This is a genomic window from Rhizobium sp. AN5, assembly GCF_900215255.1.
GTDB classification, from domain to species: domain Bacteria; phylum Pseudomonadota; class Alphaproteobacteria; order Rhizobiales; family Rhizobiaceae; genus Agrobacterium; species Agrobacterium tumefaciens.
In genome coordinates this window covers 339,998-397,668 of sequence record NZ_OCMJ01000002.1, presented here as the reverse complement: position 1 = coordinate 397,668, position 57,671 = coordinate 339,998, and the positions used below count along the sequence as shown (strand labels likewise).

Below are 57,671 nucleotides of genomic sequence, written 5' to 3'. Positions count from 1 at the left end.
CTGAAGTCCACCTTCTGTTTCAGCATATCAAGTCCGTCCGTTGCGGCAACTCACGGGCTCGGATGATAAATTCGCTGGGATTTTGTTTGTTTGCCTCCTTCCCCTCCCCTCCCCTTCCCGAGCAGATGTCGGCGCGGGGTGTGGTTCGTCGTGATTGTGGTGGCCGTTTCTGAGAATATGCGGTCCCGACCGTTTCGCATGAGATCTACCCGCCCGCCCCTCCCCCTTCCCCCTTCCCCTCCTCCGAGGTGTAACTTGACCGTTCAAGTTGATGTGCGACTACAAACCTTGTCAGCTGACAAGGTCGCGGGTAGCGGACGTCTTTAAACCGATGCCCTTGGACGCGCAGCAATTGATCGTCTGGTATCTGGACTTGCTCAAGCGAGAAGAACTGATCCGGGGTCAGATCGGCGCCCCAAAAACCTTGTTAGCTGACAAGGTTTTCCTGATCGGTGCTGAAACGTCAACCAACGCAAAAAACTATCGCCGATGTTCACGCATTCGCTGCTTGTACCGTCGCTAAAACAAGTGTCGCTATAATTGGGTTTTTGCGACAGGCTCTCTTGGAAGGCCGACGGACAGCAAAGATCCCTTTCTAAGACATAGCGAATTTGTACGGGGACAATCTAACGAGGCCACGCTTGCACCGTCATGATAGATAAAGCTGTTCACCCCGGTGACTTTTCTAAGGTCATTCTATGCGCTTGATTGTTTTTGCTGTCGGCTCTTTTGCCGGGGGGGGGTAAATGCGCAGCCGTGGCAAAACATCGATCCTGCATCTGCCGGCTGGTCGATTGATAAGCTGAAGGCAGCGCAGGATTACGCAACCAGCCTGAAACCCACCGCCGTCATGGTGGTGCAGGACGGCAAGGTGATTGCCAGTTGGGGCGACGTGTCCCGCAAGGTGAATGTCGCCTCTATCTGCAAAAGCCTTCTCAGCGCAATTTATGGCATTGCGGTCGGAGAGCGCCGCATCGATCTCGGCAGTACCCTTGCTGATTTCGGTATTGACGATAAGTGCCCGGCGCTTACGGCGACCGAGCGGCGGGCGACAATCCGCGATTTGCTCATGGCGCGATCTGGCGTCTACCAGGTCGCGGCTTACGAGACTGCTGATATCCGCCATAAACGACCAGAGCGGGGTAGTCATGCGCCTGGCACGTTCTGGTTCTACAACAACTGGGATTTCAGCGCTATCGGCACGATCTACCGGCAGCAGACCGGCGAAGATATTTTCCAGAGCTTCTCGAAGCGCATCGCCTTGCCGGTCGGCATGGAGGATTTCTCAGTGCGCTACTGCAGCTATTCGCTCGAAAGCTCGTCTATTCATCCGGCCTACATTTCACCATGAGCGCCCGCGATCTCGCCGTTTCGGTCAGCTTTTCCTGAATGGAGGCAAGTGGGATGGTCAGCAGGTAATTCCTGCCGCTTGGGTGCGGGAATCCACTACCGCGCTGTCGCAGCCGTCTGAACACAATAGCGGCTACGGCTACATGTGGTGGACATTGCGCACTGACCAGTGGTGGCCGGGCAGTGTGTTCAACGCTGGCTATGGCGGTCAGGTCGTCGCGTATGTGCCGGAGAAGCGCCTGGTTGTGGTGCAGACCGTGGACCCGCACCAGAACCGGCGCGGCATAGATATGCGGGATTTCTTCCAGCTCATGCGGAAGATCGCCGCCGCAGCACCATAAGGACCGGAACCGTAATGCAGACAGCACGAACCAGCCTTCGGGTCATTTTCATTTTAATCCTCATTACCTTATTGGTTAGCAGGGCACAGGCGCAGCCATGGTAAAGAATCGATCCTGCATCAGCGGGATGGTCTGCCGTGAAGCTGAAGTCGGCGCAGGATTATGCCGCCGGCCTGAAGCCTACGGCGGTCATGGTGGTGCAGGACGGCAAGGTGATCGCCAGTTGGGGCGATATCTCCCGCAAGGTGAATGTCGCCTCTATTCGAAAAAGCTTGCTCAGCGCCTTGTATGGCATCGCCGTTTCGGAAGGCCGGATCGATCTCAGCAGCACGCTTGCCGATCACGATATTGATGACAAACCTCTGGCGCTGATGGCTGCCGAGAAGGAAGCGACAGTCCGCGACCTGCTCATGGCGCGCTCGGGTGCCTATCATCCGGCCGCCTATGAAACCGGCGACATGCAGCGAAACAGGCCGGCGTGGGGAAGTCATGCGCCCGGCACGTTTTGGTTTTACAATAATTGGAATTTCTCAGCGCGGGACGGCAAGTAAGTGTCCGAACGGCATTCCAGCCATCCCGCCTATCCCTTTCACCTCAGCACCAGAGACGCGGCCCGCTTCGGCCAGCTCTATCTTGATGGAGGACGCTGGAGCGGCCGGCAGGTCATTCCTGCGACTTGGGTGAAGACGTCCACCACGGCCTATTCCTCTACCGATCGTGGTAGCATGGGATACGGTTATCTTTGGTGGATCTTGAACCCGAATGTATTTAGACCCGGCGCGGCGTTGGCGTCTGGTTATGGCGGTCTGGCGATTGCCATCGTGCCGGCAAAGCGTCTGGTTGTCGTGCAAATCGTCGATCCGGCTCAGAACGCGAAAGGCGTCAGAACGAGCCATTTCGTCAAGCTGCTGCAGCAGCTCGCCACTGTTGCGCCGTGATGCTTCGTGATGCGGGGGCGGGGGATACCAGCGTAATTGACTTCCCCTTTGAAACTTCGCCCTGAACTCGAATACAGACAACTCGCCTCCGACATTGTCCGGAGCCAAGCCAAGAAATCTCTTCCGCCGAAATCGGGCAAGGAGAGAAACCGTGCAATCGGCAGGTTGATGCACCGGGCCTTAAATGACGGATAAGGCCGAACCGATGCGCCTCATCCAGCAGGTTGCGAACGGATGATGGCTGCCATTTGCGTCCACCGCGCGCCGGTCGCTCTCCCATCTGATCAAGCTGGCTGGCAATGTCGCGCAGCGAAAGGCCGGGGTCGGCAATGGCAATAGCTGCGACGAGCTTCAAGAGGTGATCTTCTGGTGCACGGCGCGGAGAGCGGACCAGTAGCTCGGGATCTGCCAGCTTTTCGCGAACCATTCGATGCACGGCTCGAGGTAGTCTTTCCACAGTCCAGTCATGGCTTCTGCGATTGAGGACACGCACGACATTGTCCCAACTATGTTTTGGGCGAAGTTGCCGAACGGTCGGGAGCCAGTTTTGCGCAGAGGAGATCAGCTCGTCGAGATAGATTTTTTCTCGCGCCTTCGACACCGCCTTGATCGCCTCCGGTCGTCTCCCGAAGGCCTGGATTGCCGGGCAGCTTGCCGCGAGCTTTTGCCGCCTTGATGCCGGCCTTGGTTCGCTCGGCGATCAGCGTTCGTTCGAGCTGCGCGACGGCGCCAAGAACCTGAAGAGAAAACATGCCCTGTGGCGTGGACGTATCGATCGAATCGCGGATCGAACGAAAATGGACACCACGCTCTTCGAGATCTTCGATCACTTGCAGAAGGTGGCTGACAGACCGGGCAAGGCGATCCAACCGGACGACAACCAGCACGTCGCCGGCGGTGAGGTGCCCGAGAAGTCTTGTGAGAACCGGCCGAGCGCGTGATGCACCCGAGCCTTGCTCCTGAAATATCCGCTCGCAGCCGGCAGCACGCAGCTCGTCCATTTGAGCGCCATGGACCTGATCGTCGGTAGAGACACGTGCATAGCCTATAAGGCGTTTAGGCGCCGACGATGGATTGGCAACTTGCCGTTTTGCCATGGTTCTCTCGTGCGTTTTTCAGGTGCTTTGTACAAATAAGGAATGCGTGAGAAAATGAGTAGTTGCAAGCGTGTTTTATGACCTGAATGCAGCCCTGTCAGACGCAAAACGCGGCGTCGAACGACATCCGGGCCACGACCTGCTTGAAATGCGCTCTGATGGCCGTCTACGGCGGAAATTGCTTAAAGTGTGGTGTTCGGGGAGGGGATGTGTTGGCCTCCACGCGGAACGAACATGCATGATTACCCAACCACGGGGCGCCAAATCAGAAATACTAGATAGCCATCAAGATGGCATCCGCCATCTTGATGGCTAGTTCAATTTAAGTTACTGTGGATCCAGAGAAAGGAGCACTCAATGGTAACACCGCAACTATCTGTCCGCAGTTCCAAAGCGCGCGACCTTGCCCATAAGCTCGCCCGCCGAGAAAATCGCACGATTGCCGATATCGTCGAGCGCGCGCTCGAAACCTATGAGGCTCGTGAGGCAGGACGTGAACCCGCTGCGAAATTCTATAGTCGTCTTTCATCGCAGTCGGGTACTGATATCGATTTCGACAGTATCATCGATGAAAACAGACGCGCTCACAAAGGCGTCGAGCTTTGATTTTTCTCGACACGAATGTGATGTCGGAGACTTTGAAGAAAGCTCCCGATTCTGCGGTCATAGCGTGGCTGGTTCGTCACGACGCCGAATTGGCATTGCCGACGGTTGCAGTTGCTGAGATCGCTTTTGGTATTCAAAAGATCAGGCCGGATCAGCGCGCCGATCGCCTGGAAGAGGGACTTGTGAGCTGGCGTCGCCGGTTCTCCGACAAGATGTTTGCCTTCACGGAAGAAGCAGCATTGGCCTATGGCGATATCATGGGAGACGCTGCGCGGCAGGGGAGGGAGATGTCGGCTCCGGACGGCATGATCGCGGCGATAGCGCGGATCAATGGTGGCCGGTTGGCGACCCGAAACCTCAAAGATTTCGAGACAACAGGGCTCGAATTGATCTCGCCCTGGCAATTCTGACAGTGAGACCCGATCCTACAACAATCGGGCCGCTCGCCCGCTTCTGCGTGTAGCACTGTTATAATAGCTGGATGCTTGCTGGACCGATCGGTGGCGTGATTGCTCCATCGCCTCGGGGAGGGGAATGCCTCGGTTGGCCGCTTCGGTCAGATAGCCCGACCGCAGACCATGCGCCGAAAACTGGCCTGCCTCCAACCCTGCTATTTCGGCGCGCTGCTTGATGATTGCATTGACCGACTGTGGATCTAGCGCCCGTTTGGAAACCGTTCCCCATTTTCCGATCCCGCGAAACATGCTGCCCTTGTCGATCCTGGCGGCCGCCAGCCAGGCATTCAACGCCTCGACAGGCCGGCCTGTGAGATAGACGACGTTGTCCTGCTCGCCGGCCGTCGTTTTGGTGCGGCCAAGATGAATGGCTAAAGAGGGGAGGGGAGGGCCGTCCGGCACCTCGATCGGCGGCTCGACTACCAACTGTTCAATCCGCAGTCCGGCGATCTCGCTGCGCCGCCGGCCGCCGGAGGCAAAGGCCACCATCAGGATTGCCTTGTCGCGTAGATCGCGCAGGCTGTCTGACTCGCAAGTCGCAAGCAGCTTTGCCAGAACGTCGCCTGTGACCGCTTTTGCGCTCTTGCGCGCCCGGGTTCGCGGAACGGCGCGCACGGCCAGACGAATGGCTGATTTAAGGGCAGGGGAGGCGAAGGCGCCATGGAGGCCGCGCCACCTGGTCAGCGTCGACCAGTTGGCCAGCCGCCGGCGCACCGTCGATGGTGCGTGTGGGCCGACGGATCTCAGAAAACCCTGGCGCCGGAGGTTTTCATCGACCGCAGCCGGCATGCCGTGGTCGGGATCTGTTGCGCGCTTTTCCGGATCCCAGAGGTGATGGGCGACAAATTTCAACAGTAGTGCTTCCGGTGCGGGCCAGGGAAGAGAACTGCCGGTGGTCGCCAGCCCCCAGGCTTCGAGGTAAGCGAGGTCGGATGTGAGTGCGCGCAGCGTATTGTCGCCCATGCCCTGATTAACGAGATGGCGCAGCGTCTCGACGTCCTGATCGGTCAACAGCTCGGCGAGCTCGTCGCGGCGTTCGAGCGGCAGGACGGACGCAATGGTATCGAGCTCTTCGGCGCGCCGCTCGACGGACGTCTGTGATGTCTTCGCTTTGGCCATGAGAGGCTCCAGAATCGCGTGTTTCGGCGGCCGCCGGGACCGTGATTTGCCCCGATTTTCCTGGATTTGCGCCGCGAAATCAACTACCATCGATAAGAGGTACTTATCGATGGTTAGAAGCCCAACCCAAAACCATACCATGTGACGGACGTCAAATATCCACTGGAGTCCGTTTAACAAATCATTTACCATGATTTCAATGGTTTACAATCTCACCAAATTGCCTATTTCAGCGTTGCTGCGGCCGATTTCGGGCGCGGCCTCCGCATTGTCTCGTCTTGACGAGCGCATTGCCCGTTCGCTGGTCGGCGAGGGGTTTGTCGAACGCTCGCACTTCACCGACTCGTGCGCCTCTCTGTGGATCGACGGCGAGCTCGTCCATCTCGAAGACCTCGTCCTCCACGACGCCACAAAAGACATCCGCACCCCAACCCACGAGCTCACCATCGCCCGCGACGTGCTGCGCACCCGACGGAGACTTGCCTCCCATCCGCCCGGCTGGGCGCTATCAACCGAAGGTCTCCGCAGCCTCCGGCAGGCATGGCCAGGGCAGGCATTGCCTGCAGCATCTTTGGGGGATGATATATCCGTCGCGGCTGACGACGACGCGCTACCCGACATTGCGATCGGAGCAGGAGAGGGCAACGAGGATGAGGCTGCGAGCACACTTGCGGAAGAATTCGCCGCCATTGACGCGTTGCTCGCCCGCTCTGACGCTACGATCAAGGATGCCACGAGACCTGCACGCGCCATCGGCAACCGGGCGACGGCTAGCCGTCCGGCCGAAAAAAATCCGATGATCTATGATCTCGACTGGGACGAAGATGCGCGGCTAGAGGACTGGCACGGTGTCGTGCGGCAGGCCGAAAATTTGCCGCCGGTGCTGCAGGCGATCATCGCCCTCGATGCCTGGAATGAATTGGAGGTGCTGCAGCACGCGCCCTGGCTTGGCCGGCTGTTGTCCGCCTCAATCCTGCGTCAGGATGGCATCACCTCGGGCGCGCATCTTGCCGCCATCAATCTTGGCCTTAAAACCATCCCCGTGGATCGCCGTCGGCATCGCGATCGGGAAACGCGGCTGCTGGCGATTGCCCATGGATTGTTGGCGGCTGCAGAGCTTGGCTTGAAAGAACATGACCGACTGGCGCTGGCGCGAACGATGATGGAGCGAAAACTGGTCGGGAAGCGGACGTCGTCAAAAATGCCGGAGCTGATTGAGCTGGTCATGGCGAAGCCGTTGGTGTCGGCCGGGATGATTGCCAAAGAGCTTGGCGTCACGCCGCGGGCGGCGCTGCGGATCGTTGAGGAGTTGGGCTTGCGGGAGATGACGGGGAGGGGGAGGTTTCGGGCATGGGGGACGTTATAACTTGGCTTAATTGTCTTCGCTTCTACCCCCCCCGCGCTTGATCAAATTTTCCAAGCAAGTTGCGCAGGTTTTTGTGTAGGTTTCGATCTGCCTCATTTGACGTGCATTCCCAGCTTTCTGCCATCACCTGCAGGCTTTTCTCAACATCCCATGGCATCAATGCGGTTGAGCCGTTCGTAGCGAAGGGGCCGTCTGTTTCGGTTAGAATTCGTTCGCGAGGCATTGCGGCAGCTAACTCGCGGCCCTTGCGGCCACGAAGCATAGCAGGTCCGACACTGAACCAGCAGCCAAGATCGATGGCACGACTCAATTCTTTCATTGTGCCGCTGAACCAGTGTAGTATCGGCAGGCTCTTATTGACGCTTGCTTCTAGAACGTCCAGCGCCGCGGTTGCAGCACCGCGAGAGTGGATCGACAGTATCCGGCCACCGTGACCTTCAGCATGCTGAATGATGTCGGTGAATACCTCCTTTTGCAACGGCAGACTGGCAAGATGGTCAGGAGAGCCATCCAGTCCGACTTCACCGACATACTTGGTATGAGCCATTAACCTGCGCACCTCATCAACCTCCCGATGACGAGTGGCTACGAGTTCCGGATGGAGGCCGACCGCAACACGAATGCGCTTCCGTCCCTCGGTTAGACGGATATTACCGAGAAAAGCCTTCGGAGTCGTCGTGACGGCAAGGACGAACACACCCCGTTTGTCGGCCTCAGCGATCACCCGACCAGGACTAGGATAGAGGTCGAGGTGGCAATGCATGTCGATCATAGTAACCCGGTCACTTCAAGGAACTCGCCAATCTCAAGCAAACCATCCTCGGCCGTCTTTCGGTGATCATCAGCGCGGGCTCCGAACGATGCCGCTCCTATAGCGGGTCCAATCCATCGGCGCGCGCCGTACCGTTTCACATAGTCGAGGGCGGTCAGCGTCTGTACGACGTCGTCATACTCGGCGAACGCCTTACCATGGAATTCACTATTGATGCGACCGTGAACCCGCAGCGAGTTGTCGGGATGCATGTATTTTGTTTCGTCCGCATCGATCCGGCCCTTCCATTTCAAGAATGATGACCGACGAACCAGGCAAGGTAAGCATCGGCCACAATGGGTGTAGCTGCGACCGGCGCGTCCGCAACTCATGGAAGCAGCTGCCAGTTCCTCAAGTTTTCCCTGGTCCAAACACTCGGACATCATAGTGCCCTTGGTTTTCAACTGGTATCGGTTTTGGAGCTTGACGTTGAGGCTCAGGTCATCGAGCAGTTCCTGCAGCATAAGTATGAACCGGGGATGCGTCGTTCGGGTACTTAAGCTGCCGCGACGCATCATGGTCAGAGGGACGTTCAGGCTGATGAAGCCATTCTCGGGCGTATGTAGGTCTACGATCTCGCCATCTTTGTAGCGGTCTAGGACAGTCGCGGCTAAGATCCCGAAAGCAATGAAAATGATCGAGCGAGGGCGCTGTGAAATCTCTGCAGCCATTCCTGGTGTACGGGGGTCAGCGTTCAGCGAAAGGCAGCGGCCTTTAACTCCGAGTGCCACCGGAAAGGCTTCTTGGCGGCTTTTGACGTCTCCGCGCACGCGGTTGGATACGTATACTGGCAAGTCACCATCTGTCGCCTCCATATCGATGGCACCAATAAGGCTGTCCAGACCGCCGGAGAGCAATGCGACGCAGGTCTCCGGTCTTGCAACTTGGGGCTTCTTCGGAGGGGCAGGATGGAAGCCGCCTTCAACAAATGTCAGGTTCCAGAAGTCACCCGTGAGGAACGAGAGCATCTCGGCAATCTTTTGTGATAGACCCTGCCAGGTGTGTGGATCACTCACACCGACAGTGAGATCAATCTCCCGGGTCCAGCCGTCTGCGCTGACCATAGCCCGGTTCACAAGCCTGTCCGCACCGACTACGCCGAGAGCCAGGGCAGTGAAGTCCCACGCCTTTGTCACGGGGGATCTACCTGACCACTTGAAGAGTTCATTCGCGACTGAGAGCCCTGCATAGCCAGACGTCTTGCTGAGTGGCCCCAAGTCGCCTTCGAATATACTGATGCGATGATCGATGCCGATGGGCGATGGTTGATCTGGTCGAAGCGCTGCGATTTTCATTCGAGGTAACTTTCGAAAATATCCATCACCTGAGCATTGATATCCCTGGCGATCCGATCTGAATTTCTACGGCTTATGTTCGTGCCAGCGCCTTTCATCCGGTCGTATTGGACACGATAGGCCTCGCGGACGAAATCACTGATTTCTTTGAGGCGATCATTTGCGAGGACACCGTTACCATGTGCGGCTTTCGTTACAGATGCGCCGATGTCTGCGAGGAGAATGTTGAACACCGATATGGAGAGGGTACGTACGTAGCATTCCTCGACTAGTTCTGGTGGTAAGTCCGTTACATCCGCATCCGCATTTTCGCTGAGAACCGAACTGACTGCCTCGGCGACGGCCTCTCGTGTACCAGCATCATCGAGCGATATGTCGCCAGGGTTGACGGCCTCAGCTATTCGCTCAGCGACCTCACTATGAGACAGGCCCGCCAAGGACTGCAAATCGATGACAGGGGCGTCACTGCCGTCAACGTTCGTGACGGTATTTCCGGACAAGACATTATAGACACCGGATGCAGCAGAAGCCGATTTGCCCATTCGTCGGGCGGCTGTAGCCGAACCACCGTAGCCACTCCGGACGTAGTTGCCCAGCGCTTTGCGGAGGCGACCCTGATCGCCACTCTTCGTAAAGTCTCCAATCGCACGTTTGGCGGCCGTAAACCGACGTGGCGGTGCTAGCGGCTGGTCAGGCTTCTTATCCGGTGCGGGTGAGGGTGATGGGGAAGGTTGCGGTGGCCCACCGCCATCTGGCCCCGTAAGTGGCCGGGAGGAGGGCGGCGGCGGTTTTGGACTGTCATCGCCTACCCAATTAGGCACCAGCGGCACATTCTTTCCTGGGCCACTACTGGTTTTTGAGGTCCCCATTAGCGTTTCCCCTTGTTAAGGGCAGATGTCACAGCTTTGCCTACAGGGACCGGTAGGTCAGAGCGTTGGCCGAAATCAATCAGAACCCTCTTGCCCCATTCGCTCGTCTCAAGTCTGGGTATGAGACCTGGCTTCAGCGAGGTTGATGCCACGCTCTCGAAGAATACCACCAGGCGTGAGGCCTGAGTTTTGTCAGCATCCGCCATAGCCGCGAGACCGTAAAGTATGAACGGTGTTCCCCATTCAGCTTCAGCGCTGGCCTTGTCGAGGAGGTGGGTCATGATCTGAGCACGCTCATCGGGAGCGATTGCCGGAAACCGCTCCTTGATTGCTGTCGTCGCCGTGATTTTAAGGCTCGCCAGTTCAGAAAGCAGTGAAGCGGCATTTTTGGAAAGCTTGTTTTCCGCTGCAATGATGGGAGCACTTTCGCGTCCGACGTGAAGTGCTCCGCGTAGGTCCACACCGCCAATGTCCGGAGGCAATTTCAGCCAATCCGTTATCAGCTTCAAATCATCGAACCAGCCAGCAGGCCAGCCTTTTTCATCGATAGCCTTTCCGGCACGAACATCGGCTTCGAGATCGCGAAGTAAGGTGGACGTTCCACCAGGGGCGGTGCTGATTAGTTCTGACAAGGAGTTGAAGGACGTTTGCGAGGCAAAGCGTTCAAATAGAAGGAGCTTTGCGAACATCGCATCGTTGACACTTATCCCTTGGACCTTGGCAAGGCTGCGTCTGATCGAGAGGGTGTTCATGAAGCGTTTTATCAAGCGCGGGTTGCCATTCACCTTGGGCGAAATGATCATCTGACGGGCAAGGCGGTCGGCAAGCTCCAACTCTGCTTTCAATGTACCAGGGCAATCAGGAACGAGGTTCTGAACGAAGTCCGCATCGATTGCCTCACCCTTCCAACTCTCTGCGAGACGTTTGTTAACAGCGATGCGGACCTTTTCCTTTTCAACCTCCGGGACAGAGCTGCTCTCGACGAACAGCATCATTAGGTATGCCTTCACCTCGTTGGTGCCGAGCGGCGGCACCCTCAACGGGACTTGAATGAGCTTGTCGAAGTAGCTGGTGACGATGTCGTCATCCACCCTCGTGCCCGGGAAATGAACCCTTACGGCCTCCTTGATCATTTTGTCGTCGGCAGCGATGATGAACGCTGTGCGCTCCATAAACAGAAATAGGCGCATTGCTTCAAGAGTGCCAATCACAGTCGGCGGCAAGCACCGGTCAAGGTCGTCGACGAACACGACGAGCGTCACTTTCAGGTCGGCTAGTAGTCCCTCGAAATCCTTGCGGATCGCGTGAATCATCTGGGGAGGTGTTTGCTTAATAGCCTCTGGCTTGAGAAGCCCTTTTACATCGTCAGCTCGTGCTTTGACTTCCTCAGAAGCAGCGTCGTATCCTTCCTGTGTAATGCCATCGGCGTTGAAGCGGTCAATAATTCCCTTAGCGCCGCGAGCGAGAGCACCAACGGGAAGGCCCGAGTACGCTGTCGCCGCCAACTCACCGAGCAACCGCATCGAGCGGAACACGTCGATCCTTTTCAGGAGTTTTCCTGCTTTCTCAATAATGGTCTCGCTCGCCTCCTCTGAGGTCATCAGAGCACTGGTGATCTCTTCCATGAGAGCAGCCTTCGCGTCGTCATGACCCTGGTAAAGCCAGGCGTTGAAGTTTACGAAGATGAGCGAGTTTTTGCCTTCGCCGTCACCTTCCGCCTTCAGTCGGGTCTTAAGGTCAGCCTCAATCAGCTTCACCATGGAGGACTTTCCGACACCCCAACCACCGGAGATCCCGATGCTCAGTGCATTGCCATTGGCGTCGACAATCATTTGCGAGACCAGCCTCGCCATTACATTGAAATTCAGGAAATCTCGGCCAGTTTCGACGTCGGACCACATAGCACACTCCTCAACTTACACGAGGAAGTTCGCCTCCATCTTCAACCGGCGCAAGCCAGCGCGTCAAAACCTTTTCGAAATATAGTCGTATTCCACAGAAAAGATTTAAATGCAGAGATGAGAAATTACTTTGGTTGCTAGTAATGAGGTCAGCTAGAAAATGATCATTTGGAAGGTGGATGGACACTCTTATGACGTCGGGACGTCACTAAGCTCAGTCGACGAGAATCCCATGGCGACCCATCAATTGTTTTTGCCGAAGTGGCGCATCGTAATCAGGGGCCTTTATGTCAACACTTGAGTGCCTCGATATCGAAAATTGGCGCGTAGCCACAAAGGATGAAGTAGTCGCCTACGTCTCTGCGAAACCAGGTGATCGCCCGGAGTCATCCATGCTTGTAATCCGCACCCGACTGCGTCCTGTGGATGTCTATACCTACCTAGTCGCGCGGTTCGGACGACCGAACGGCTTCCAAAATTTTCTCCGTAAAAACGACAGCGACAACTGGATACACTGGGACTTTAATCTGAAGGCTGGAGCCATCGACGTCTATTTTGCGGGCGCATCAAGAGAAATTCATATTTTCATCGCTGAGAAGATGAGCGACGCCGATTGGGCCTCATTTCTTGGAACAGTCAAACGTGATTTCGCCCGCGTCGCCAAAGCCAAATCTAGCGTCCTGAAGGGGCTCGAAAAATACTACGTGTTCCAAAACAAGTTCGTGGCGCTCAGTGGCGTCTGTGCAGATTTACATGCGACCATCGTTGACACTGCCCCACGGGAAAGCTTGCCAACACGAAGTAGCGCGTACGCTGACGACCCTGCTGCCTTCAAGGAAACGATGAAGCGCATCGGCGAACGTGCAGACCAAATCTTTGCAAGTTGCCTTCAACTGCGGCTTCTGACGCCTATTATGGCCGAGGCATTCGTAAACATGATCATCTTGATGTTCTGCAAGGACGAGACGAGGGATGACCCTGCTGCCTACCAAGGCCTGCTCCGCGCCAAAGTTCCAGAGCGGCTCAACGCGCTCTCGGAAAAATGTCATGGCTTTCTCTCACCTGTCGACACGAAAACTCGGGCCTACAAGGTGTTCATGCGCGTGATCCAAAAACGCAACTTCGCCCTGCACGGCAACGTTGATCCTGTCCGCGAGCAGATCGAGACTGTGTATTTTGACGGAAGACGGCCGCTATTTGACGAGCCGGGACACAACGTCGCGAAATTTTTCGACCATTTGGAAGCCCTAAATGAGCCCGACGAGGTTGTTGCAGAATATGAGGGAGTACATGAATTTCTTGTCGAGATCAGGGATTGCATGGACGAACGAACACGTCGTTTCTTCGATCAAGTGATCAGCGACGCATATCCCGGATGGTGGGTTCAGAAGCGACGCGTCACGCGCATTTTGCCAGAGAATGTGATCGCCGGGTTCATGCAGGGAATGAGATACGACGATGAACTCGAACTCTCTTCTGGCCGGGTAACGGAAGCAGGCTAGGTCGGGTTGGCACTTTGTCGAACGCTTGGCAAGGATCGCTGAAAGCTTTGCCCGATCTCGGGGCAACATAGGGCCGAAAACACTTGTCAACTACCGCCCACGGCTGCAATCAGCGATTGACAATCTGTTGTGCGAGAAGCGGGAAGAGCAATACGTTTTACAGTCATACCCTATGCCGATCGTGCCCGACGATACCAGAGTGTTACCGGCAAGAATGAAGCTTTCCTCATCCGCGACAATTGGGACGACTACCGGTTCAAGACCACATTCTCACTAATCTACTGTAAGCGCGATTTTCTACGCACATTGACGTAAGCTTTTAACCTGCGAAAGCGGTTAGCGCGGAACCACACTCGGCAGAGAGTGTAAGATTATCCGCAGCAACGGGCAGCGCAAATCAATCGAAGCGATCCTCGTTGGTTGAGCAAGCCTAGAGCTGCCAAAATCGGTCGAAATTGCTGATGACTTTCGCAGGAAAACGGAAGGGTTGGTCGGCTGGTGCCTCCGGTAACCAAACTTTCGCGGCAGCACTCGACACGCAACTCTAAATAAGCGATTGCTTTTGCAATTCTTGCGGATTTTCACATGCAGCGTCCCTATTTACAGAGAACAATCGTCGAGCTTCGGACCCTGTTCGAACAATTCAAAAACGACAAAGCTGAGCTTAAGCTGCTGGCTTTTGAGCTTTCAAAACGAAGTGTTCAGAAAGCAAGGGTCCTCGGTCAAGAGGTAGAAGACGTTCTTCGGTCCTTGTCAGACTTAACCCCAATTGAAAAAGAGTCGCCTCGACCAGTAGTCCGCGTCGGACCGGTGTCAAGACCCGCCATACCAAGCCAGGTAGAAGGTGGCCAAATCCAGGATGAGTCTCCTATTGAGCTCAAAAGCCCACATCCAGTTACTCCTTCCGGACGAAAAGACGATCCGGCCTCCATATTGTCTGCTTGGACTGCGCTGGAGGCATTGTCACCGCAAAGCTATAAACGACCGGAGGATCTGGCGTCTGGGGAGCGAAGCAGAGTTGTGCCTTTAGCCGGCGCAGATCTTCCATGGAAGCGAGGTCTGAAAGCTAAACCAAAACATCGACTCTTCTTTCAGATAGTCCTCGGTTGCATTGCGCTGGATCGGGCGACAGATCTCCTCGTTGAGGCCTTTGGAGAGGATGAAGAGCGTTCAAGGCCGGATGGGCGCAAGGCAGTCATCGCCGCCATTCTCGTCGACAAGGATGGCTACTTGCTAGACGAAAATGCCGTTGCTATTTCAAGCTTCGCTTGGGCTCTGCGACCGGCGCTCGAACGCAATCTTGGCCATCTCGGAAATTGGCCAAAGGTTCAGGCCGTTGTTCTTGAGAAGCTTGACAAGATCGTCCGTCGCAAGGACGGGGATGGCAACCCGGTCCCGATAGACGCAGCCTCCATCGACTCGGCTTATACTTGGCTGGTGCGGCAGTTTGCTATTCCCGATGAGCTGCTGGAGGCACCCACCTTCACGCTCAAGGTGTTTCACCATTTCAAGGCCAGGACGCCACCTGAACCATCGCTCCTCAACTCTTTCTTCCTCGACGATATCGGATTGGCGTCGCAGCTTATTGCTTCCGGCCAACAGGGTGACGGACTCAGCAGATATCTCGGGATTTTAAAGGTTAGCAATCCGATTGACGTAATGGTGCCGCCTTCAGCGGTGGAGCCGCACATTGCACCCTTAAAAACACCCCAGGCCCGTTGGCCCTCCAGTGGTCATCATCCGCTCGTCCTATTGCAGCAGGCAGCAGTCAATGTTGCGAGAGACGAGTTGGTCGACAAGACCGGTATAATTGGCGTCAACGGTCCACCTGGAACCGGAAAAACCACCCTTCTGCGTGATATTGTTGTTGGATGTGTCCTGGATCGTGCATCCGCTATGGTACGATTTGAAAAGCCGGTAGATGCGTTTTCAACCACGGGACAGAAGATGGGCGTCGGTGGCAACGCCTTTTTCCACTTCTATCGCCTGGCTCAAAGCCTACGCGGTCATGAGATTGTGATTGCATCCAGTAACAACAAGGCAGTCCAGAATATTAGCGAGGAGCTGCCGCTTCTCAAAAACAACGGTCGGGCGGATGAGATTTCCTACCTGCGCTCCATCAGCGACATTGTTGCGAATCCGAGACGCTTTGGCGTGGACGACGACGAGGACATTGATCGTTTGCAAAAAAGGACGTGGGGCCTGATTGCTGCCGTGCTGGGCAATGGGGGCAATCGATCGACTTTTCAGCAGACCTTTTGGTGGCATGAAGACGGCGGATACCGGATTTACCTGAAAGCAGCCAAGGGTGACGATGTCCTGCGAGAAATCAAGGACGAAAATGGCAAACTCATACGTCGGGAAATCCCTTCTGTCGTGACGAACGAGTCTCCGCCGGTCAACGAGGCCGCTGCATTGTCGAACTGGAAGAAGGCTAGAAACCGGTTTCTGACACTCCGTAAGCAGATCAATTCAGAGATCGCAGCACTAGAGGCTGTTCGAAAATCCTATGTCGAATTGCCAGGCTTGAAAAAGGCCGTCGCTGCTGCGCAGATCAGACTCGGACCGATGGTTCTGGCCGTTGAGCAGGTGAGCGCACGGGAAAGCGAGGCGTTAGCTGGGCTGTCTGCAGCACAATCTGTGTTTGAGCGGGCACGAAATGAAGTTCTTGCTCACGATCTCCGACGCCCCGGCTTCGTTGCTCGACTGTTTGGGATGTCGTCGTGGCGCACATGGCAGGCGCGCAAAGCCGCCATCAATAGTGAAAGCGACAAAGCGCGGTCGAGGCAGACAGACGCAACCGCATTGCACGACGCCGCGAAGACGGAGTTGATACGGCTTAAATCGGAAATCGAAAGAGCTGAGGCAGATCTACAAGCTCTTCGTTCGGATGCTGCCACGCATCAGGGAACGATTGAGACAGCCAGAGCGACGCTGGGCGCACGATTGATCGATGATCGGTTTTTTGCCCAAAATCATGAGGCGATTAATCTAACGGCGCCTTGGTTGCCGGATAGCCTTAATCGTAAGCGAGAGGATTTGTTTGCCGCAGCGCTCAACGTACAGAAAGCTTTTGTCGATGCCTCGGCGCAAAAAGTGCTTCACAACCTCAATATCTTGATGAGTGCCTTTACCGCCGGCGCTCTGCTGAATCCGAGCCACAAGGCCTTACTCGGCGACCTCTGGTCTACGCTCTTTATGGTAGTGCCGGCCGTGTCGACGACGTTTGCGTCCGTCAACACCATGTTTGGTGACCTCGGTTCGGAGACAATTGGCTGGCTCCTGGTCGACGAAGCCGGTCAGGCTGCACCGCAGGCCGCGGTCGGCGCAATCATGAGGGCCAAGCGTTCGATTGTTGTTGGTGATCCACTCCAGATTCCGCCGGTGGTCTCTCTTCCCGAGAAACTCAATCTCGAGATCTGCAAATTCTTCGCCATTGATAAGGATCGTTGGTCCGCTCCTACGGCATCAGTTCAGACCTTGGCGGATCGTGGCTCGCCATTTCAGTCCACATTCAATGGGGAGTTTGAGCCGCGACGAGTCGGGTTTCCATTGCTTGTCCATCGCCGGTGTCAGGACCCGATGTTTAGCGTATCCAACGCGATCGCCTATGACGGGCAGATGGTCCACGCAGTGTCGGATCCAAACCCCGGTGAGGTGGGGCAGGATTTTGGGCCATCCTGCTGGTTCGACATCGATGCCGACGCAGATACAAAGTGGTCACCGGGAGAGGGAGACGTTGTAGTTCGAATGATGCGGAGGATCGCGATGCTCGGCATCGTGTCTCCAGACGTATTTATAATCTCGCCTTTCAAGATTGTTGAGACAGAAATGCGTCGTCGGCTCGAACGAGAGAGCGATATCTTCAAGGCGGTCGGGGAGGATGCTGCCACCTGGGTGCGGGATAGGGTCGGAACGATCCATACGTTCCAGGGCCGAGAAGCCAAGACCGTTATCTTGGTGCTTGGTGCCCCCAAGCCCACTCAGCATAGAGCGCGTGTTTGGGCCGGAAATCCGCCCAATATCCTCAATGTTGCAATTTCGCGGGCAAAACAGAACCTCTACGTGGTGGGGTCGCAGAATGCATGGGCTGGGGCAGGGCAAAGTTTTCAGACGCTCATCCGATCGATGCCGGTACGCAAAATATGATGTCGTTCGCTGGTGCGATGTGCTGCCAGCGTGAGAGTGAATTATAGAAAGGGGGAAGCTGAGATGGCTCGACGGGGTGGGTTAGAGAAATTTGTGATGGCGATGGCGCGGGAGGCCGCGCGGCAGCAGCGCATAAGTGTGGCCAATCGCAAGCGCCAAATACGGGAAGCGGAGCGACAGGTTCGCGAGGCTGAGCGCGATGAGCGGGTAAGATTGCGGGACGAAACTCGGTATCAAAAGCAGCAGATAGTTTCTCAGCGGGAGACACAGAAGGCCGAAGCGGTCCGCAGGTTAGAAGACCGGCAACAGGAAGCGGACAGGAAGAACGACGCGATTGCCGATCGGCTGAAGGAGCTGGAAGACATTCTGATAGACACGTTGGCCGTCGACGATACATTGGATTTTGATAGCCTGCGGGTAAGCCAGAACGCACCGACTCTAAAACTGGGTGCTGCGCTGGAAACCGAGGTGCAATCGCCGCAGCTTGAGCACTACCTTGCCGATGTACGGAAGCCGTCCAAAATTGCGTCGCTTATGCCTGGCACGAAGGGCCGCCACAAACGAGCCGTCGAAGAGGCGGAAAATCGTTATGCTGCCGACTTGGATGCTTGGCAGAAAGCCGAGACAAAACGGACAGACACGGTGCGCTCACTCAGGAGCAAGCATGATGACGAGCTGAATGCTTTCAAATTGAAGGTTTCTCAACGGGATGCCGAAGTTGACTCGTTCAGGGATCTTTATTTCTCTGCAGATCCCGATGCTGTTATCGCCTATAATACGATGGTTCTGGAGCGGTCAGCTTATCCCGAAGATTTTCCGAGAGCCTTCTCCATCGGATATTCTGCGACCTCGAAACAATTGGTCATTGAATTTGAACTGCCGACTGTAGATGTCGTGCCGCAATCGTCTGAGTTCCGATTCATAAAGGCTCGCGATATTATCGAAGCAAAGCCGCGAAAAGCCACCGAGACCAAAGCACTTTATCAGGATCTGGTTGCAAGCATCGCGTTGCGAACGTTGCATGAGGTGTTCGAGGCTGATCAAGCGCAGGCGATCGACACATGCTGTTTCAATGGTTTCATTCATACGGTCGACCTAGCGACGGGCCGTGATGTTCAACCTCACCTGATTTCCGTCAGGACAACGAAACCTTTATTCTCCGAGATCAATCTGGCGCGGGTCGATAAGGCAACTTGCCTCAGAAATCTGGGCGCGGCCGTATCGCGACATGCCGCCGAGGCGCAGGCTGTTAAACCTATCGTCGAGTTCAACATGATGGATGCGAGGTTTATCGACCAGACGGATCTTGTTTCCGGGTTGGGTTCTGCGCCGAACCTGATGGACCTAACCCCGGGCGAATTTGAGATACTCGTCGCAAATCTGTTTGGTCAAATGGGGCTGGAATCCAAGTTAACACGTTCGTCAAGGGACGGTGGTGTGGATTGTATCGCCTATGACAAACGGCCAATTCTGGGCGGAAAGGTCGTTATTCAGGCCAAGCGCTACCGCCATACCGTCGGCGTTTCTGCGGTGAGAGACCTCTACGGCACTATGATGAACGAAGGGGCCAACAAAGGCATTCTTGTCACTACCAGCGGGTACGGGCCTGATGCTTTCAATTTTGCATCGGACAAGCCGATCGAACTAATTGACGGCGGTGGGCTGCTCTATCTGCTTCAGGAGATAGGGACCGAGGCAAGGATCATCTTTCCACCCTCTTCGTAAAAGCTTCCGAGGAATACAGCGCGGGTGCCGATCATCTGATCAGGTCTGTGCTAGACGGACTACCTAATCGCTGAGCAGGCAGTGAAGCATTGATTTGAAGGTGCCGTAGCTACACGATCACTTATCAGAGCCGCGATGTCTTCGAGCTGCTTGCACTCAGCACGGGGCGGAGCAACCAACAGAATTTGTTGAGCATGGAGGACTATGAAACATCACTACATTCCGCAGTTTTACCTCAAGCCGTGGCAAGGCGCCGATGGAAAGCTTGAAGTTTTTCACCGGCGAATTGATGGCCTCATCGTTAACAAGCGCATGCATCGTAAGGCCACAGGATATGCGGTAGATTTATATAAGCTTCCGGGCGTCTCTTTTGCCGACGAGCATAAAATGGAAAGCGCTTTCATGGCGCCTATTGATGATGAAGCGGTCCAGGCTCGTGATCTGCTCTTGGGGGACATTACGCCAGCAGGCGGGAGAACCCGCAACGCTTGGGCGCGGTTTGTCCTGTCTTTGATGCTGCGCAATCCGGAAGAAGTCGCCGCGTTCAAAAAGAGCTACACCGACCTCATTATGACGCCACAGCGGGAATTTCAGTCGAAATACGCCGCAATCAAACAGGAGCAAGACCCCGCTCTCTTTGAAGATTGGATGGTGCAGTATGACGCGACGCACGTCGAACGGTCAGCGATGTTCGCTATCACGACCTTCATTGAACACCCACCCGTGCTGCATCTCCTCCAACGGATGCATTGGATGATTATTGATACCAGCTCCGTGAAACGACGGCTGATGACTTCGGACCGTCCAGTGATGCTGACACAAGGAATGTTGCAGTATGCAGGGCATTATGCACTTCCGATAAGTCCAACACGGCTATTCCTCGCGGCGACGACTGTTGATTTTGCTCAGCAATTTGCGGCTCTGCGACCGGGTAAAATTGTTCGAGAAATCAATAAGCTGGTCGTAGGGCAGGCGCGCAAATTCGTTTATGCTGTCGATGGCGCTCATCTGGCTGACGTCCGGCGCGAAATGGGAAAACAGCCTCCACCTACCATACTGGGCCCTATGCTTAAGGCCGCCGAAAACAGGGGGTGATCGACGGAAAAATCAAACCTGAAAAGACCTTTGATATCAATTTTCTAACAAAAAAGCTGGGTGTCGAGAGTTCATATTGGTTCAAGGCGGGGCAGGGCAAGATCGTTTCGAAGGTTTTCCGCAAAACCACGCAACACGATGACTGCGAAGGTCTCTTCATCGCGGCGAGTGATACGGGCCGCGATATGCCGATCAGTGTCGTCGCCGATTGCCCGACTAGCACCGGAACGTTCCCCGATTAAAGTGGGAGCTAACAGCTGGAAAACTTCGGGCAAAAACCCGTGTCTCAGGAGATTATTATCGTGCCGGAAAAATGAAACCCTACAGCATGAACCACATGGACTGGCAATTCCATTCCTGTTTCACGAACCTTCAGGCGCAATCGTCGCAGAACGGCGTCGAGGCTGCGCGTCTCCGGTGATATATCCTGATAACCCATCGCCTGGGCAATATCCGCTCTGGAAACAATGTGCCCTTCTCCTGTGGCAAGACACAAAATCAGCTTCGCCTCACGGCCGGACAACCTGATCGCGGCCCCCTGTGGGGAGACAAGGCGCTGTGCAGCGCGGTCGAAAAACCAGTTTGCGGCTGGTTGCGGTGTCTCTCCGGAAGCTGATCCGGTTTGCCTTATCCTGCTTGCCAGATTTCTGATCGCGAAGACCAGTTCGTCTCCATCAACCGGCTTCGTCAAATATAGATTCGCGCCTTCGGCATAGCCCCGAAGCTTGTCATCCCGTAGCGTTCGGGCCGTCAGGATGATGATACCCAGATTGCTCTTTTCCACTATGGACCGTGTTATGTCGAACCCGCTGGAGTCCGGCAGGTTGACATCGATGATCGCGATGTCAAAGACATCCGTGGTAAATGCCTGCTCAAATTCTGCACCGTTCGCCACTGCCGTTACAGCGAATGCGTTGAGGCGAAGAAAATCCGTCACCCCTTGCCGTAGATCGAAGTCGTCTTCAACGAGGATGACACGAACGGTTTGATGCTGCTCCGACTGTTTTACATTTGGATATGCCATAGATTCCTGAAGCACTGTCTCGACGTTTTAGTTCTGTGTCGGATAGTCCGGAGCGACCTTGGAAGGCACCTTATCTGTTCCTGCCTCGACCGCAACTGTATGAAATTGGTGGTGATTCAATCGGCTGGTTCATTCGAGAGAGGGCAAAACGATGGTTGCCTCTGTGCCGCCTTCTGCCCGCCCGCAGAGCATGAAGCGCCCTCCATGGGCATCTGTGGTGCGTTTTACCAACGACAATCCTGCTCCTGTTCCCTCGATGTGAGCTACATTGCTGCCACGCACGGTATTCCTGGTGAGATCTTCAACCTGATCATTCCCGATACCGATACCATGATCCGTGACCCGCAGATGAACCTCGCCCGCTTCGCAAAAAACATCCAGCCAAACCTGGGTGGAACCAAGCGGGGCCGAAAATTTGATCGCATTTTCAAGCAGATTGATAATGGCGAGCCTTAACATTTCCCGATCTGCGCTAATTCGCGCTATTTTCGCTTCTGTGGTCAGCACGACATTCAACGTGATTCCATGGAAAAGGTCGCGGGTGCCGGGAGTTGCTATCTCGACCAGCTCGGACACATTTGTTTCCAGAAAATATGGCTGGTATACCAGTCCCTGGATCTTGCTTCGCGTCAGGTTGGTTTCCAGCACCTCGACCAGTCGCGTAATGCCGACACGCGCACGATCCAGTCTTTCCCGGTTGGGTTCATCGTTTTTCGGCAACGTCAGACGGATGCTTTCAAGATTGGTGCGGATAACGCCGAGAGGCGTCCGGTACTGATGGGAGATGACTTCCATGAAACGAACTTGCTGTTCCTGTGTCTGTAGCTCCGCCTGAAGCGCATTTTCAGCCACACGCCTTGCCTCTTCAAGTTCGAGTGTTCGTCTCCGCACAAGGTCGTGGGCGTGCCATTCGGCATTATTGGCCGCCTGGAGAGCACGCCGATCCGCCTCTCTTGCCGCAGCCTCCGCTTTGCGAAGCCGCACGGCCAAAGAACCGGTGAGCAGGGTAAAATGGATGATGCTTGTCGCGGCATAAGAGCCGGCGACCCAACTCGGCAAAGGAAAAATGCCGTAACGCTGGCCGTTGGTCATCACCAACCCGGCCCACAGCAAGCTGAACGCCGCGAAATTCAGGCCATGCTGCGCATCGCGGGAACGGGCGAAATCCACAAAGGCAACGACCATGGCCAGTGTGGTGAGCATCAGAATTACTGGCCCCGCCACGATTATGAAATAGCGGTTCACGCCCGAAAAAACACACAAGACACCGATAATACCAGTCAATGCTGCAAACCGGCAGTAAAGATCAAGCCGGCGGTAGCGTTGCCGAAGCTCCAGAATGCCCGCAATAGATAAAGCGCCCGCTGTCAGGCCGAACCATGATGAAGTGCTGGTCAGATAGTCGTTGCCCAGCCCGCCCTCTGTGAAAATCATCAGCCTGGCCAGACCAAGGCTGCCAAAATAGGTAGAGCTGACAGCCAGAATGTCCATGGCAAGAATGAAGTAGAAATTCTTTCTGTCGAAATAAAAAAAGAAAAACTGGATGATGAACAATATGCTCATGCCTCCAAACCACATTCCTCGCACAATATTCTGGACGATCGATCTGTATTCGTAATTGTCGGGGGAGAACACATCCACCGATACATTGAGGCTGGCGTCTTGATTGCGGGCGCGCAGATAGATGACAACCGTCTGGCCAGGAAGCAGATCGACAGGAAGAATGTTGGCAGAGGTGTTGAGATTGAAAGGTGAGCGCGGCGAATGATCGCCCATCGTATAGCGATCGAAATCCGTCGCGTTCATCACATCCTTCTGCACGCCAATATAAACGTCCAGCTCGTCCGTGAAATTGGGCATCAGCGAGAGAAGAAGCTTCCCGGGATATTTGGCTTGCGGGGGGAGGGCGAGTGCGAACTTCATCCAGACCGATGTGCGAACGAACCCCAGATTGACATCCTGCCCTGGAATTGGCGAAAAAAGCGATTGCTGCCGGAGCATATCATTCAGTGTTGTGGTTTCATCCGCAACAAAGGCGACGTCGATGAAGCCGCTCAGGGACAGGGAGCCGGATAATCCGGCCGGAACCTCCCGAACCCGCATTCCGGACCCGCTATCATCGGCACGAATAGCTGCGGCGCTCAAAATCAATGCCACCGATATCGTCATAAACAGCTTTAGTATCGACATGAGCTACAGCTGGACCTCTTCAATGCCCTTCCAGCGCACTCTGAAGCAGAGTTGCGCAGATATCAGGTTGCCCCTCGCTTCCGGACATGACGTTGTCAAGTCTGATCTGTCAAAGGATAAGCCAAACGGGTTCGGTAACGGAGACGGCGGAATACGAACCGACCGCATGGGTATAAGGTGGCGTCGACCCGCTGCCTTATGTCGTTTTCCGCGCCCATTCGTAAATCTGTGACGCCTGTTGCCGTGCGGGCACGCTTTACGTTCCAAACCGTTCCAAACCGTTCCAGTTGCGTCCTGTTCGACGCGATACAACCCGCCTATGCTTCTGTACGATTCACATGTGCATACCGCAATACAACGCTTATCCGATGGAAATTTGTGTCAAATGATTGGTTTCAAGGCCAGAGTCTTGCCGCTTGAAAACGTATTTTCTCCGGGACGTTGGCAAACATGGCTCAGACGTTCACTTCTTTTTGCAGCGCTGTCGATGCTGGCTATTGCAACTGGCGCATCTCCGGCAATGGCACTGTCTGCCGCCTGTACCACACTGAACAGTAAAAGCGGCACAAGCTTCTATACCCAGACATTTGCGGCATCGGCTTTCGAAGCCGGGGAAACGGTCACTGTTTCGTTTACCGATAACGGAGGCGACCCGAAGACTGTCCCGGAAATTCAGTCTGGCCAGATCAGACTGAACAGTAGCGATAGCGCGACCGTATTCTATCGATATTCAACCTATACGGGTGCGGCGGGGTCTTACTCCGGCAGCCACAACTCGATCGATACCGATGGCCTTAGCATCACAATCAACACCAAGTCCTATCTGGACTCAGTCATGATCGTTTGTGCAGGACCGGCCGCCGCGCTGAACCCGCCGGTCGCCAATGCGGCATCCGCGACCGTCGTCGCTGACACATCCGATAACCCGGTAACGCTGAATATCACCGGCGGCACGCCGACAACGGTCGGCATTGGCACGCAGGCCAGCCATGGCACGGCAACGGCATCGGGCACATCCATCACCTATACGCCCACCGCAGGCTATACAGGTTCCGACAGCTTCACCTACACCGCAGAGAATGCCGATGGCGTCTCGGCCGCCGCAACCGTATCCGTCACCGTCAACCCCGCCGTACCGACCCTGACCGGCGTCTCGCCTGCGTCCGGCAGTACAGCGGGCGGCACCGTGCTGACGATTACCGGCACCAATCTCACCGGTGCGACAGGCGTGACCATCGGCGGAACGGCGGCAACAGGCGTCAACGTCATATCCGCCACATCGATCACGGCAACCACACCCGCCCGTGCCGCGGGCGCAGTCAATGTCGCCGTCACCACACCGGGTGGTTCCGATGTGCTGGTCAACAGCTTCACATACGTCGCGCTGAACCCGCCGGTCGCCAATGCGGCATCCGCGACCGTCGTCGCTGACACATCCGATAACCCGGTAACGCTGAATATCACCGGCGGCACGCCGACAACGGTCGGCATTGGCACGCAGGCCAGCCACGGCACGGCAACAGCATCGGGCACATCCATCACCTATACGCCCACCACAGGCTATACAGGTTCCGACAGCTTCACCTACACCGCAGAGAATGCCGATGGCGTCTCGGCCGCCGCAACCGTATCCGTCACCGTCAACCCCGCCGTACCGACCCTGACCGGCGTCTCGCCTGCGTCCGGCAGTACAGCGGGCGGCACCGTCCTGACGATTACCGGCGCCAATCTCACCGGTGCGACAGGCGTGACCATCGGCGGAACGGCGGCAACAGGCGTCAACGTCATATCCGCCACATCGATCACGGCAACCACACCCGCCCATGCCGCAGGCGCAGTCAATGTCGCCGTCACCACACCGGGTGGTGTAGCGACAATTGCGAATGGATTTACCTTCCAGGCGCAAACCGTCACCATTGCGCCTGCCAGCGGAACGATACCTGACGGCACTATCGGCATTGCCTATAGTCAGGCACTCTCCGTAACAGGGGCGGCGGGGCCATATGTCTTTGCAGTGTCCGGGTCTGTTCCGCCCGGCCTAACGGTCGATACGGCCAGCGGCCTTATTTCCGGAACACCGGCCACCGTCGGAAATTACAGCTTTACGGTAACAGCGACGGGCGGCAATGGTGCCACAGCTTCTGTCAACTACTCCGCGACCATCGCAAGCCCCCGGACGGCTATCGTCTTCACAACGCCTTCCGGTGCCCTGAAAGAAGCCATGGCGGGCGAAGATTACAGCCAGCAGATCACTGCCACAGGCGGAACGGGTTCGCTGCTCTACAGTCTCGCCTCCGGATCGCTGCCAGCGGGTATGGTACTTAACGTTTCTACAGGCGAGTTGACCGGTCCGGTGGCTGCCGATGCAAACTCAGGGGCTTATGCGTTCAGTATCGAGGCCCATGACGCAAACGGCTCCTCCGCAGCCGCAGGTTACACGCTGACCGTCAATCCAAGGTCCGTGACCGTCACCGACAAGGTCGTCGACATCACCGACGGCTCTTCACCCCCGGATGTTTATCTCAACCGCGGTGCTACAGGTGGCCCTTTCGTTCGCGCCGATACCACTTTTGTCGAGCCGGCCAATGCAGGTACGGTGACCATCATTCAGGGCCAGCTGGCGCAGTCCGGTCCTGTCGTTACGCCAGTTGGCTGGTACTTGCAGTTTACGCCAAACCCCGCCTATTCCGGTCAGGTCCGCATCGGCTTCAGGCTGACCAGCGCGCTGGGTGTCTCCAATACCGGCACAGTGACATACAATATCGGTTACGATGCGGATAAGGTTGAATCAGACGTTGATCGGCTCGTCCAGGGCTTCGTGCGCACGCGCCAGAGCATGATTTCATCGACCATTTATGTTCCAGGTCTTCTCGAGCGCCGGCAGATGGCCGAGGCTACGGGGCCGGTCACCGCACTCATGACGCCTTCAGAGAACGGCATGACCGCCAGTTTTTCCACCAGCCTTGCACAGATCGAGACAGCAAGGGATAGAGCGAATGGCGGTTCCGGCGGCTATTCCTCACCCTTCAACATCTGGATCAACGGCGCCTTCCTTGCCCATAACGACGAGAACATAAACGGCGGAAAATGGGGCAGCTTCGCGATGCTGAATCTCGGGGTGGATTACTTGCTGACGAGCAAGGCGCTGCTCGGCCTGTCCTTCCACCACGACTATATGACCGACCCGACGGATGAGGATGCGGAACTGAAGGGTAACGGCTGGCTTGCCGGACCTTATGCATCCTTCGAGATCGGCAAGGGTGTATTCTGGAATGCCAGCCTGCTTTATGGCGGATCGTCAAACAGCATCGACACGCAGTTCTGGGACGGGACGTTCACGACACGGCGCTGGATGGCCGACACATCCATCGATGGGCAATTGGACCTTGGCGGCGATACGACGCTGAGGCCAAAGCTGAGGGTCGTTTATTTCTCCGAGGACGTGAAAGACTATGCCGTTAAGAACAGCATGGGAGACACCGTCAATATAGACGGCTTTAACACCGAACAGTTTCGCGTCAGCCTTGGAGCCGAAATCGCCCGTTCGTTCACACTCGACAGCGAAGCGAAGTTGGCGCCTAAGTTCGGAATAACAGGCGGCTTTTCCGGCCTTGATGGTACTGGTGCCTTCGCGTCCATGAGGGCTGGCATGTCTCTGCAAACTGCGGATTCGTGGATGCTCGATGCAAGCCTGCTCTTCAATGTAGAAGCTGGCGGCGAAAAATCTGTCGGCGCACGGCTTGGAGCAAGAAAATCCTTCTGAACGACGAACAGCACGGCCAGGTTTATGACAGGCGGAAAACCGCATGGCTGCCTGGCACTGTTCCAACCGGCACGGCTTTTTAAATAAGGACGATACTGATGACAACCGCAGTGTTCTGGAACGCTCAGGGATTGAAACACGGCCCTTCCCTGGAGGCTGGGCAGGCATCGATGTATGGACTTGTGGCGCGCGCCGAATTTCCTGACCTCGTAATTCTGTGCGAAGCTGGCGATCTCACGAAAGTCGATATCGATAGCCTTGCACCGGAAGGGTACGAAAGTCTTTTTGAAGAAAAAGAATCCGAAAAGTACAAATATCCCAACAGTACGAAATACCGGTTTCTTGGCTTCAAGAGGACGTGCACGGCCTTTAAGGCGGAACTTATTCCTGCGGGGCCAAAAAGCAACAGGCCTGCCTTATGTGTCTTTGAAGATAGTGAGATGAAAACGCCCCCGGCTGTGTTCGTACACCTGCCATCAGTAAGCTATGGAACAAGAGCGCAACTTGAAAGCATAAACTCGGCGTTTCAGCACATTTCCCATAATAAATGGACTCCGCCGGCCATATTCATGGGAGACTTCAACGTAGACTTCAGGAATGATAAAAGAATACAAAAATTTATCAACGGAACAGCAAATTCTATAATCAGGGAATATTTCAAACCTGAAAAATCCACAATATTGGATATGCATCACGAGGCGCTGAATTACACCATACATGCGCCACCATATAGCACCCACAACAAGGGCGGAATCCTTGATTGGGCATTCGCATCGAAAGTATACGATGTCACGATCCGCAGTATTGATACTCAGGCCGATCTGACAGCACAACAGCTTGCACTGTTATCGGAAAGACAGAAATCGATTGTCATTGCAGCAAATCCAGCAGGCTCTACGGAGAAAAAATACGAACTCCGGCCAAGAAAAAGCAATCAACGCCCCGGTACAGGCCCTGAAAAAAGCAAGTATCCTCAAGATATCAGCGGTGTAAAGCGCGGTGCGCTTTATCATGGCGATGAGTTCGAGGAAAAATACAATGACGATGACGATAACAGCGATGATGAAAGCAAGTTCGGAGAATATTCTCCATTCGAGGAAACAGTTTTAAAAACTTCGGATCATTACGCAATACATTGCCAATGGAACAGAAGATCGTAATTACGACGGAAAGCGTTATACTCAGATGATAGAATTCTCCGACATAGTAGCCTCCGCCTGTAATGTTGATGCATCTGAGCTGAACTCGCTGGAGCATCCGGTTAAAAACGAGAGTATTCTCGATTACCTATCTCGCGTGAAGCCTGCTTTAGGGACTGCATTGCGCGATGTAAAAGCTGAAAGCAGCGATGGGAAGAGGATGGAACTCGTTAGAAACTGGGGAGCGGGCAGCCCAACCACGACAGCCGAGAGCATCGACAACGAAAAGTTGCTCACCACCGTGCTGCAGAATCATGGTTTCCCGTTTGCCATCGGGTTCGACAAGACCGGGCATGTGAGTGAGGTGAACGGCTCAGCCCGATTTTCGGACGCCCTTACCCACGGCAACCTTTTCGACATAAAAAGCGTCATTCACAATATGACCTTGGCTTCATGCGTCGCCTTCAGTCCTGACAGTGCGAGCCACGCCGAGGCATTCGAAGGCGTAGTCGAAAGCCAGATACACAAATCGTCGGCATTCAAGATCATGTTCTCGGCGAAAGGCTCGGTATCTGTTCCTGGCAGCAAAACAGGGGGGCAATCAAGCGCAGAATATGAGACGTCGAAAGAAAACAAGGTACATACAACCAAAAGAGAAGTCTTTTTCTCTGCCATCCGGCATGTAGAAATAGCAAAGGTGAGGCTTGAAAAGGCGCATGTAAGCCTGACCAAAGCACAGATCGATGATTACAAGGCAATAATATCAGATTTCAAATATCCGCCGGAAGCCGACGAACAAAAGCGCCGCGATACAGTCGCCCAGATCATGCGCAGGCTCGAGAAATGCGGGATCATTGTGCCATTGAGCTACACCATCGGCGGCTCACTGTCGCAACAATTCAGCAATGATGAAACGTCGTCCATCGTTGCCCTGAAGCAGGATTACAATGCTGCTTTCAACGTCCAGTTTAACGCCAGCAACGCTTCAAAACGGCTGGAAGGTGGCGTTGGTGGTGGTTCTGCCAGCTCATTGACATCCACTCAACAGGCGATGTGGGGCAGGTCGATGGCCAGCACCCAGATCAAGGGAGGCGATGGCAGCAAGCAGAACTCTCCTCTCGATTGGGAAAACTCATTGAGCGACTACTCCCGTATTGCGGTCATCGATACGGACAGGGCCTTGCCCGTCTGGGATTTCTTCGATCCCGCGCTCAGAAAAGCATTTTTTGCGATCATTAAAGTCAACGAAATAAAAGAGCACTACCACCGATCGGCAGCCCTTTCCAAACGTCAAGGCATGGCAGCATCTGCCATCATGGACCAGACGAAAGCGCTTGCAGAATTTGGCACCAAAGACGCTTCGAGGTTTACATCTGAGCCAGCCTACTGGACGAGGAATTTTGGCATGGCTGCCAATCTCCTGCCAGAAAGCACGATCTCCGTGCAGCGCAAGGTCCGGTGCGAGTCAAATGTGCTGTGGCAGATCCTTCTTTATTCGACTGCGATTGTTGGAGCTGGCGCTGATGTCAACGACCAGGCATCGCAGACGGAACAGTTTGTTGCTCCGGACGGGTATGTGGTCGGCCGCGTATATGTATCGACCTCCTATGTGCCTTGCGGCCAGTGGAAAGTGCTTGCAGGTGGCCTTGGGCAGCAAAGTATTCAGCTTGAGTTTCAATGGGATCGGGTCCGTAACATGGCCTGGGACGTCACAGTGGAATATGTCTGCTCGTCGGATCTCGCACCGTCATCGGATCTTATGATGAATGAGATGATGTTTGCGATCTTGTCTGGCTGACACCTGTCAGACCGGACAGAAGGGCTTTGGCCTGCGGGCAGTCTCCATAATGTCCGGGTGTTGGGTGTATCAGGATAGGCAAGCCAATGGCATCGGCGACTGCGTGTAGCTTTGTCGTCAGTCCGCCGCGGGAGCGACCGATACAGGCAGCTTCAGCCCCCCTTTTGCACCGGATGCATCCGCGTGGACTTTCGAGATCGTGCTGTCAATCAGCACATATTCGAAATCCGGGGCATCGGCCAGAGCATGGAAAAGCCTTTCCCACACGGCGGCATGTGACCAGCGCCGGAAGCGCGCATGGACGGCGGTCCATTTGCCGAACACCTCTGGCAGATCACGCCAATGCGCCGCATTACCGGCCATCCACAAAATAGCATCAACAAACAGTCGGTTGTTGACCCCGCTACGTCCCGGCAAGCCAATGCGGCCGGGAAGATAGCCTTCGATCCGACCGCATTGCTCATCTGTAAGGGTGCGTCTGCTCAAAGCGTAATATTCCATGCCGAAACACAAGCTGATGACAGTGAGCATAAGCATACGCTTAATTGGCTTCAGCGCACCCCCACGAACGAATAGGTAGATTTTTAGTTGTACATGAGAGGCTTCTCATCTAACAGGGGAAGGCTCTAGTTTACGACAATCTGAAGCAAAACCTCGTGAGGCCTGACAATTCATTGTTTCATCTAGGATTGCGATCGGCATTCCGGATCGACGTGTGAGTTTTTAACGACTGGCCTTGGTGTCTACCGACATTGTGTGTTGATGACTCCGCTGAAATTTTCCAATTCGTCCAAGCGGTTACTCTACGAAGCTACGTTGTCGTAGGTTCAAGTCCTTTCAAGAGCCTAAGAGCTCGCGCTACCCCGCTTCTTCTGTCGTCGTGACCGAAAGCCGTTCTCGTCCTGTGGCCAGACAAACCGGTTCGAAAATACGGGGTTCTTATGATGTTTGTTGCGACCAGGTACGTGATTTTAATTCTGCTAATTTCCTTGGCAACGTTTATCAACTCCAGTCCAGAGAGCATCCGCGGAAACGCAGGGGCGATGGTTTTCAACGTCGCCTACTACAGCGTTGCGGCACTTTTGATTTACTGCATTCTTCTGTTTCTGGCGTCGTCCGCCGTCAGCTTTTTTACAGGCAAGAACAGATTTTCGTTGAGTTTCCAGACCGTATTGCTGGCTGACACGCTATTTTTGTACGCAATGCTAGAGGGTTCCTCTCTGCTGTTTCTGACTGAAAACTCAAGCACCGTTTCGGTTGGAGGGTCGCGAGGAGAATTGGTACGAAATGGGCTGAAAACGATCCTCGGGTGGAGGGACGCCGCTGAGAACGCAATCAGCGGCATACGCTTCGCAATTGGCCTGCATCTCCTGTTCTCCATTCACAACTACATGGCAACAAGAACAGAACCGTCTGCAAAGCGGTGAGACCAGTGGAATCCTTGATCGACCACAATTGGGGATCGGGAAGTGGTTGCTGACAAGTTACCCCTTGGCCGACGTTAACTTCAGTGCTTTGAATAACTACATCTTTGGGATCACCTAAGTTCGCGGTCGTCGGTTTGATACCCAAGTTAGTCAGGAGCAATGTCCAACCGCATCGAGCCATCGGGCACTCATTCGTGGCCTCCAGACATCAACGCGTCACCTTTTGACCGAGGAAGTTTCGACCCACACGTTGAATGGCTTCTGCGGCCCCATGGTTGTAGCGAGTATCACCGCCATCCAAGTATTATTCGGCCGTTCTACTAGGAAGGCAGTTCCGCTGGTCCTGATTTCTTTTGTAACTGTATTCTCGGAGCCTTGAGATAGAGCGGTCTCGAAGGCCATAAACTCGTCGGTCGTACAAATCATCCCTTGTTCACCAACCTTTGCGAGGGCCATAACGAAGTTGAGTTCACAGTGGGAATAGGAAAAATCTTTGAAATCACGATACCCTATGAAGAACTCTCGTCCGCTCGGCATGGTGTAGACGGCACTACCGGTTGTCGGGAGAGATTCCGACGGAGCAGAAAGAACTTCGACAGTCCAATCACCCTTCTTAACGCCGTTCTCTAGCTCACTTGCGCTTGCGCCACTCCCCACGCAAAGTTTCACGACGTCATCGAGAGGGCAAGCAACGGCGGACCCGTTGGTCGATGCTAAGGCAATTGATAAAGTGATTAAAAAGCGCACGCGTTTCTCCCTACAAGACCTGGCTTCAGACGCCACCTAGCCGATACTTCGGTGGAAGTTCGGCGATGGGCAGATCGTCGGCCTTGAACTGCTTACCGGTGGACCATGGAAGCATGTTAAGTACCACACCAATCCCCGCGATAATTGCTGCAACTAAGGGTCTGGTACCCAATTTTTTCAAGCCAGCAAGTTTCAAGCCAGAAAGAAGAGCTCCGAGCGGTTTGATGATCAAAAACGCGATCAACAAGAACGGTAAAGAGACGAGGGCAAGCACCATCGGTATCGCCTCCTCCAGCATTGGGTCACCGCCGCATCTGAGTCGAAGACGTGGGTTATGAGTGACTGCAAAGGGTATCAGTTCCTCCATGAACCTAACGTAGTCGGCGGATCGATCGACGCGTGTCTCTCCCTGCCAATCCAGCGAGGATAGCTGTATTGATGTAAAGAGTGTCCGCAAACGCGCGCTGTAGACCGGAAAACCAGTTGAGCCGACCCCGCTCGTCACGTGAAGGTGCAGGAACCGAAAGGAAGTCCACGGGATAAGGGTAATGGAGTGTCCTCGCCGCACCGAAAGGCCTTTGGCGTCGATGACGTAGGTCGTCGTGACCATCGTGAATCTCGGGCTTTGATAGGGCCTCGGGACTTGCGTGGTAAAGCTGTAGGAAGGAGGGTCGTTCGTCTGCAATTGAGAGCCCTCGTGCGTTCCAAATGAAGAAGTCGGGCTAACCCGGCTTTCATCACTCATTAGAACGGCCAGTAGCTGGCGATGACTTGATACCATTGCTGTGGATGGACCCAAGCGATATCGAGCGCTGCGCACACCAAGAATACCACGATGAAAAGAAGGGCAGCCACAAAAATCGCTGGGACTATAGTATCGCTATCATGCGCGAATTCGTCCGCCGCTTTTTGCTCGTGGACCATTTGAAGCAGGCTTTTTCCGTTCATCTTACCGTTCCTGGTCGTCTCGATCGCGCTTCGCTTTGCGCTCCTGCCTCAGTCCACCAGGGCGGTTCAACTGCCGTGCCGCAGGCTCCATCTGCAAGGCTTCACCTTCTCGAACTGCTGCCTTTTCTTACCACAGGGCGCGCGCCGGAAGAAGTCTCCGAACCGCCCCAGGTTTCTTGACCAGCGGAGGCTAGAGTTTTCCGGCTTCATTCAGGGAGGCGGGCTGGTTGAGCCTCCTGATTTCATCAGCGAGATCGGCACCTTATTGCCGATCGCACCATGCGGCCGAAACTCATTATAGTCTATACGCCAATCCTCCATCTTTTCGCGGGCATCCGCAAGGGTCAGGAACCGGTGCTGATTCAGACATTCGGCGCGGAAGCGGCCATTGAACGCTTCAATGAACGCATTGTCGGTCGGCTTGCCCGGGCGTGAGAAGTCCAAGGTGACGCCTTTGGCGTAGGCCCAAAGGTCAAGATCGCGAGACACGAACTCAGTCCCCTGATCGACACGGATCGTCTTTGGATAGCCGACTTTCCGGCATACCCGTTCCAAGGTTTGCACGACATCTTCACCTCGATAGCTGTGACGTGGATCAAGCACCGGCACATAGCGCGAGAAGGTGTCGACCACCGTGAGCACCGGCAGTTTCTTGCCGGTCGCGAGTTGGTCGTGAACGAAGTCCATGGCCCAGACATCGTTCGGTGCAACGGCTATTTGCCGATCTTCCCGCAGCTTGGCTTTGACCCGTCGCTTCGGCGTCTTGTTACGCAGTTGCAGGCCCAAGTCTCTGTAAATGCTATAGGTTCGCTTGATGTTGGTCCCCCAACCCTCGCGTTCCAACAGTACATGCACGCGACGGTACCGATCCAATGCAACCCAGGGAACACCCGCATCAGCCGCGGAACCTTTCCTGCCATTCTTTTGGCCCGACTCCCAACCTGCGCAGGAACAGCCGCCGCATCGTTTCCGGTGATCCGAAGCCGCACTTCCGGGCAGTCGTTTCGACAGGGGTGCCGGTCTCCAGCAATCCCTGTGCTCTCTCCAGGCGTATCATCTCGACTGCCTCAGCCGGTGTGCGACCTGTCCGTTGCCGATAATGGCGGACAAAGGAGCGGCGGCTCATACCGACCTGTTCCGCAAGGATTTCGAGGGTGACAGGGCGTGCAAGATTTGCGGCGATCCATGCGTGCAGTTCCATAAACCTGTCGTCGACCGTCTGAAGTCCGAGCGGCACACTGAACTGGGACTGGCCTCCCGGTCGCTTGAGGAAAACCACCAGCTCGCGTGCGACGGCGAGAGCGACTGCTCGACCGTGATCTTCCTCCACCATTGCCAGAGCGAGGTCGATCCCTGCCGTCACGCCCGCCGACGTCCACACTGAACCGTCGCGCAGAAAGATCGGGTCGCGTTCAAGACGTACCTTTGGAAATCGTTTTGTGAACTCGTCGCACCGGCGCCAATGGGTAACGGCACGGCGACCATCCAGCAAGCCAGCCTCTGCCAGCAGGAATGCGCCGCTACAAACCGAGGCCATGCGCCGGACACGGCTTGCACGATCGCGAACCCATTCGATCAGTGCCGGGCGGTTGCAGGCAGCGTTTACACCGCTGCCGCCAGCGACGATGGCGGTGTCAGGCGCAGATTTGCTCGTTGGCAAGGTCTGGCAGAGTAACGTTATTCCGGAGTTGCACCTCACTTGCGCCTCTTCGCCGACCAGGGCGACTTCGTAGTGCGCTCCAGCGGCCGTTGCCCGGGAGAATTTGTTGGCGGATGCGAACACCTGGGCGGGACCGGTTGCATCGAGAACCTGGGCATCAGGAAAAACCAGGATTTCAATCTGTCGTAACATCACGATTGGCCTGAAACGAGGGAATATTGGCATTCGTGCCACAACATTTACTGCGATGCTGGCTGCGTCAAGAGAGGAGAAATCAATGACCCTTCACTTTGGTATCCTTTGCTTCCCAGGTGTTCAGCAACTCGATCTTACAGGTCCTTATGAAGTATTCGCCTCTGCACGCGAGACGCAGGTCGATCTCGTCTGGAAGACGACCGAGCGGGTACGTGCGTCGACCGGACTGTGGTTGACACCCGACAGGACCTTTGAGGAAGCGCCAGCCTATGATGTGATATGTGTGCCTGGCGGCGGTGGCGTAAATCCCTTGCTGACCGACACGGAGACGCTGGATTTCGTACGGTCCCAGGCGACAACGGCGCGCTTTGTCACCTCCGTCTGCACCGGTTCACTTGTGCTAGGTCAGGCCGGACTGCTCGCCGGCAAACGGGCCGCTACCCACTGGAACGCAATGGATTTTCTGCAGCGGTTCGGGGCGATCGCGGTGGATGAGCGCGTTGTTCGCAATGGCACGCTGATTACGGCAGGTGGTGTCACCTCGGGGATCGATTTCGGGCTTACTGTCATTGCTGAGCTGATGGGACAGGACGAGGCAGAAATAATTCAGCTGTCGCTGGAATATGCGCCAGCACCACCCTTCGACGCCGGTCTACCCCGCCGGGCCCGTAAGGAAATCGTCGCCGCGGCCCGTCAGCGTATGGCAATGTCGCGAGAGGAAAGGGAGGCCTTGCTGGGGAGGGAGTAGGTGCGCTAACGCGGAGGGCCTGCTCTCAGAGGCGCAGCCGGCGTGTTTCGCTCAGGCTGCTCTTCAACTGATGCCCTCGATGAGTCCGTCGCAGCCCGCTGTTACCGTGGTCAACAGCGATAAGCGCGATAAATTTTGCACTGGACTTGTCATTTGCGATCTACCGAATCCTTGCATGGACGAAACGGTTACGCGAAATTCACGAAAAGCATATCGGTGAATAAGTAGGATCAAGCGGTGTCATCAGTTCTGGAGTTTGTCGTTTTCCCATTGATCGTGGGCGCATTTTCGTTTCCTCTCCTGCCGCGTTTGTTGGAGGAATTTACCCGTGAACGTGACAAATGGATTTCACCCAAATTTGAGGAATTGCGAAGTCTGATTTCCGACGAGAACGTTCCCGCGCCTTTGCGCGACTTGTCGAAGAATCGATACATTGCCGAGGCATTCTTCATTCTTACGGGTATTAAGCCTAAAAACGCGAATGAATTGGAAGCTCTGATCGAGTTCGAGCGCGCGATCGAAAGCGAGTTTAGCTGGAGGACGCTGAGAACTATCTATCCCATGCATCTTTTGCCGTCGAATGGAAATCTGTGGGTCAGGATTACTGCGGGTCAGACGTTGGGCCACCGCATGCTGTATCTGGTTGCAATCATGACCACAGTCAGTAGTGGCGCGACTTTGTATTCAGTTATTGACAAGGGATCAGTGTTTGGCATTGCTATGGCGATTATCGCCCCGATACAGATTGGAATATTGCTTGGTCTTCAATATCTGGATACCCCCTATAGAAATGCGAAGTCCGTCCAGAAGTATATAAAGGCCAAGTCGTCTGGCGCTCAGCGCTCCTGCATTGCCTCAGACGCCACTTGGGCGACCGGTGACCAGAAATAGTCAATGATCCTGCGGGTACCGGTTTTGATTTCGACTGAGACGGCCATGCCAGGGGAAAGCGGGCGCATCACCCCGTCAACGTTTATCTCTGTCGTATCGAGAGCAATCGTCGCGGGGTAAACAAGGTTTTGCAGGCGCTGCACATTCCCGCCCGGCACAACACTCCTGAACTGCGGAGCGGCCTGTTCCTCCATGGCCTGAGCGTCGGGATTGGGTATGGCGTCTCGCGCCACCGTTTTCACCGTCCCCGTGAGAACGCCATAACGGGTGAATGGAAACGTTTCGACCTTGATGACCGCCGGTTGGCCGGGTCTTACGAAACCCACATCCTGGTTTGCAAAAAACACCTCGATTTCCAGAGGCAGATTGGCGGGGATGATGCGCATGATTTCGGTTTCCGCCGACACGACCTGTCCGGTCGTCGTGATCGACGAGGCCTGAATGACACCGTCGGACGGAGCGTAAATAGCGGTGGCAGCAAGTCGTTTTTCGGCCTTCACCAGTTCCTGCTGCGCTTCGTCCATCTGCCGGGCGAGATCACCTGTTTTCTGGATATTGTCGGCAACGAATGTCGACAGGACCTTGTTCTTCTCGCTTTCTGCGACGGCGAGGCTTGCGTGAGCTTCGACCAGCTGTCCCGCATAGGTCGACAGGGTTGCCTCTTCCTCCCGTAAAACCTGCGTGGCATCGAGGACATCCGATTTCCTGCCGGCGGCGCGTTCGAGAAGGCCCGATCGCATCGAGACGCGCTCTGTCAGCGTGGTGATCAGGTTGGCTTGCGCGCGCGACATGGATTGAAGCCGGTCTATTGATGCTGACTGCAATTGCGTCTGGGCGGCCAGATTTCTCATCGTCTCCTTGAGCTGAAGAAGGTTTGCCCTCAGGATTGCCGTTTCGCGCAAGCGAATGGTTGGCTGTGTATTCGCTGCAAAATCAGGGACTATATCGACGGTGATATCAGGACCTGTTCTCCAGTCGTGGTTTTCGACGGTGGCCAGTTCCGTCATCCGTCGCACATGTTCAGCCTGCAAGGCCTCGATCGTCGTGCGCAAACGCGCGTCTTCCGCTTTGAGTTCGATGTCATCGAGTTTCACAAGAAGATCGCCTGCCTTGACCTCTGTGCCGTTGGCAAAAGGAGCGGAAACCACACGCCCGGAGATCGTCGACTGAACGACCTTGACCCGACCCGAGGGCTGGACCTTTCCCTGTGCTGTCGCAACCACATCGATCCTGCCGATAAAGCTCCAGATCAGTGCCGTGGCCGCGACGATGCAGACGAACCAGATAAGAGCATAGCGGATCGGTGAGGCGGGCTTTTCGATAATTTCGAGGGCGGCAGGGAGAAAGTCGCTGTAGTCAGCACTGACCTTTGTGTTCGTTGCCCCGGTCGGTACAGGTCGCGTTTTTCCTCTCATTGGCTCGACCCCATCTGCAAGTCCCATAGATGCTTGTAGAGGCCGCCGTCGCGGGCCAGCAGATCTTCGTGGCTGCCTTCTTCAACGATCCTGCCGTCGGCCATGCCGATAATACGGTTACAGCTCCGGATGGTCGCGAGCCGGTGGGCGATGATCAATACCGTGCGGCCTTGCACAATGTGACGCATGTTTGCGAGGATCAGTCTCTCACTCTCGTAGTCGAGCGCGCTGGTTGCTTCATCAAGAATAAGAATGGGCGGATTGACCGACAACGCACGGGCGATCGCCAGTCGTTGCCGCTGACCGCCAGAAAGATTTGCACCGCGCTCTTCGATGACGGTGTCGTAGCCCTTCGGCAGCTTGGCAACGAATTCGTCGGCGCCTGACAGCCGGGCGAGATTGATGACGGCCGCGCGCGACATGGCAGGATTGGCAATGCTGATGTTCTCGTGGATCGTGCGGTTGAACAGCATGTTTTCCTGAAGCACGACACCGATATTCGAACGCAGCCAGGCCGGATTGACATGGGCGATGTCCTGTCCATCGACCATGACCTGACCGCTGGAAGGGAGATAAAACCGCTGCAGAAGTTTGGTCAGTGTCGACTTTCCCGACCCGGAGGGACCGACGATGCCGATCACTTCGCCCGGGCGTACGGACAGAGAAATGTTCTTGAGGATTTCCGGACCATCGCTGGAATACCGGAAGTTGACGCCCTTGAAAGCGATCGTGCCCTTCGGCGGCGGCAGGCTGACGGGGATCGACGGCTTGGGCTCCTCCGGTGCATTCAAGACGTCCGACAGTCGCTCAACAGAGACCTGTACCTGCTGAAAATCCTGCCATAGCTGCGACAGGCGCAAAACCGGCTGAAATACCTGACCGGCGATCATGTTGAAGGCGACGAGCCCGCCGACAGTCAGTTCATTGTCGATGACGGCCTGTGCGCCAAAAAGGAGGAGGGCGGCCGAGGTGATCTTGTTGACATACTGGATGGCCGTTTGGCCCTTTGCCGCGAGCATGGTGGCCGCAAAGGACGATTGAACATAGGCCGCGAGGCGCTCCTCCCACTGGGCGGCAACGACAGGTTCGACGGCTGATGCCTTGAGAGTCTGCATGCCGATAACGGATTCCACGAGCAATTGTTGACTGAGAGCGCCCCGGTCGAATTTTTCGTCGATGCGATGTTTGAGCGAAGGGCGGATCAGAAATCCGATAAGCACGAGAAAGGGGATGGAAGCGACGACGATCCAGGCGAGCACTGTGGAATAGGCAAACAGCACCGCGATGAACACGAACGTGAAGATGAGGTCGAGGACAGAAAACAGCGCCTGCCCGGTCAGGAAATTGCGGATGGTTTCGAGTTCGCGCACACGCGCAACCGTCTGGCCGGCGGCGCGGGTTTCGAAATAGTTCAGTGGAAGGTTCAGCAGGTGACGCACGAGCCGGCGCCCGAGCTCCACGTCGATCCGGTTGGTGGTATGGGTCAGCGCGTAGGTACGCAGATACTGAAGCACGACATCGAACAGGCCAATCGCGGCAAGTCCGATAATCAGGACCGTCAATGTCGAGTAGCTACGGTGGGCAAGTACTTTGTCGACCACCACCTGAAAAAACAGCGGCGAGACGAGGGCAAAGAGCTGCAGGAAAAGTGACGCGAGAAAGACATGGGCGAGGGCGCTTCGGTAACGCCACAGCGATGGGAGAAACCACGCGAATCCAAAGCGGCGCTGGAAGGCCGAAACGTCCGAAAATCCCCGCTGGAGCAGGATGAAGTTTCCCGACGTCAGCGACAGCAGTTCCTCGAGGGGCACGCTCCGGCTGATAAAGCTGACGGGATCGACCAGTCGGTAGCTGTTTTCTTCCGATTTGCCCGCAAAAACAGCAAACCCGCCGTCGCCCAGGACGGCGATGCATGGCGTCGGGATAACCTTTCCGCTGGAAAACCGCTCTTCTCGAACGGGTTTTGCCTTCAGGCCCACACGTTTGGCTGCCCGCAAAATATCGTCGCGGGTTGCTTCTTTGGTGAGTGCCAGTTCCCGTGACAGGTCCGCCGGATTGCAGGAAATCCTGAAGAATGCTGCGACGGCGGCGAGCGACGCCAGTCCGGCGTCGGCATTCGTCGTGGAGGAGGGGTTCAGTAAACCTGTATCCATATCTCAGATCAGTTGGTAAGCGGATTTGCAGGCACCTGCAAATCCGCGTGAGGTAAAAATGGAAAGGTTTATCAGGCCGGCGAAGACGGCTGGTATGCCAGCCTGACGTCGCCGACGAGACGGGTTTGACCATCGACCTTTTCGAGGAAGCTGGTTCCCGTTATGGCTGAGCCATCAGCGAAGTTCTGAGCGCCATCGGCGGTCGGTATCAAGTTGATATATTTGATGCCGAGCTGATCGAGTGTCGAAAGCTCACCAGCCTCGCTGACGCCATTCTGGTTGATGTCCTGCCAGACACGGAACTCGCTCCAGCGAGCATCCTCGGCACTGAGCAAACCGTCATGGTTCGTATCGAAGACGAGCCGTACGGCCTCCAGATCAGAATCCGTGGAACCTTGTTCCTCCGTGGGCCAGAGGGTGAAGGCGAGTTCTTTTGCCTGATTGATCACGCCATCGGGACCAGCCGATCCATCCGTACCGAGATCAATTGCGAGGAAACCATCCTGTTGGCCGGCCCAGGCAGTTGGGTCGGCCAGGCCGTCTCCGTCCCAATCAAAGAGTGGAGTATTTGAACCTTCGTCAGAACTGCCGAGGTTTATTGGACGTAAATCGATGTGTCCGTCATTGTTGATATCTATAATGACAGGGCCTCTGTCCCTCATCGGAGGTTCGTAGGATTCTACGTATCGCCCATTTTGGTCATATGTCGTCCATCTCATTCCCCCATTCCCGGGCGCATACATAGTATAATAACCATTGTCCCAATTTGTTCTGCTGTAATTGAATGCGCCGTAGCGGTATCTATAAGTTTCTTGAGAAGTCCAATTGTATTGACCGTATGTATCGACGATAGTTTCTTTTGTGGTTTCGTTGTCATTAAACTGCATTTGGCTAAGGAATCGACCGCCACTATCAAATTTTTGCTCGATACGGCTCCACTCCTGGCTTCCCGCAACGTCGTAAAGGGTACTATCTTGTGTTCCATTGTCGTGGACCAAGGTTAGCACCGTCCTCCGACCAGCAGCATCGAAGGCCTGCTCATGCCGCCACCAAGATTGGGCATTGTTGACGTCAAAATCAATCGCGAACGAACTGCCATCGTCGTTTTGCTGATTGGCGTAATAATTCCGCCCCGCATTGTCAAAAACATTGGTGTATCGTTGCCAGGGCTGGGCGTTTAGTGGGTCGTATGTGTACTCCCAACGGTAGCCATTATCACCATACTCCACCTGAAACAGCAGACGTCCCGCAGCATCGAACGATTGTCCGATCTTCGACCAGGACTGGGAATTCGAAGCATCTATTGTCGTGACGTAAGTAGAACCGTCATCATTGAGCTGATGCGCATAATAATGACGTCCAGCACTGTCGAACTCGTTTATGTAGCGTGACCACGTTTGCGTGTTGGAGACATCGAACGTGTATTCGGCCTTCGTTCCGTTATCATAAAAATTGATCTGCGTGAGCAATCTACCTTGGGCGTCGAACGTTTGGTGGACCTCGCGCCATACCTCAGTATTCCGAGTGTCGAAATCGATCAGGCTCGTCCTGACACCAGATGCATCGAGGTACTCAGCCTTTATCTTTGCACCGGTTTCGGCGACGAAGGTGATGACGATCGACGTACCATTGTCGAGAAACTGCTTTTCGGTCGTCTTTTGACCTGCTGCATTATAGGTCTGCTCGATCCGTGCCCAATCCTTGCTGTTTAAAGGATCGTACAAAGTTGCTGATATAAGTAGGCCGGAAGAAGAGATATTGGTGACACTTATAACGTTGCCACTGGCTGCGTCGAACGCAGTCGTGCGCGAATTGCCATTGAAGGCAATTGCGGTCTCTTGCGTTTTACGGCCCGCGCCGTCGAAGCTCGTGCGGAAAATGAGAGTTCCAACGGAGTTGGTCGTGTCCACGACCGAGCCCGATACGGCGCCGTTTGCTTCCAGCGTTTCCTTTTTCAATATGACTGAACCATCTTCCCGAAGGGAGGATGTGTGCCGTTCATCGATGTCACCATCGTTGTCGATATCTTTGTTCAAAATCGAAGTTTGGCCGTCTGCGCTGGTGAAGAGCATGCCTTTAGCCAAAATAGTGCCTGTTGTTCCTTTTTCGAGAATTTGAGCTGCCACAGAGCCGTCTATCTGTCGTGTGGAAATTATGACAGTTTCGAAAACACCGTCGCCGCTATAATCGTAGCGCGTAGTAGTTTCGCTGCCGTCGAAAGAGCTTTCGCTTTCGACGGTATAGGCGACGGCATTTTTCCAGGTGATCCCTCCGGAAGGCAGATATTTTGTGTCGCGGGCAATCGTATTGTTCGTGACGGTTGAGCGCGTCTGACCAGTAATCAGTGTTTCTACACGTTCGATCTGATCAAACGTGCCGTCGCCGTTTAGGTCTTTCGAAATAGTCCGATATCTCCCGTCGGCACTCGTATGATCAGTCGAACCGGATTTTGTCGATCCTGTAGCGGCGTTCACATCGATCCGCTTTACAAGACGGCTACCGTCCGCGTTCAGGGTTCTTGTTTCGGTGCGCTTCTGATCAATGATACCGTCGCCGTCGAGGTCCCACGTCGTGGATGACGAGAGGCCGTCCGCTGCTGTTACCGATACAATACGCTGGAGAACGGCGCCATTTGTTGCGACGTTCGTGGTCGTTGACGTGCGCTCGCCCCACCATGCCAGCACCTCGCTGCGGCTTTGGTCAACAATACCATCGCCATCGACATCAATGGTGGTGTCGTTTCGATATTTGTCGGCGCTTGTTACCGAGCTAACCTTGCTCAGTAGCTGCCCGGCATTCCCGAACCGAGCGATCTGCTCAACGGTTGATCCGTCAGCTCTTGTAAGCGCGCTTGTGCGGGTTATGCGATCCGACAGGCCTGTGCGTTGCTCCAGTGTTTCGCTGGTCAGTCCATTAGCGGAGGTCGTGGTTGTCACAGCAGACAACAAGGAGCCATCTGATTTAGTGCTTCGGATCTCGCGTTTAACGGAGCCGTTTACATTGTATGTAGTGGCGTCCGTTGAGAGTTGCGTGAACACTCCGGTGCCTGTGAGGTCCCATTTTGCCGTAACGGAAAGACCATTGGCACTTGTTGTTGTGACACGCCGGCTATCAAGCACCCCTGCTGCATAGGTGCTGTTTGTTCTGGACCTGCTGCCATCTCCACTCAGGCTTGTTTCGTCCGTGAAAGAGTAGTCCGTCGATCCATTCGCTCCGAGATCATAGTTCTTTTGTAGAAACAATCCATTTGCAGTCTCGAAAGTTGTCTGTCGATCGGACAGAAGCATCCCGCTCCCGCCTCGGCTATAAATCTGTGTGGTAGTTACCTTCTTTCCGTCGGCTTCAATGGTAGTCGTATGATCAAATTTTCGGTCAAATACGCCGTCACCATCAAAATCATATTCGACAGTCTCGCGCGTCCCATCCAATTGCTCGGTTGTTTTTTTAATCCCGGTGGTACCACCATTGGCGGCAAAATCCCTGTACACATACTCGACCGCACCGTCGGTTCTCAGGGTCCGCGTCAAGTCTTGGTCGATGTTTCCGTCGCCATTGAGGTCACGCGAGATTGTCGAGGTAATCCCGTGCACGCTTTCCGATCTGGTCTCGCGGCTTGCCAATGAGCCATCAGACCTGGTCACGCTGATGGTTTCGGTGGAGGTTCCGTTGGCGCTGAGGACTTTGACCTCATTTTGCGTTTTTATCAGCGATGAGCCGTCGTACCATGAGACACGCTTCGTCAAGCCGTCTCTGCTGTAGAAGGTGGTCTGTTTTGCAAGGGTTCCGTCTGCGACCGTGGTTTTCGAGAGGGTCTCTGTCCGGCTACCATCTGGTGCAATTGTCGTGACACGCGATCCGCTTGCATCTACAACACCATCACCATCAAAATCCGTGCGCCATTGGGTCGAAAGCCCGTTTGCAGACGCTTCAGAGATGTGTCTGCTGGCGACTGAGCCTGCCGGAGATAGCCTCTCTGTTGTCTGGATTTCAACTTCACTCGCGTCACGAGAGGTTATTATACGACGATCGACAACGCCGTCACCGTCAGTGTCAGATTCCAGGTGGCTACTCATTTTATCGGCGCTGACAGTCATCGCCGTCTTTGAGATCAAGCTGCCGTTACCGCTCTTTGCAGTGATCTCTTCCGAGACCGAACCATTGGCATTGATTGCCTGAACAGACGCAAGAACCCGATCAAAGTGGCCATCCCCGTCGAAGTCGCGAGATGTGACTGTGCTTAGAGCATTGCCGCTCGTGACGGATTTTTCCTGCGCTACGAACGTGCTTCCTTGATAAGAGGAAACAGTTTTGGCAATCGAACCGTTTTGCTCATGAACTGTTGACTGCACGGATCTGGCGTCTGATATGCCGTCGCCGTTGACGTCCTGCTCCGAAACGACGGTCAACCCATTGCCGCTGGTCATGACCGAAGAGCTCTGAATTGTGGTACCACTTGCGCTTTTTACACGAGTTATTTCCTTTCGGCTTCCATCGTCATTGATGACCATGTCGACAGCCGTTGAGTAATCCGTCGCACCGTCTCCATTCGTGTCGATTTCAACGGTTGTGCTGAGACCGTTCGCACTCACTGATGTTCTGGAAGAACGATACATCGCACCGCTTCCGGTGAAGTGCTTTTCGTCGATGATGACCCGTCCGTCGACAAGTGTGGTTTCTGCTGTGCGTTTATCGATGACGCCGTCGCCGTTGGAATCGGTAGCGGCGATTGTGGTCAACCGGTCAACTGAAATATCGACTGTAGTACGTCCAAGAAGCGTGGAGTCACCGCTCCGGACCGTGACCGTCTTTGTCCGGCTTGCGTCATCGTTAAAGACGACAACCTCAGAAGTTTGCCGATCTATTGAGCCGTCGCCGTTCAGATCTTCGGAAACCGTACGGTTTGTTGCGTCAGCGTTGGTTGTTGACGTGATCTGCGAGATCAGGCTGCCGTCGCGTGACAGTACGCGTTGCGATGTCGTCGCTGAACCATCCGCAAACACAGACTTCGTCGTTGAGACTTCGCTGTCGGTTAAGCCGTCGCCATCAATGTCTGTTGATACGGTACTGGAGGAACCATCTGCCGAAGTAGCTGTCGTGGAACGCGAAATCAGGGAGCCGTTGGCGCTAAATCGACTCTCGGTCTTGCTCGTGACGCCGTCACCACCGATCGTGGTGACGATCTTGGTATCAACCGCTCCATCCCCGTTAATATCGAGGTTTTCGGTAATGATCTTCCGATCGGCTGAGGTGGACACGACGCGTCGCGATAGGAGGTCACCGTTACCACTTGTGACCGTCTCCGTTTGCGTTCTTCCGCCCACAGCGTCAATGATCGTGATGTCGGAACTGGAGACGTCAATGGATCCATTGCCGTCAATATCTCGCGTCAGATATTTCGACTTACCGTCCAGCGCGGTGCGTAATATCGTTTTGCCAAGAAGTGTGCCGTCAGCGCCATAGGAGGCCGACTCGGCTGTAACCTCGCCCGTTGGGGTGACTGTGGTGATTTCCCGCGAGCGGAGATCGGTTGAACCATCGCCATCTAGGTCCCGCGTTGTCGTTTTTTCAGTGCCGGTAGAGGTTGTCGTCGTTGAAACTGTGGTGCTCGTGAGAGCGGCGCCGTCTCTCGCCAACTCCTTAACCGTTCGGGTCCTGGCACCGCCACTCCCAACAGTCGTGGTTTCAGCCTCGAACACGTCGGCGACGCCATCACCCGTGACGTCAGTCGATGTGGATTTACTTAGCCCGTCCGCCGCCGCTGTTGCGACGACGGTCTTGAGCACTGAACCATCCCGGCTAAGATGCTGGATTGAAGTTCGCGTGGACCCGTCCCATAGCTTCTCGAAAACCTGATACTGATCAACGAGGCCGGTGCCATACAGATCGAGCAGCGTCGTTACCAGTTTTTGGTCAGCGGACGTCTCAGTCTTTGTGCTATTGGCTATGGAGTTGTCGGCGTTGAAGTTCACCACGATTTCAACGAAGCTTCCATCTTCGACGATATAAGACATTTTGGTCTGGCGCCGATCATAAACACCGTCGCCATCATCATCGAAGTTTGTTGTGACCGTTGATCCGTCAGCAGATTTCGTAACCAGGTTACGAAACGCCATGCGCCCGTCGTTTGCGTAGCCGACAATCAATTCGCTGAGAGAGCCATCAGCGTTAGTTGTAACGCTACGATCAATTTTGTACGATTCCTGCTCGCTTGCGAGGATCGCGTCGCTGGCTGTGGCTGTCGTGCCATCGGTCCGGGTGTAGGTTGTTGAGCCCGTAATGGCGGAGCCGTCTGCGAACGTTCGACCGCTGCCCGTAGGGGTGAGATCGATCGAGGCAATGCCCAGGCTATCTAATGTGACCAGTTCGCCATTAACTTCGACCCGGAACTCTGCCCATCTGGCATCGCCGGCATCCAGTTTGCCATTCCCATTCGTGTCAAAAACATTTTTGAGCGCCTCGAAGTCCGTTCGAGCCGTCGGATCCCACTCTGTGAATGCAAACTCACTGGAACGAGTAATTTTACCATCTCCGTCGGCGTCGATGACGAGCACGCCTGTATTGCGTCGTGCCCACGCCATTCGAGTTGCAAAACCATCTCCCGCGAGTTCCACAAACTTCGATGACGATGAAAGAGCATCTACGGAGATGCCGTCGCCTGAAAGGTCAAGCAGTACGGGCGAAATATATCCCCCCGAAGAACTATTGTTGCCTTTGGAGGAGCCTCCATTATTTTGACCCTTCCCACCGGAACTGCCGCCCCCTTTGCCGCCTGAATTCCCTGTCCCTTTGCCGCCGGCTCCACTGCCGCCCCAACCTGCTCCACGGCCGCGATCACCTTCGTCCGCGTTGTTCCAACCGTCAAACTGACCACCGGGTCTTGAGCCCGGGGTAGGGCCATTCATCGGCGTACTGTTATAACTTTGGCGTCCTCCGCCGCCGCTAGAACTTTGGCGTCCTCCGCCGATGCCACTGCTCGAGGTTCTTCCACCGCCGCTCGATCCTGACCAGGAGCTCGGACCGTCGTTACCAGAATTCCAGCTTCCCTGATTATCTTCAAATCCCCCAAAACGATCAGCTGACCAATATCCTTCGTAGGAACCTCCGTAGGAATATGTTGGAGAGTTTTCAGGTACCGCCGGACCAATCGGGGTCAAGCTCGTTAGTGGCGCAAGGGGTGTCGCACCTAGTGTGGTTGTAGTGCTAGGTGTCACAGATTCTGCTGCGGGGGCGGAAAGCGTCGGCGGGGCCGGAGGTACGGTCCCAAACCACGCATTGGTTTCGGATTCTACATCAAGCCAATTGGTTTCTTGCCCCCGCTCAACAGGTCCCCAGGCTCCAGGCACTCTCGCCGACGACATGTTATTGAATGAAAAATTGGGATGAGTTTCAGAGTCTAATTGTTCTAATATTTCGTCTAGAACCCAGCCTGAGATGAATCCTACCGCTGCACCTGCGACCCCGCCAGCTGCCACGCCCCAGCTTGTTCCAAATCTTGCGGTAGCTCTTACTACGGTACTAAATGTCATTCCGCCAAGGTAGGCCGACGCGTAGGCAAGCAATGTCTCTTTCAAAGCTCCCTGGACAGCTCCCTGGACACCATCTTCTTTGTAACCAGACAATACTCCGTAGGTGCCTGCCGCAAAGAGATTCAGCGGGCCCCAAAAACCATCAATTTTCCCATATGCGGTTAATGCATCTTGACGCGTGCCGAGCCAACCGAGAGCTAAGGACTTGAGGCCATCTGTAATGGGAGATATTCTCTTGGAGTAGAGATCCCAGCCATTTTCCGATTTCGTTTTCGGTGTTTCGGCCATTTAAATACCTCGTGGATAAAAGGAGAATTTCAGCCAGCTTACGAACTTCACGACCGGGTCTGTGATGCCGAAATAAAAAATTGCTACGAGAAAATTGCTCTTCAGGGAGCTGCTGAATGGGCCATCAAAAAACGTCATTCCGTAGGACCGTGGCCCGTCTCGGAAGGGCAGGAAAAAAGCTATCAGCGCGAACGGTACAACTATCAGATGGACAGTAGTAATTCCCCAGGTAAAGCTATCGTGCGGCTTGGAAAGTTCCACTGAAAAAAGATAGATCATTCGTATAATCATTAATGAACTGATAATGTAATTAGAAAATAAAAAGCCATTCCAGCCGTCGACGCTGCCAAAATGTACTGTTATTTGGCTAATGTAGCGCAAGTTTACTGGCCAAAACATCCAGAACTCCGCTGCATTGAGTTGGTCAACTCCAAACCAAACAAGTGCAGATATCAAGCTCCCGGCAATATAAGCTGTAAAATAGGTGACCATAGATGCCTTGATGAACTTTCTCTCTAACAAGATGATTGAATCTTCCGTCATTGCGTAATCCCTATCGCCGAGTAGCATTCATTGGCGAACTATTTTGGCCTGCTTGAAACTCTAAGTAGCTATAATGTTAAACTGGACGTCTCGCCAAGTGATTGGCTGGCGCGCCGCCCCTCAATGAGGCGAACTCCATGGCGTTTCCGCACAGCTAGTGCGACAGCTTTTTCGTGAGATTTTGAGCGTGGACATTCGTGCGCGAGGGAGTTTCCACTCAAGCGCTCCAAACTCTATGGTGTAACATGTTCCTAGCTTACTTGAGTTCGCAATCGAACATCGACGAGAGAAAGGCGACTGCCTGGAACATGCGACCCGCTGGGAATATTGTGCTGATCCATTTCGCCCCCGAAAACCAACCACGGGTTAATCGATATCATTACGCATGATTTCGTCAACTGAAAATTGAATTGCAGTCCCCAAAAAACCCGGCTTTAGTTGAGAATGCAACCCAAAAAGCTTCTGTCAAACTGGACCGGTGGTTGCCGAACATCGATGGACGAGCGAAAGCCTCCTATATCCTCCGAGAAATCTCGCAATCCTCGCATAAAACTCCCACAGGCTCGCCGCCGTAATCCGACAGCAAATAAACTCCTTTACCAGGCATCTCGATCAGCGTCTGGCTTCCATCCTCTCGTAAATCCTGTGCCCATCGCAGCCGTTGCCATAGCGAGTTGCGTCCTCAGATGCAGAATGTCATCCATGAGCGTCTCAATGGCTGCGCGACTATCTCCGTCATGCCATGCAATGATGTGGTCCACCGGATCGGCTTCCGGCTTTTGGAATTCTGGGCGGACGTGACTATCCTCGATCTGCTTATTTTTGCTGATGGAGGCCGCATTCGTAAGGTTTGTTCTTATTATGTTCCCACTCTGGATCGAGTCTCGGCCCGTAGTGGTCATTGAGCTTGGCTAATATACAGGTATCGATTTACGATGCGCCCGCTGCTCTGGAGCCGTTTTTGGTAGACCTCCATTCGGTCATGGACTTTTTCCGCGACTTTCTGCGACGGTATATTTTCGGGGCTTATTATGCTGACCACCCTGCCCAGGCCAAGGGTGTTCAGCGCATGGCCCCGACAAGCTGTCGCAGCCTCAGTAGCAAAGCCGTTCCCCCAGAAGCCACGCCAAAGATGATACCCAATTTCCGGTTCGGTGCCTTCAGGGGTCTCTTGGAGAGTAATCCCACAGTCGCCGATGACCTGTCCAGAAGAAGGGTCAACTACTGCCCAAAGGCCGAAGCCGTGCTTGAGGTAGCTGTCGAATGAAAGCTCCTGAAACCAAGTCCGGATTTCCGATGACGACTTGGTGCTTGGATAGAATTTCATGCATTCATGGTCGGCGTAAATCTTGCTCAACGCGTCTAGGTCTTGTTTTTCGACTTCCCTGAGAAGCAGTCGGTTAGTCCTCATAATAGTTGACACGCAAACCTCTCATCTCGCCCGTCGGCCACTGTTGAGAGTATACAGTCGATGCGGCAGATGAAAGGCTTTCGACCGCTTTTGGCGCAGAGCCGTCGTCTGCTCGTATAGGCTATCGGCCCATTGCAGGCATAGTTACATTTGATAGGATCGCCCGAACATTTTCGTACTAATTCATAAAGCAACCAATGTCGAAATTTAACGAACAAAGAGCGGTCGGCCACAACATCGCGGACTCCGTGGCGTCTGGCGTTGGACTGATGGTCGGTGTTTATTCGATGGATGTTTATGCTGAAGCCGCTGCTTCGCCTAACGGCTGTATAGATATTGACTTTCTTACGGGAAGAACTTCGGGGGGAGCAGTTACTCAAGCCTTCGCGGACGCAATCAAGAAATATCGGGCGGCATTGCCGAAACTCTGTGAGAGTCACGGCATCGAGGTGGCAGACTTTCGCAAGCTGACTGCCCGGTTTTCGGGGCAAGGCGTTCTAAGAGGATTCAGCGTGACCACGGAAGATCACCAAGGTCGATGCTCCACCGACGAATTCTCCGGGAGCCCAGGCAAACGCGTAAAGGTATTGGATGGACTGGATTCGACCGAAATAGTTGACGACCGCTTTTGGCGCAGAGCGGAAGTCACCTGCGGCCGGGCGGTCATTGAGCTTGGCGAATATATAGGTATCGATTTACGATGCTCCGCTGCTCTGGGGCAGGCTTTGGTAGACTTCCATTCGGTATGGAAAACCTCCGAGACCTGCCGGATATCGGGGCTCTGGAGGACGCAGAGTTGGTTAGTCGAAACGACCTTGGTATGGAGATAGCTGGTTCCGCAAATGATGACGAAGATTTGTGATTGCCACCGCGTAGGTTCGATCAGCTTTCGCTGGGTCGATCGCATAAAATCAACCAAATATTGCTTTGGTCGCACGGATATCGGCGGAAAGGAGCATGGTAGCGATCTCTAGCGCGTCGTTGGTTGCCTCCTGGAGTTCGCCGCGACCTTGTCCTTCATGGACGAGCTTACTACGGAGTTGGTAGAGCGCGTCGAAGCGCGTTCCCTCGGCCGCCAGCTCAAGAGTTCGAAACTTCGCCAGGTACGCTTGGCGAACAGATTGGCGCCTCGCGTTGTTTAGTGTTCGGGCCAACGTCTCTCTCAATCCCTCATCGATAGTTAAACCTGCGAGGTGCCTCTCGAGTGCTGTTACGGCGCCGTCATACTGCTCATCGCGCACATCTTGACCGCAGAGGGCTTCGACAGCTGAAATTCGAAGAATGAATTGTGGCTCGACCCGGCCTGCATAAAAGGAGTCATTTAGAAGAGCAGCACAGTGCCTCTGTCGTTCGTTGACACTGCTTGTCAGGTCAGCCCACGTGGACAGATTGCCCTTGAAACTCGCCGGATCAGTCAGAACCTCCGCGCGTGCTTCGAAATTTAGAATCTGAACGCTACCCTCCTCATAAACCATCAATCCGTGGGTCTCGGCTCGCAACTCTTTTCCAGTTGCCTTCCTGACTTTGTCAGAGAGCATTGCGCCGAAGCCTAGCGTAGGCTTGCTGAAGCCGAGGTCCAGCCCCAGCTTATCGACGGCGCCGATCATCATGAGAGCATCCGCCAGGCGCTCTCCTGCCACTCGAGCCTTGGCCTCACTCTCATGTCCCCGGCTGAGCGCGGTCATCCAATAGCCGAACGGATGCGCCTCTCCGTTCATTTCAAAGGAGAGATTCGAAAACGCTGGAAGAGAGAGGCTAATATCGCTGCCCTCCTTCAAGTTCAGGCGGGAGAGGATCTTAAAACGAAGGCGGGCACAAAACGTCATGAAAAAGTGTCCTGTCGTTGTCGCGGTAAGAGCACCACGGCCGGCTACCGATATTGTTGCTGTCGCGCAGGCACTTGAGAACGCGGCTGGCCTGAGAAGCGCGTTCCCGCGGCGTGACCGGCAGTTTCTCCCGCGATGCATGTGCAATCGCCTCGCGAAAGTTTGCGGCCGCCTTAGACAGGTCTTCCATGGACTGTTACCTTTAGGACAGGATCACAGTTGCAATCAAACATCCGCATCTGGCACAGCGGTCGCCAATGGCAGCTTTCAAAGTATGTGTCTTTCCCGATTTTGAGAGACCAGCAACAAAAATCATGGGAAGTCTCTCTGGAGACCACCTTCCATCCGAATACCGCTTGGTGCCTTCATGACTGACCTCGACCTTCCTAAACGCTTCTCGGCAGCTATCTTAACCTCTTCTGAAGCCGATCTCATTAACGATTGCACACTCGGTGGCAAGCTAACTCTCTTCCAGACCGGTCGTCTTTCGAGCAGTTACGCACCCTTCGAGTTCGTTAATGAAAAGGCGAGGATCGTACTCGTCGGAATTACGCCTGGGCGACGTCAGGCAACTGATGCTCTTCTGGCATACCGGCGTAGTATGCAAGCAGGTGACGAAAAAACCGCGCTTGCTGTGGCGAAATCCACTGCCAGTTTTGCAGGCGCTATGCGATCGAACTTGGTGAGAATGTTCGACCATGTTGGTCTCCATTCGATTTTAGAAATTTCATCGTGTTCCGAACTTTTTGAAACGGCCCGTTCCCTGGTTCATAATACGTCGGCATTGCGGAACCCCGTCTTTTGGGATGGGGAAAATTATTCGGGCCAACCCAAAATCAACACGGTTCCAATATTAGAACGTGTCATCCGAACTAGCTTTTTCGGTGAAGTTCGTCAGCTCAGCTCAGCGCTGTGGGTTCCGCTTGGCGCATCTGCCGAGATCGCACTTCAAATGGCAGAAGGGGCAGGGTTATTGGAGAATGGCGCAATCCTGCGAGGCTTTCCGCATGCGAGCGGGGCGAACTCAGAGAGAATTGCGTATTTTCTTGGAACAAAGAAACGCAACGATTTGTCATCCAAGACTAATCCGGACGTGATAGATGCGCGAAAGGCAAGTCTGCGAGCTGCAGTGGATAAACTATCTGGCGCGTCGGCTTGAACTGACTAGCACGCCAAAAGAAGTCTAACTGGATCACATGGATTGGATGTCGTAGATACCCGAACGGCGTCACGCTCGGACGCGCATTAGCGCAAAACCAGACTGAGGTAGAGGAAGCGTTACGCAATCGCGCACGATCAGTCCTCCGGTTCACACATTTTGACTACCTCATGCTGTCGACGAAGTGGCGGTGCGTACAATATCTTAGAAATAGCTACTGGAAGTTTGCAGCACGATTCCCACGCAGTGCAGCTTGGTTTTTTAGACTGATCGCCGGAACGTGGTAACGAGGTCTCCTATTGGCTCAAGGCGATGCCAACTTTTCCCTATTCGGGATCTGGGTAGCAAAGGAACAGAAAGCTAAAGGATTTCCCAGCCTTGATGCCAGTTCGGACGCGTTCAACATTGCTTCAGGTACGCGACTAGGCCCTTCAAACATCGACGTGCTTTACGACGTGAGGCGCCCAAGAGGATCGCGAGATTTCGTCTTCGGTCGGGTTCACCGTCTCATACTCCTCCAACAGCGTCAGGAACGCCCGATGTGGATGCATGACATCCTCGGGCTTGCGGAATCCCCACTCACATTCCTCGCAATGCGCATAGATCATCTGTCGGGTCACGTCCTTCTGTAGACAGAGGCGGCCCTGATTGTCACACTGTGGGCAGGTCCCAACATAATAGATTTTCGCCATCAACAATCGCCGCCTCCGCTATCCCCGCCGGTGTCGTTGCAGCCGCCGGTATGCGGAAGATAGTCGTGGCCGCCAGAGCTACCCGTTATGCCGCTGGCAAGCACTCGCCGCAGCCCCTCTCTCCGCGGCCAGATGAAGATCAACAGCACGAGTAGGACCAATGCGAAGCTTCCGGCTATCATGAATTGCAACAACAATCCCAAATCTCCTCTCTGCTTGATTGTCCTGCTAGAATAGTCCCATCAGTATGAGATGAAACCAGCAAAAGACCTGGAAAGCCGCCGAATTTCACAAACACCCTTCCACATAACCATAGCCGATAGACTCTCCCACACTTAAGTTAATATGGAGGCGGGCATCGATATGCTGGCTAAACGTGTTTCACCGGCGAGCAAAACCTTGATCTGAAACGCGACAGGTTGGCGCGTGCCGGGTGCTAGAAGATCTACGACAATGTCTGCTCGGCGTGCGCGCCGAAACGCTTTGCCCAGGGAAGGCGCTTGAGATCGTTTGGGCAGGCGACGCGCTTTTAGTAAGGAAACTCCCTCGCATCGACCGCTCGCTAGTAGTTGGCATGGTGACCGTGAATAAAGCAGCAAGGGATCGACCTGAAAGTCCTGATGGGCGACCTAGACACCACAACGACAATCGACTGCTTCGTCTTCGGCATCTTTACGACGCTGGCAGAGTCGATGAGTTGAGCCTCTTTCATGCATGGGCGCTAACGTACGGGAACATTTTGACTAGCGTGCATGTCGAAGACATGGCTATCTGGCCCGCTTGCACTTCGGAAGGATGAACTACCATGCAGAAATCCCATAAAAGCCTGATCTTGGCTCTGGCGTTGATCATCGGAGGTGTTCTGGCTTTCTTCCTCTTTCTCTACCTTACGGGACACGATCCCGACGAGAGCCCGCTCACCCTGATTGAGTGGGTTATCGGTGGAGCTCTCATCGGGCCCGGTTTTGGCTACCTGTTGAGGTGGAGAGCCGTCAAATAACTGGCCGTCCGCTCGGTCCTGATTGCTGTTGTGTAGTCTTTTCTTGCGAAACGTCTTCAATTGACCGGGTCGGCGGTTCAGTTTGGTTCAAGAGCAAAACGCAAACGTCCAGCGATAGGGGGTGTGCTCGAGCGGAGCAAGGCAGGGGATCGGCGTCTTCTTCGAAATAGCAAAGCCCTCCAAAGGACATCGGGTCAAATATCAGCGGAGGTGGCCATATCCCTACATATGTGTTAATGTGGGTTTCTCAGTTCAGGAGGTGCGTCAGATGAGCCGATTGACGATCGACATAACGGACCAACAACATCAAAGCCTGAAGGCGCTGGCAGCTTTGCAGGGCAAGACAATCAAGCAGTATGCACTTGAGCGCCTCTTCCCCGGTGACACAGACGCAGAACGAGCCTGGGAGGAGTTGAAGACTTTGATGAACACGCGCGTCAATGAGGCGCTTGCCGGACGACTGTCGACTAAAACCGTAGGTGAGATCCTCGATGAGGAGATTTCCGAGGGCCGTGCTTGACTGCCTATATTCTTACCGCGGAGGCTGAATCAGATCTACGTTCGGTAATCCGCTACACGCATGCGCAATGGGGTGGTGCGCAGGTACGCCGCTACGTCTCGGGTTTGGAGCGAGGTATCGCAACCCTTGCCGAGGGCAGAGGTTCTTTCAAGGATATGAGTGCGCTTTATCCGGCGTTAAGAATGGCGCGATGCCAGCACCACTACGTCTTTTGTCTGCCTCGAGAGCATGCGCCAGCCCTCATCGTAGCGATTCTTCACGAACGAATGGATCTGATGAAGCGTTTGGTTGATCGTCTGAACGAATGATGTTTGGACGGAGGCGAGATTATGCGAGCGCAAGACCGACGAATCGCTGTTATCGCATGGTCGAAAAACGGGGTCGCCAGTTCTGATCCGTTCAAGAGCCTAAGAGCTCGCGCTGGCACGCTTCTTCTGTCGTCGTGACCGAAAGCCGTTCTCGTCCTGTGGCCAGACAAACCGGTTCGAAAAATACGGGGTCCTTACGATGTTTTTTGCGACCAGGTACGTGATTTTAGTTCTGCTGATTTCCTTGGTAACGTTTATCAACTTCAGTCCAGAGAACATCCGCGGAAACGCAGGGGCGATGGTTTTCAACGTCGCCTACTACAGCGTTGCGGCACTTTTGATTTACTGCATTCTTCTGTTTCTGGCGTCGTCCGCCGTCAGCTTTTTTACAGGCAAGAACAGATTTTCGTTGAGTTTCCAGACCGTATTGCTGGCTGACACGCTGTTTTTGTACGCAATGCTAGAGGGTTCCTCTCTGCTGTTTCTGACTGAAAACTCAAGCACCGTTTCGGTTGGAGGGTCGCAAGGAGAATTGGTGCGAAATGGGCTGAAGACGATCCTCGGGTGGAGGGACGCCGCCGAGAACGCAATCAGCGGCATACGCTTCGCAATTGCCCTGCATTTCCTCTTCTCCATTCACAACTATATGGCAACAAGAACAGAACCGCCTGGAAGGCGGTGATCAGTGGAATCCTTGATCGAGACCACAATTGGGGATCGGGAAGTGGTTGCTGACAAGTTGTCCCTTGGCCGACATTAACTTCAGTGCTTTGAATAACTGCATCTTTGGGATCACCTAAGTTCTCGGTCGTCGGTTCGATACCCTTCAAGGCGACAGATACCGCAGTACATTCAACCACGAGTTCGGCACACACCGCCAACATCCTTCGTGTCCAACGTGCTATTCCTCCATCGCCTAACATTTGTCGTGCTTAGCGCGCTTCTTGAGTTCCGGCACACTCAGGTGCCCACGGAGGTTATCATGACCAAATTCGCGCTTTACGTTCCGCTCGAGGCGAAGCCAGGCAAGGAAGAGGCGGTCGCCGAATTTCTACGATCAGCCGTACCGCTGGTCAATGCCGAGCCCGGCACGATTTCCTGGTATGCGATACAGGAAGGGCCAAGTTCGTTTGCAATCTTTGACACGTTCGATGATGAGGACGGAAGGGAAGCCCACTTAAACGGCCAGGTCGCTGCGGCCCTAATGGCAAAGGCAGCGGAAGGGGACCTGTTTGCCAAGCCGCCACAGATACACAAGCTATCCATCATTGCTGATAAGCCGACATAAGCATTGCGCTGTGTTTGAGCTGAATAAGTGAGAATGGCGTCAGGGTGACCTGGCGCCCGCGACTGACGTGAACATATCGTCCAAGCCTTCTAGGCGTCTTCCGCCTGTCCGATTCGACGGTTCTGAATTTGAAGGCTCCGAGGTCCTGTGGGGCCGCGGCCGTCCTGGGACCGGCGTTAGCGTAATGCCTAGTTGAGAGTGTCGTGTGCTCTACACCGTGAGGGATAATCCGATGCGGATCGCTATCTTCGTGCCTGCGGACGTGCATTCGCTGGAACTTGCTGGGTTGATGGACGTATTCGCCGAAGCCAATGCTCGCGTCGATAGGCCGTTCTATGAGGTCACGATCGTCGCGGAAGGCGATAGCACGATCCGGTGTGCTTCGGGTCTCAG

Annotated in this window: 43 protein-coding genes and 3 pseudogenes (1 of these 46 cut by a window edge); 25 read left to right on the top strand and 21 right to left on the bottom strand. The window is 54.7% G+C overall.

What is annotated here, in order from left to right; translation table 11 throughout:
• Nucleotides 1-676: 676 nt before the first annotated feature.
• The 4 genes from CRP02_RS02755 to CRP02_RS27830 all read left to right on the top strand — a co-directional run bounded on the left by CRP02_RS02755 (nt 677) and on the right by CRP02_RS27830 (nt 2,629).
• Nucleotides 677-1,351, top strand: a complete 675-nt coding sequence (locus tag CRP02_RS02755) for a serine hydrolase (protein WP_323455316.1) — start codon at nt 677-679, stop codon at nt 1,349-1,351.
• A gap of 142 nt (nt 1,352-1,493) precedes the next feature.
• Entirely contained in the window at nt 1,494-1,691 is a 198-nt protein-coding gene (locus CRP02_RS27840; protein WP_323455315.1) for a hypothetical protein, read from the top strand.
• A 137-nt stretch (nt 1,692-1,828) separates the two neighbouring features.
• Complete coding sequence (locus CRP02_RS27835; RefSeq protein WP_323455314.1) at nt 1,829-2,242, top strand: serine hydrolase; 414 nt, start codon at nt 1,829-1,831, stop codon at nt 2,240-2,242.
• Nucleotides 2,243-2,629 carry a hypothetical protein gene (locus CRP02_RS27830; RefSeq protein WP_236765544.1) on the top strand — a complete coding sequence of 129 codons (387 nt, stop codon included), beginning with the start codon at nt 2,243-2,245 and terminating at the stop codon, nt 2,627-2,629. It abuts the gene before it with no gap.
• Nucleotides 2,630-2,816: 187 nt separating this feature from the next.
• Here the strand turns inward: CRP02_RS27830 and CRP02_RS02745 are convergent.
• Nucleotides 2,817-3,726, bottom strand: a pseudogene (locus CRP02_RS02745) (recombinase family protein); the annotation flags it as partial.
• Between the two features lie 357 nt (nt 3,727-4,083).
• Here CRP02_RS02745 and CRP02_RS02740 point away from each other — a divergent pair.
• On the top strand, nt 4,084-4,332 hold the full coding sequence (locus CRP02_RS02740) for a type II toxin-antitoxin system VapB family antitoxin (protein WP_006313527.1): 249 nt from the start codon (nt 4,084-4,086) through the stop codon (nt 4,330-4,332).
• Nucleotides 4,329-4,742: a type II toxin-antitoxin system VapC family toxin gene (locus tag CRP02_RS02735; protein ID WP_097170160.1), complete on the top strand. Its 414-nt coding sequence runs from the start codon at nt 4,329-4,331 to the stop codon at nt 4,740-4,742. The genes CRP02_RS02740 and CRP02_RS02735 overlap by 4 nt, the downstream gene beginning before the upstream one ends.
• A 15-nt stretch (nt 4,743-4,757) precedes the next feature.
• Here CRP02_RS02735 and CRP02_RS02730 read toward each other — a convergent pair whose 3' ends face one another.
• Complete coding sequence (locus CRP02_RS02730; protein ID WP_179783921.1) at nt 4,758-5,906, bottom strand: site-specific integrase; 1,149 nt, start codon at nt 5,904-5,906, stop codon at nt 4,758-4,760.
• Between the two features lie 190 nt (nt 5,907-6,096).
• On the opposite strand from CRP02_RS02730, the gene CRP02_RS02725 reads away from it, so the two are divergent.
• Nucleotides 6,097-7,272, top strand: a complete 1,176-nt coding sequence (locus CRP02_RS02725; protein ID WP_097170159.1) for an RHE_PE00001 family protein — start codon at nt 6,097-6,099, stop codon at nt 7,270-7,272.
• Between the two features lie 22 nt (nt 7,273-7,294).
• Here the strand turns inward: CRP02_RS02725 and qatD are convergent, their stop codons facing one another.
• The 4 genes from qatD to CRP02_RS02705 all read right to left on the bottom strand — a co-directional run bounded on the left by qatD (nt 7,295) and on the right by CRP02_RS02705 (nt 12,148).
• Nucleotides 7,295-8,044 carry a Qat anti-phage system TatD family nuclease QatD gene (gene qatD / locus CRP02_RS02720; protein WP_097170158.1) on the bottom strand — a complete coding sequence of 250 codons (750 nt, stop codon included), beginning with the start codon at nt 8,042-8,044 and terminating at the stop codon, nt 7,295-7,297.
• A complete protein-coding gene (gene qatC, locus CRP02_RS02715) occupies nt 8,041-9,378 on the bottom strand; it encodes a Qat anti-phage system QueC-like protein QatC (protein WP_097170157.1) in 1,338 nt (445 codons plus the stop codon). The genes qatD and qatC overlap by 4 nt, the downstream gene beginning before the upstream one ends.
• On the bottom strand, nt 9,375-9,920 hold the full coding sequence (locus CRP02_RS27825; protein ID WP_323455313.1) for a hypothetical protein: 546 nt from the start codon (nt 9,918-9,920) through the stop codon (nt 9,375-9,377). Before CRP02_RS27825 ends, qatC begins: the two co-directional genes overlap by 4 nt.
• A 326-nt stretch (nt 9,921-10,246) precedes the next feature.
• Nucleotides 10,247-12,148 carry a KAP family NTPase gene (locus CRP02_RS02705; protein ID WP_097170155.1) on the bottom strand — a complete coding sequence of 634 codons (1,902 nt, stop codon included), beginning with the start codon at nt 12,146-12,148 and terminating at the stop codon, nt 10,247-10,249.
• A gap of 392 nt (nt 12,149-12,540) precedes the next feature.
• Between CRP02_RS02705 and CRP02_RS02700 the strand changes: the two genes are divergently transcribed.
• The 4 genes from CRP02_RS02700 to CRP02_RS02685 all read left to right on the top strand — a co-directional run bounded on the left by CRP02_RS02700 (nt 12,541) and on the right by CRP02_RS02685 (nt 20,619).
• Nucleotides 12,541-13,650: a hypothetical protein gene (locus tag CRP02_RS02700; RefSeq protein ID WP_143539306.1), complete on the top strand. Its 1,110-nt coding sequence runs from the start codon at nt 12,541-12,543 to the stop codon at nt 13,648-13,650.
• A gap of 585 nt (nt 13,651-14,235) precedes the next feature.
• Entirely contained in the window at nt 14,236-17,799 is a 3,564-nt protein-coding gene (locus CRP02_RS02695) for a DEAD/DEAH box helicase (protein WP_097170153.1), read from the top strand.
• A gap of 63 nt (nt 17,800-17,862) precedes the next feature.
• A complete protein-coding gene (locus CRP02_RS02690) occupies nt 17,863-19,524 on the top strand; it encodes a restriction endonuclease (protein WP_097170152.1) in 1,662 nt (553 codons plus the stop codon).
• 204 nt (nt 19,525-19,728) lie between these two features.
• Nucleotides 19,729-20,619, top strand: a complete 891-nt coding sequence (locus CRP02_RS02685) for a DUF4238 domain-containing protein (RefSeq protein WP_097170151.1) — start codon at nt 19,729-19,731, stop codon at nt 20,617-20,619.
• A gap of 71 nt (nt 20,620-20,690) precedes the next feature.
• On the opposite strand, the pseudogene CRP02_RS27820 reads toward CRP02_RS02685, so the two are convergent.
• The 3 genes and pseudogenes from CRP02_RS27820 to CRP02_RS02670 form a co-directional block, all read right to left on the bottom strand.
• Nucleotides 20,691-20,836, bottom strand: a pseudogene (locus tag CRP02_RS27820) (sarcosine oxidase subunit gamma); the annotation flags it as partial.
• Between the two features lie 69 nt (nt 20,837-20,905).
• The gene (locus tag CRP02_RS02675; protein ID WP_097170149.1) at nt 20,906-21,643 is read right to left on the bottom strand and encodes a response regulator transcription factor; all 738 of its coding nucleotides are present in this window, start codon (nt 21,641-21,643) and stop codon (nt 20,906-20,908) included.
• 129 nt (nt 21,644-21,772) lie between these two features.
• Nucleotides 21,773-23,833 carry an ATP-binding protein gene (locus tag CRP02_RS02670; protein ID WP_097170148.1) on the bottom strand — a complete coding sequence of 687 codons (2,061 nt, stop codon included), beginning with the start codon at nt 23,831-23,833 and terminating at the stop codon, nt 21,773-21,775.
• Between the two features lie 487 nt (nt 23,834-24,320).
• On the opposite strand from CRP02_RS02670, the gene CRP02_RS02665 reads away from it, so the two are divergent.
• The 3 genes from CRP02_RS02665 (at nt 24,321) to CRP02_RS02655 (ending at nt 30,533) form a co-directional block, all read left to right on the top strand.
• Nucleotides 24,321-27,596: an IPT/TIG domain-containing protein gene (locus CRP02_RS02665; protein ID WP_179783920.1), complete on the top strand. Its 3,276-nt coding sequence runs from the start codon at nt 24,321-24,323 to the stop codon at nt 27,594-27,596.
• Nucleotides 27,597-27,694: 98 nt separating this feature from the next.
• Nucleotides 27,695-28,756: a hypothetical protein gene (locus tag CRP02_RS02660; RefSeq protein ID WP_097170146.1), complete on the top strand. Its 1,062-nt coding sequence runs from the start codon at nt 27,695-27,697 to the stop codon at nt 28,754-28,756.
• A gap of 25 nt (nt 28,757-28,781) precedes the next feature.
• A complete protein-coding gene (locus CRP02_RS02655) occupies nt 28,782-30,533 on the top strand; it encodes an MAC/perforin domain-containing protein (RefSeq protein WP_143539305.1) in 1,752 nt (583 codons plus the stop codon).
• Nucleotides 30,534-30,650: 117 nt separating this feature from the next.
• Here the strand turns inward: CRP02_RS02655 and CRP02_RS02650 are convergent, their stop codons facing one another.
• The gene (locus tag CRP02_RS02650) at nt 30,651-31,064 is read right to left on the bottom strand and encodes a transposase (RefSeq protein ID WP_414896230.1); all 414 of its coding nucleotides are present in this window, start codon (nt 31,062-31,064) and stop codon (nt 30,651-30,653) included.
• 410 nt (nt 31,065-31,474) lie between these two features.
• On the opposite strand from CRP02_RS02650, the gene CRP02_RS02645 reads away from it, so the two are divergent.
• Nucleotides 31,475-31,960, top strand: coding sequence for a hypothetical protein (locus CRP02_RS02645; RefSeq protein WP_097170144.1), 486 nt, complete (start codon nt 31,475-31,477; stop codon nt 31,958-31,960).
• 216 nt (nt 31,961-32,176) lie between these two features.
• On the opposite strand, the gene CRP02_RS02640 is transcribed toward CRP02_RS02645, so the two are convergent.
• The 5 genes and pseudogenes from CRP02_RS02640 to CRP02_RS02620 form a co-directional block, all read right to left on the bottom strand.
• Nucleotides 32,177-32,707: a hypothetical protein gene (locus CRP02_RS02640; protein ID WP_080814959.1), complete on the bottom strand. Its 531-nt coding sequence runs from the start codon at nt 32,705-32,707 to the stop codon at nt 32,177-32,179.
• A 25-nt stretch (nt 32,708-32,732) separates the two neighbouring features.
• Nucleotides 32,733-33,317 carry a hypothetical protein gene (locus tag CRP02_RS02635; protein ID WP_097170143.1) on the bottom strand — a complete coding sequence of 195 codons (585 nt, stop codon included), beginning with the start codon at nt 33,315-33,317 and terminating at the stop codon, nt 32,733-32,735.
• Between the two features lie 134 nt (nt 33,318-33,451).
• Nucleotides 33,452-33,655, bottom strand: coding sequence for a hypothetical protein (locus CRP02_RS02630; RefSeq protein WP_097170142.1), 204 nt, complete (start codon nt 33,653-33,655; stop codon nt 33,452-33,454).
• A 210-nt stretch (nt 33,656-33,865) separates the two neighbouring features.
• Nucleotides 33,866-34,519: pseudogene (locus CRP02_RS02625) on the bottom strand (IS3 family transposase); the annotation flags it as partial.
• A gap of 31 nt (nt 34,520-34,550) precedes the next feature.
• Nucleotides 34,551-35,507, bottom strand: coding sequence for a GlxA family transcriptional regulator (locus tag CRP02_RS02620; RefSeq protein ID WP_323455312.1), 957 nt, complete (start codon nt 35,505-35,507; stop codon nt 34,551-34,553).
• A gap of 85 nt (nt 35,508-35,592) precedes the next feature.
• Here CRP02_RS02620 and CRP02_RS02615 point away from each other — a divergent pair, with 85 nt between their 5' ends.
• Together CRP02_RS02615 and CRP02_RS02610 are read left to right on the top strand one after the other, a co-directional pair.
• A complete protein-coding gene (locus CRP02_RS02615; protein ID WP_097170141.1) occupies nt 35,593-36,258 on the top strand; it encodes a DJ-1/PfpI family protein in 666 nt (221 codons plus the stop codon).
• A 237-nt stretch (nt 36,259-36,495) separates the two neighbouring features.
• Entirely contained in the window at nt 36,496-37,149 is a 654-nt protein-coding gene (locus CRP02_RS02610) for a hypothetical protein (protein WP_097170140.1), read from the top strand.
• On the opposite strand, the gene CRP02_RS02605 is transcribed toward CRP02_RS02610, so the two are convergent.
• The 5 genes from CRP02_RS02605 to CRP02_RS02570 all read right to left on the bottom strand — a co-directional run bounded on the left by CRP02_RS02605 (nt 37,095) and on the right by CRP02_RS02570 (nt 50,485).
• Nucleotides 37,095-38,564: an HlyD family type I secretion periplasmic adaptor subunit gene (locus tag CRP02_RS02605; protein ID WP_097170139.1), complete on the bottom strand. Its 1,470-nt coding sequence runs from the start codon at nt 38,562-38,564 to the stop codon at nt 37,095-37,097. The two genes, CRP02_RS02610 and CRP02_RS02605, sit on opposite strands and share 55 nt — an antisense overlap.
• Entirely contained in the window at nt 38,561-40,717 is a 2,157-nt protein-coding gene (locus CRP02_RS02600) for a type I secretion system permease/ATPase (protein ID WP_097170138.1), read from the bottom strand. Before CRP02_RS02600 ends, CRP02_RS02605 begins: the two co-directional genes overlap by 4 nt.
• A gap of 71 nt (nt 40,718-40,788) precedes the next feature.
• Entirely contained in the window at nt 40,789-48,531 is a 7,743-nt protein-coding gene (locus tag CRP02_RS02595; RefSeq protein WP_143539304.1) for an adhesin, read from the bottom strand.
• On the bottom strand, nt 48,532-49,074 hold the full coding sequence (locus CRP02_RS02580; protein WP_097170274.1) for a hypothetical protein: 543 nt from the start codon (nt 49,072-49,074) through the stop codon (nt 48,532-48,534).
• Between the two features lie 898 nt (nt 49,075-49,972).
• Nucleotides 49,973-50,485, bottom strand: coding sequence for a GNAT family N-acetyltransferase (locus CRP02_RS02570; protein WP_003517283.1), 513 nt, complete (start codon nt 50,483-50,485; stop codon nt 49,973-49,975).
• Nucleotides 50,486-50,682: 197 nt separating this feature from the next.
• Between CRP02_RS02570 and CRP02_RS02565 the strand changes: the two genes are divergently transcribed.
• Nucleotides 50,683-51,315 (top strand): hypothetical protein, encoded by a 633-nt coding sequence (locus CRP02_RS02565; protein ID WP_097170134.1) that lies wholly within the window; start codon nt 50,683-50,685, stop codon nt 51,313-51,315.
• Nucleotides 51,316-51,396: 81 nt separating this feature from the next.
• On the opposite strand, the gene CRP02_RS02560 is transcribed toward CRP02_RS02565, so the two are convergent.
• A complete protein-coding gene (locus CRP02_RS02560; RefSeq protein ID WP_097170133.1) occupies nt 51,397-52,311 on the bottom strand; it encodes a hypothetical protein in 915 nt (304 codons plus the stop codon).
• A 367-nt stretch (nt 52,312-52,678) separates the two neighbouring features.
• Between CRP02_RS02560 and CRP02_RS02555 the strand changes: the two genes are divergently transcribed.
• From CRP02_RS02555 to CRP02_RS02515, 7 genes are all read left to right on the top strand, one after another.
• Nucleotides 52,679-53,470 carry a hypothetical protein gene (locus tag CRP02_RS02555; RefSeq protein WP_097170132.1) on the top strand — a complete coding sequence of 264 codons (792 nt, stop codon included), beginning with the start codon at nt 52,679-52,681 and terminating at the stop codon, nt 53,468-53,470.
• Nucleotides 53,471-54,967: 1,497 nt separating this feature from the next.
• Nucleotides 54,968-55,162: a hypothetical protein gene (locus CRP02_RS02540; protein ID WP_097099132.1), complete on the top strand. Its 195-nt coding sequence runs from the start codon at nt 54,968-54,970 to the stop codon at nt 55,160-55,162.
• 268 nt (nt 55,163-55,430) lie between these two features.
• A complete protein-coding gene (locus CRP02_RS02535; protein ID WP_097170131.1) occupies nt 55,431-55,682 on the top strand; it encodes an antitoxin in 252 nt (83 codons plus the stop codon).
• Entirely contained in the window at nt 55,679-55,990 is a 312-nt protein-coding gene (locus tag CRP02_RS02530) for a type II toxin-antitoxin system RelE/ParE family toxin (protein WP_097170130.1), read from the top strand. The genes CRP02_RS02535 and CRP02_RS02530 overlap by 4 nt, the downstream gene beginning before the upstream one ends.
• A 199-nt stretch (nt 55,991-56,189) precedes the next feature.
• Entirely contained in the window at nt 56,190-56,672 is a 483-nt protein-coding gene (locus CRP02_RS02525) for a hypothetical protein (RefSeq protein WP_097170129.1), read from the top strand.
• Between the two features lie 300 nt (nt 56,673-56,972).
• Nucleotides 56,973-57,278 (top strand): putative quinol monooxygenase, encoded by a 306-nt coding sequence (locus tag CRP02_RS02520; RefSeq protein WP_097170272.1) that lies wholly within the window; start codon nt 56,973-56,975, stop codon nt 57,276-57,278.
• A 232-nt stretch (nt 57,279-57,510) separates the two neighbouring features.
• Nucleotides 57,511-57,671, top strand: partial view of a GlxA family transcriptional regulator gene (locus CRP02_RS02515; RefSeq protein ID WP_097170128.1) — the 5' portion only. It continues 826 nt past the right edge of the window; 161 of the gene's 987 nt are visible here — the first part of the coding sequence; the start codon lies at nt 57,511-57,513; its stop codon lies beyond the right edge, outside the window.

Excerpts from the sequence above, each read along its gene's own strand:
- CRP02_RS27840 (WP_323455315.1), top strand. The coding sequence starts at position 1,494 with ATGTGGTGGACATTGCGCACTGACCAGTGGTGGCCGGGCAGTGTGTTC.
- CRP02_RS02740 (WP_006313527.1), top strand. The coding sequence starts at position 4,084 with ATGGTAACACCGCAACTATCTGTCCGCAGTTCCAAAGCGCGCGACCTT.
- CRP02_RS02730 (WP_179783921.1), bottom strand. The coding sequence starts at position 5,906 with ATGGCCAAAGCGAAGACATCACAGACGTCCGTCGAGCGGCGCGCCGAA.
- CRP02_RS02725 (WP_097170159.1), top strand. The coding sequence starts at position 6,097 with ATGATTTCAATGGTTTACAATCTCACCAAATTGCCTATTTCAGCGTTG.
- qatD (WP_097170158.1), bottom strand. The coding sequence starts at position 8,044 with ATGATCGACATGCATTGCCACCTCGACCTCTATCCTAGTCCTGGTCGG.
- qatC (WP_097170157.1), bottom strand. The coding sequence starts at position 9,378 with ATGAAAATCGCAGCGCTTCGACCAGATCAACCATCGCCCATCGGCATC.
- CRP02_RS27825 (WP_323455313.1), bottom strand. The coding sequence starts at position 9,920 with ATGGGCAAATCGGCTTCTGCTGCATCCGGTGTCTATAATGTCTTGTCC.
- CRP02_RS02705 (WP_097170155.1), bottom strand. The coding sequence starts at position 12,148 with ATGTGGTCCGACGTCGAAACTGGCCGAGATTTCCTGAATTTCAATGTA.
- CRP02_RS02700 (WP_143539306.1), top strand. The coding sequence starts at position 12,541 with ATGCTTGTAATCCGCACCCGACTGCGTCCTGTGGATGTCTATACCTAC.
- CRP02_RS02695 (WP_097170153.1), top strand. The coding sequence starts at position 14,236 with ATGCAGCGTCCCTATTTACAGAGAACAATCGTCGAGCTTCGGACCCTG.
- CRP02_RS02690 (WP_097170152.1), top strand. The coding sequence starts at position 17,863 with ATGGCTCGACGGGGTGGGTTAGAGAAATTTGTGATGGCGATGGCGCGG.
- CRP02_RS02685 (WP_097170151.1), top strand. The coding sequence starts at position 19,729 with ATGAAACATCACTACATTCCGCAGTTTTACCTCAAGCCGTGGCAAGGC.
- CRP02_RS02675 (WP_097170149.1), bottom strand. The coding sequence starts at position 21,643 with ATGGCATATCCAAATGTAAAACAGTCGGAGCAGCATCAAACCGTTCGT.
- CRP02_RS02670 (WP_097170148.1), bottom strand. The coding sequence starts at position 23,833 with ATGTCGATACTAAAGCTGTTTATGACGATATCGGTGGCATTGATTTTG.
- CRP02_RS02665 (WP_179783920.1), top strand. The coding sequence starts at position 24,321 with ATGCTGGCTATTGCAACTGGCGCATCTCCGGCAATGGCACTGTCTGCC.
- CRP02_RS02660 (WP_097170146.1), top strand. The coding sequence starts at position 27,695 with ATGACAACCGCAGTGTTCTGGAACGCTCAGGGATTGAAACACGGCCCT.
- CRP02_RS02655 (WP_143539305.1), top strand. The coding sequence starts at position 28,782 with ATGATAGAATTCTCCGACATAGTAGCCTCCGCCTGTAATGTTGATGCA.
- CRP02_RS02650 (WP_414896230.1), bottom strand. The coding sequence starts at position 31,064 with ATGCTCACTGTCATCAGCTTGTGTTTCGGCATGGAATATTACGCTTTG.
- CRP02_RS02645 (WP_097170144.1), top strand. The coding sequence starts at position 31,475 with ATGATGTTTGTTGCGACCAGGTACGTGATTTTAATTCTGCTAATTTCC.
- CRP02_RS02635 (WP_097170143.1), bottom strand. The coding sequence starts at position 33,317 with ATGGTCACGACGACCTACGTCATCGACGCCAAAGGCCTTTCGGTGCGG.
- CRP02_RS02630 (WP_097170142.1), bottom strand. The coding sequence starts at position 33,655 with ATGAACGGAAAAAGCCTGCTTCAAATGGTCCACGAGCAAAAAGCGGCG.
- CRP02_RS02620 (WP_323455312.1), bottom strand. The coding sequence starts at position 35,507 with ATGTTACGACAGATTGAAATCCTGGTTTTTCCTGATGCCCAGGTTCTC.
- CRP02_RS02615 (WP_097170141.1), top strand. The coding sequence starts at position 35,593 with ATGACCCTTCACTTTGGTATCCTTTGCTTCCCAGGTGTTCAGCAACTC.
- CRP02_RS02605 (WP_097170139.1), bottom strand. The coding sequence starts at position 38,564 with ATGAGAGGAAAAACGCGACCTGTACCGACCGGGGCAACGAACACAAAG.
- CRP02_RS02600 (WP_097170138.1), bottom strand. The coding sequence starts at position 40,717 with ATGGATACAGGTTTACTGAACCCCTCCTCCACGACGAATGCCGACGCC.
- CRP02_RS02595 (WP_143539304.1), bottom strand. The coding sequence starts at position 48,531 with ATGGCCGAAACACCGAAAACGAAATCGGAAAATGGCTGGGATCTCTAC.
- CRP02_RS02580 (WP_097170274.1), bottom strand. The coding sequence starts at position 49,074 with ATGACGGAAGATTCAATCATCTTGTTAGAGAGAAAGTTCATCAAGGCA.
- CRP02_RS02570 (WP_003517283.1), bottom strand. The coding sequence starts at position 50,485 with ATGAGGACTAACCGACTGCTTCTCAGGGAAGTCGAAAAACAAGACCTA.
- CRP02_RS02565 (WP_097170134.1), top strand. The coding sequence starts at position 50,683 with ATGTCGAAATTTAACGAACAAAGAGCGGTCGGCCACAACATCGCGGAC.
- CRP02_RS02560 (WP_097170133.1), bottom strand. The coding sequence starts at position 52,311 with ATGACGTTTTGTGCCCGCCTTCGTTTTAAGATCCTCTCCCGCCTGAAC.
- CRP02_RS02555 (WP_097170132.1), top strand. The coding sequence starts at position 52,679 with ATGACTGACCTCGACCTTCCTAAACGCTTCTCGGCAGCTATCTTAACC.
- CRP02_RS02540 (WP_097099132.1), top strand. The coding sequence starts at position 54,968 with ATGCAGAAATCCCATAAAAGCCTGATCTTGGCTCTGGCGTTGATCATC.
- CRP02_RS02535 (WP_097170131.1), top strand. The coding sequence starts at position 55,431 with ATGAGCCGATTGACGATCGACATAACGGACCAACAACATCAAAGCCTG.
- CRP02_RS02525 (WP_097170129.1), top strand. The coding sequence starts at position 56,190 with ATGTTTTTTGCGACCAGGTACGTGATTTTAGTTCTGCTGATTTCCTTG.
- CRP02_RS02520 (WP_097170272.1), top strand. The coding sequence starts at position 56,973 with ATGACCAAATTCGCGCTTTACGTTCCGCTCGAGGCGAAGCCAGGCAAG.